Origin of the sequence: Comamonas resistens (genome assembly GCF_030064165.1) — a bacterium.
GTDB classification, from domain to species: Bacteria; Pseudomonadota; Gammaproteobacteria; order Burkholderiales; family Burkholderiaceae_C; genus Comamonas; species Comamonas resistens.
Genome location: NZ_CP125947.1, coordinates 1,252,812 through 1,309,398 on the forward strand (window position 1 = coordinate 1,252,812; position 56,587 = coordinate 1,309,398).

The following is a 56,587-nucleotide window of genomic DNA, read 5'->3' on the forward strand; positions in this document are numbered from 1 at the left end:
GATCAGCTCATAGGGATAGGGCACAAAGAGCTGGAATTCGAAAATCATCCGGTGCTCGTTGCGCGGCGACGGGTACAGCGTGTACTCGGGCAGATTGATGGTTTGTGTGGCCATGGCCCAATGCTAATGCGCAGCACATGCCCATGCAGGCCTGCGACAATGTGGGCATGACTGCTGCACGTGTTTCCATCCAGACCCAGGACTTTGATCTGTCAACCGAAATTGCCGCCCTGCGCGCCGGCGATGCGCGCGTGGGCGCGGTCTGCAGCTTTGTGGGCACGGTGCGCGACCGCAACGAGGGCGATGCCGTCTCCAGCATGGAGCTCGAGCACTACCCCGGCATGACCGAGAAATCCATTGAGGCCATCATCGACAAGGCCGTGGCGCGCTTTGGCATCTTTGGCGCAAGAGTGATTCACCGTATCGGCCTGATGCAGCCCATGGAGCAAATCGTGCTCGTGGCCGTGACCAGCGCCCATCGCGGCAAATCCTTCGAGGCCTGCGAATACATCATGGACTACCTCAAGTCCGAAGCCCCATTCTGGAAGAAAGAGCAGACCGGGCAGGGGGCGCGCTGGGTGGATGCGCGTGTTAGCGATGAGCAGGCATTGGCGAGATGGGCTACCCCCTGAGTCGCTGACGCGCCTTCCCCCAAGGGGGACGACACCTGCGCGGCGGGGCGGCCCTTGCTTGATGTCTCTGGCTTGGAACATGCTTGTCCCGGGTGCAAGGGCTTGGTCTTGCGCTTCAGAGTCAAAAAGCGCTATTGCGCTTATCTATCAAGCGCAAGCTGCTATGCCTTTTGTAGTTTCGCGCTTTGCAGCCAGCGTGGTGGCCTGAAGACCAGCACATTGCCGGCCATCACCAGGGCCAGGCCCAGCAGTCCCGCTGCAGTCCATTCATAGCCTTCCACCACGGCCGAGATATTGAGCGCCACAATGGGAAACAGTACCGTGGCATAAGCGGCTTTCTCGGGCCCAAGTCGGCCCACCAATGTAAGGTAGGCGGTAAAGGCAATCACCGAGCCGGGAATGGCCAGATACAGCAGTGCGCCTGTGTATTGCAGGCTGGTATCAAAGCGCCATGGCAGACCGGCGATCAGTGCATACGCCACCAGCAGCAGCGTGCCGGCCAGCATGCCCCAGGCATTGGTGTGGAGAGGCTTGTAGCCCAGGCCCTGCAGCGATGCAGAAAGCATGTTCCCGCAGGAAAAGCACAGCGTTCCGCCCAGCGCCCACAACAGACCTTGCCAGCTGGCGTGCTGACCCTGCTGTAGCTCCGGCCAGAACAGAATCATCAGACCCGTCAGGCCCAGAGCACTGCCTGCGAGCACATTGGGTGCAAGCCTGCGCCCATGGATGGCTCGCGCCAGCAATGCATTCCAGATGCTGGCACTGGAAAACACCACGGCAGCCAGACCGCTGGTCAGGGTCTCGCTGGCGTGCATGAAGCAGACAAAGTTCAGGCTGAACAGGCATAGCCCCTGGCCCAGCACGCGTGGAATGGCTGCGCCGCGGGGTGTGCGCCACTGGCGGGCCAGCAGCAGCCAGGCAAAAAGTACCAGGGCAGCAAAACCAAAGCGGTAGGCGATGGACAGCTCTACGGGTACGCTGCCCAGTTGCATCTTGAGAGCGATCCAGGTGGAGCCCCAGATCAGCACGACCAGGGCGTAAAGAGGCAAAAGCATGGCAAGTCTTGGTGCTTGGAAGAGCCAAGATCTTGCGCGCCTGGATCGGCTCTGCGTTGCACATTCCTGCGGTTTTGTGGCGCTGCAGCAAGCGCGGCCAGATGGCTGGAGCCACAATGCAGGCATGCCCGCCAGCGCTGTATCCGCCCCATCGCATCTCAGTCATGTTCTGGCTCGGTCACGTGCCCAGATCAGGCGCAGAGCGGGTTTGAGCCAGTCGCTGGAATTGGCAATCTGGGCCAATCGCGATGATGAGGTGCACTACCGCCAGCAAGGGCATCACACGCTGTCTGTCTATCTGGCCGGAGGTCAGGGCTCGCAACTCAAGGACGATGCACTGGCCCGGGGCGAGGCAGGGCGCTTTTGCGTTCTCCCGGCCGAACATGAATCGCGCTGGCTGGTGCGTGAGCCCGTGCAGTTTCTGCACCTGTATGTCTCGGATATTGCCTGGGCCGACCGAGTGGTGCGCCTGCTGGATGCCGAGCCGCGCAGCATTACGCTGACACCGCAGATTTATTCCCAGGATCCAATCTATGCGCAATGGGCGCAGGCGCTGTGGCGGCTGGACTGGAGTGGGGCCCACGACATATGGCAGGCGGATTGCCTGAGCCAGCAAGTGCTGGACAGGCTGGTGCTGCAATCGGCGGCGCCCTGGCAGCGGCACAAGCTGCTGAAACCGTTGGGTGGCCTGTCATCCACGGCCCGGCGCAAGGTGCTTGACTATGTGGAGGCCCATCTGGCTGACAGCAAAGCCCTGAGCTTGCCCGCGCTGGCGCAGGTCGTGGCCTTGTCCGAATATCACTTTGCCCGCATGTTCCATCAAAGCATGGGGTGCACCGTGCATGACTGGGTCATGCAGCGGCGTTTGCAGCAGGTCTGCGCCCGCCTGCAGGGCAGTGCAGGCGGTGAGAGGGGGCGCACGCCGCAGCTGGCATGGCTGGCTGCCGAAATGGGGTTTGCCAATGCCAGTCATTTGTTGCGCAGCTTTCGCAAGCACTATGGGCTTACTCCTACGCAACTGGCCCGGTGCTGGCGCGATGCTTTAACTTGATATACCGCAAGCAGGGCGGCTATAGATTCGTTTTTGCTGTTTTTTTGCGCATCAGGGTCTTGAAACCCCCTGTTTGACTATCAGATAAATGGCAATGAATCTGATTGGAGCGAAAGCGACAAACCATGCGAATTGACAAACTGACGACCAAATTCCAAGAAGCCTTGGCCGATGCGCAGTCTCTGGCGCTCGGTGCGGATCAATCCACTATCGACCCCCTGCACCTGCTGGTGGCCATGCTGCGCCAGGACGACGGCCCGCGCGCGCTGCTGCAGCGTGCCGGCGGCAATGTGCAGCAACTCAAGAACCTGGCCGAACAGGCCATGGCCGATCTGCCGCGCGTGCAGCAGCAAGGCGATGTGCAGGTCGGCTCCGAGCTGGCTCGCCTGCTGCAGGCCTCGGAGAAAGAAGCCCTCAAGCGCGGTGACCAGTTCATCGCCAGCGAGCTGTTTTTGCTGGCGCTGGCCGATGCCGCAGGCTCGGCCACGCGTGCCGGTGCCTTGCTCAAGCAGAGCGGCGTGAGCAAATCCAGCCTGGAAGCGGCCATCAATGCCGTGCGAGGAGGTCAGAACGTGGACAGTGCAGAAGCCGAAGGCCAGCGCGAAGCGCTCAAGAAATACACGCTGGACCTGACCGAGCGCGCCCGTATCGGCAAGCTTGACCCGGTGATCGGCCGCGACGACGAGATCCGCCGCGCCATCCAGGTGCTGCAGCGCCGCAGCAAGAACAACCCCGTGCTCATCGGCGAGCCCGGCGTGGGCAAGACCGCCATCGTCGAGGGCCTGGCCCAGCGCATCGTGGCCGGCGAGGTGCCCGAGAGCCTGCAGAACAAGCGCGTGCTGTCGTTGGACATGGCAGGCCTGCTGGCCGGTGCCAAATATCGCGGCGACTTCGAGGAGCGCCTCAAATCCGTGCTCAAGGAAATCGCTCAGGACGAAGGCCGCATCATTCTTTTCATCGACGAGATTCACACCATGGTGGGTGCCGGCAAGGCCGATGGCGCCATGGATGCCGGCAATATGCTTAAGCCCGCACTGGCGCGCGGTGAGTTGCATTGCGTGGGTGCGACCACGCTCGATGAATACCGCAAATACATCGAAAAGGATGCAGCGCTGGAGCGCCGCTTCCAGAAGGTCATCGTGGACGAGCCTTCGGTGGAGGACACCATCGCTATCCTGCGCGGCTTGCAGGTGAAGTACGAGGCGCACCACAACGTCGATATCACCGACCCGGCCATCGTTGCCGCTGCGGAGCTGAGCCACCGCTACATCACCGACCGTTTCCTGCCCGACAAGGCCATCGACCTGATCGACGAGGCTGCGGCCAAGATCAAGATCGAGATGGACTCCAAGCCCGAGGTGATGGACAAGCTCGAGCGCCGCATGATCCAGCTCAAGATCGAGCGCGAAGCCATGAAGCGCGAAAAGGATGACGCCTCGCAAAAGCGTCTGCAGCTGATCGAAGAGGAGCTCGGAAGCCTGGAGCGCGAGTACGCCGACCTCGAAGAGATCTGGAAGGCCGAGAAAGCCAGTGCGCTGGGCTCGGAGCAGATCCGCAAGGAAGTGGACCAGTTGCGCGTTCAGATTGACGAGTTCAAGCGCAAGGGCGATTTCAACAAGGTGGCCGAGCTGCAATACGGCAAGCTGCCGGCGCTGGAAAAGCAGTTGCACGAAGCCCAGGTCAAGGAAGAAGGCAAGGACGGCACGGCGGCCAACAAGCTGCTGCGCACGCAAGTCGGTGCCGAGGAGATTGCCGAGGTGGTGAGCCGTGCCACAGGCATTCCCGTGGCTAAGATGATGCAGGGCGAAAAAGACAAGCTGCTGCACATGGAGGACAAGCTGCATGAGCGTGTGGTGGGGCAGGAGGAGGCTATCTCCGCCGTGGCCAATGCCATCCGACGCTCGCGCTCGGGTCTGTCCGATCCCAACCGTCCTACAGGCTCCTTCCTGTTCCTGGGCCCTACGGGCGTGGGCAAGACCGAGCTGTGCAAGGCACTGGCCGGATTCCTGTTTGATAGCGAGGACCACCTGGTGCGAATTGACATGAGTGAGTTCATGGAAAAGCACTCTGTGGCACGCTTGATTGGTGCGCCTCCCGGCTATGTGGGCTATGAAGAAGGTGGCTATCTGACGGAAGCCGTGCGCCGCAAGCCCTATAGCGTGCTGTTGCTGGACGAGGTGGAGAAAGCCCACCCCGATGTCTTCAATGTGTTGCTGCAGGTGCTGGACGATGGCCGCCTGACTGATGGTCAAGGCCGTACGGTGGACTTCAAGAACACCGTGATCGTCATGACCAGCAACATTGGTTCACATTTGATTCAGGCCATGGTGGGCGAGGAGGCAAATGATGTGAAGGAAGCGGTCTGGGGGGAACTTAAAAACCATTTCCGACCCGAATTCTTGAACCGCATCGATGAAACCGTGGTCTTCCATGCCCTGGATGCCAAGAACATCGAGGCGATTGCCAAGATCCAGCTGAAACTGCTGGAAAGCCGTCTGCAGAAGATGGAGCTGAGCATGCAGGTGTCCGATCAGGCTCTGGCCGAGCTGGCCAAGGTTGGATTCGATCCCGTGTTCGGAGCCCGTCCGCTCAAGCGTGCGATCCAGCAGCGTATTGAAAACCCGCTGTCCAAGCTGTTGCTTGAAGGCAAGTTTCCGCCCAAGAGTACGATTGCAGTGACAGTTGACCCGGTGAATGATCCCGGGGTGTTCCGGTTCGAATCTGCGGCCACCGCCTAAGATCGGACTTTAGAGAGGTATTGCTTTGAACGATTTCGCCACCACCGCAACCCGTTGGGCCGTCCGCATCATGCTGATGCTGGTGGGCCTGGTGTTCTTCCTGTGCCTGATGGCCGTGGCGGCCCTGATCGCTTTGGCCTGGGGCGTGCGGGCCCTGTGGGCCAAGCTCACGGGTCAGCCCATCATGCCCATGAGCTTCGGCTCCATGAGCCCGTTTGCGGGCTGGCAGACGGTGTACCGCTCGGGTGCGGAGTGGATGGCGCAGTCGTCGGGCGATACCGACGCGAAAAAGGAAGCGCGCGAGACCCGTATGCGCCGTGGCGTTCTGCCCGGTACCGGTGAAGTGACCGATGTGCAGCCGCGCGAGGTCCATGAATCCTGATAGAGCTGCGAGCTGATCGCCAACAAAGAGCCTGCGCTTGTATGTGTCAGGCTCTTTTTTTTACGCGGTACTTACCTCGCTTGCGCTGAACTAAGGACGAATTCAAATTCTTCGAGGGCACAATGGCAAAAAAGACATCTGAGCAAAAAGCTGCAGAGGAGCGCCGCTACATTGCAGCCTGCGGTGCCGCCAATGCACAAGAGCTGGAGCCTTTCCTGACGGATCCCAATCAAGCCATCCGGGCGACTGCAGCGATGAATCCTGATGCAGATGCCGAGATTCTTGACCGCTTTGCAGATGACAGGTTCTGGGGCGTGCGCATGGAAGTCGTTCGCCATGCCAAAGTCGGCGAAGCCACGCTGCGCCGCTTGCTGGAGTCGAGGCCGGCGAAGCGTGGCTTGGTACACCATGCCGCGCGCGCCAAGCTGGAAGAGCGCGGCATCGCATTTGGCGCAGATGGCATGCCGCTGGAGATGCCTGGATGAGGGGATGCTGGTCCGATACAGGCACTGGCTTGGGTAAGAATGAAAACGCGTGAACAGAGGTTTTGAAGACAGGCATGAACTACATGGACTTGCACCGCATCTTTGACTTGCAATACCAAGCCAGCCGCGCGCAGGTTGATGTACCTGTGCTGGTGCGCCGTGAGCGTTTGCTGCGCCTGCAGAAGATGCTGGATGAGAATGGCGAGCAGCTTTGCACCGCAGTGCAGCAGGATTTTGGCGTGCGCTCCGAGCGCTGGACCGAGATGCTGGATCTGATGCTGGTGCGAAACATGCTCAAGCACACGCTCAAGCATCTGGGCAAGTGGGCCAAGCGCCAGCGCGTGCGCACGCCGCTGATGCTGCAGCCGGGCAAGGCCTGGGTGGAGCGCCAGCCTTTGGGCGTGGTCGGTGTGATCTCGCCCTGGAACTATCCGATTCAGCTGTCGCTGGCACCTGTCATCACGGCATTGGCCGCAGGCAATCGAGTCATGCTCAAGCCCAGCGAGCTGACACCACATACCTCTGCCAAGCTGGCGCAACTCGTGGCCCAGTTTTTTGCGCCAGAGGAGTTCTGCGTCATCGAGGGCGATGTGGGCGTGGCGACGCAGTTTTCAGGCCTGCAGTTCGACCATCTGCTGTTTACAGGTTCGACGGCTGTGGGACGCCGCGTGGCACAAGCCGCGGCCGTGCACCTGACGCCGACGACGCTGGAGCTGGGTGGCAAATCGCCTTGCATCATTGCCCAGGATTGCGATATCGAAGCCGTGGCGCTCAAGGTGGCCTACGGCAAGCTGGTCAATGCAGGCCAGACCTGCATTGCCCCTGACTATGTGTTGCTGCCACGCGGGCAGGAACTGGTCTTTGCCGAGGCTTTCAAGGCGGCGGTGCAGAGGCTGTACCCGCGCATCTCGGGCAATCCCGACTACACGGCCATCATCAGCAAGCGTCATCTGGCGCGGCTCAAACAGATGCTGCGGCAGGCGCAGAGCCTGGGTGCGCAAGTGCACTGGATGCATGAGGCGGCCGCTCCGGCAGCCGACGGCGACAGCACTGCCTGGGGTGATGCGGTGGAGCGTCAGCTGGCTCCAGCTCTGGTCTTTGGCACCACGGGCGAGATGCAGCTCATGCAGGAAGAGATCTTTGGCCCCATCCTGCCCGTCATCTCATACGAGCGCATTGAAGATGTGATCAATGCCATCAATGCCAGCCCCAGGCCGCTGGCGCTGTACTGGTTTGGCAACGATGAGGCCGAGCGCGATGCGGTGCTGACCCGCACCGTCAGCGGTGGTGTCTGCGTGAATGACACCCTGCTGCATGTGGCCCATGACAACCTGCCTTTTGGCGGTGTGGGAGACAGTGGCTGGGGTGCTTATCACTCGGAGCAGGGCTTTTTGCGCTTTGTCCATCAGAAGGCGGTCTTTGTGCAGTCGCGTTGGGCTGCGACGTCCTTGCTGTATCCACCGTTCGGCGAGAAATTCGACCGCATGATGGACTTCATGCGACGCTGGCTTTGAGCGACTGGCGAAGCCTATTGCAGGCTTTGCCTTCAATCAGGGCTTTGGGTAGCGAGCACGTTTAGTATCAAATAGTGCTCAAACCTAATATGAACGCGGGCTTGCTGCTCTGGTTAGGGTAGCGCATAGCACATAGATTGCTGCAGGGCAAGAAATTGCGAACAGCCGTAGTCGAACACATGGCTAACCAATGTGCTTTGCGCCAAAACTCTGAATATGTAGACAATTACGCCCTTTCTATTCTTACATGTTTCCGTTCCGGTTTTTCCATGTCTAGTATCCAGGTCCGTCCCGCTACTCTTCGCGATGCAAAAGCGATTGCCCAGATCCATACTGCTTCCGCACTGGAGGCTTACCGAGGTCTGGTTCCCGATGATCAACTGAAGGCCATGTCCTCTGTTGAAAAGCGTCAGGCTTACTGGCGCGAAGCCATTGAATACTGTGAGCCCCAGGTCCAGGTCGCCATCGACGGTGACAAGATCGTGGGCTTTGTCGGCTTTGACCGCTCCCGTGATGAAAAATCCCGCCAGACCACTGGTGAGATTTGGGCCATCTATGCGGCTCCTACCCATTGGAACCAAGGTGTTGGTGTTGCCCTGTGGGACGCTGCGCGCGATGGTCTGCTGGAAGAAGGCTGCACCAACGTGACAGCCTGGATTCCTCTGCGCAACGAGCGCGCTCTGCGCTTCCATGAAATGGCTGGCTTCAAGCGCGAAATGTCCACGGCCAAAACGGCTGTGATCGGCAGCATCAAGATTGAAGAAGTGCGCGTCAAGCGCCCTCTGAACGGCTGATTGCCGTTGCTTTGAAAGACAGGCCGTGAAGACCCCCAGCAACAATGTCGCGGCCTCAGTCTCCGCTCCAGCAACTGCTTTCGAACTGCTGCAATGGCAGGAACAGGACAAGGCCAGCACGGCCTTGTGGCGCACCGGAAGCAGCTTGCCCAAGCCTCGTCGCATAGAGATTGCTGACGACACCATGCCCGCTGATACGGCGTTTCGCCATATCAGCGAGGGGGCGTCGTTGCTGTGGCGTGGCGATTTTCAGAATGCCCGCCAGTTGCTGCTGGCGCTGGGGCGCAGGCTGGACAAGAAGTCGCGACGCAAGCCTTCGGCTGCGGCCGGCTTTCCCCATGCTTTTCATTTGTTTCGACAAACCCAGGCTCAGCGTGCGCGCATGCTGGCCAGTCTGCTGATCGAGCTGGACGAGCACTGGCACTGCAGCTTGCGCCGCGCGCCAGACTGGCGTGTTGCCTGCAGCGAAAGCTGGGGCACTGTGGCTGTGCAGGCTGAGGCCCGTACGGTGCTGGTGCCGCTGCGTGATTTGCTGGGTGTGGTGGGCGCACATGAGTGGCGCAAAAAGGGCGTGGAGATTGCTGCGCTGGATGGTGCCCGCATTCATGCCCACTATGGCGTTTTCTCGCCCGTACGCGGCGAGTACCTCGATCTGGTCATGCGTGCCCCGTTGCCTGCAGCTGGCGTAAGCCAGGCCTGGGATATCGGCACGGGCACCGGTGTGCTGGCTGCGGTGTTGCTCAAGCGCGGCGTGAAGTCCGTGGTGGCCACCGATATGAGCGAACGTGCGCTGGCCTGCGCGGGTGAGAACCTGCAGCGGCTCGGTCAGGCTGCCAAGGTCGAGCTGCAGCGCACAGATCTGTTTCCCCAGGGGCAGGCAGGGCTGATTGTCTGCAATCCACCATGGCTGCCCGGCAAGGCAGCATCGCTGCTGGATCAGGCCATTTATGACGAAGACAGCCGCATGCTGCGCGGGTTTCTGCAGGGGCTGGCGATGCATTTGCTGCCCGGTGGTGAAGGCTGGCTCGTCATTTCCGATCTGGCCGAGCATCTGAAGCTGCGTTCTCGTGAAGAGTTGCTGGCCTGGATAGCCTCTGCAGGCCTGAAGGTGTTGGGGCGTGAAGACATTCGCCCACACCATGGCAAGGTGCAGGATCAGACAGATCCTTTGCATGCCGCTCGTGCTGCCGAGGTGACCTCGCTCTGGCGCCTGGCAGCGGCTTGACGGCTTTCAGGCCAGGCTTTCTTCCCTCTCTGTTTCGCTGGCGTCATCGCTGTATGCGAGTAGGGCGGCCAGTCTCTCGCGCAGCGACTGGGCCCGTTCTTCGCCCGCATGCTCATGCACGGCATGCAGCAGCTTCAGGCCGGCTTCTTGCAGGGCAGGCAGGTCTCTGGCTTCGCGCAACTGTGCGCGCAGTTGCTGAGCCAGTTGCTCATGGCGGTTGGCAAACAGGCGCTCGCACATATCGAAAAGATACATGCGGGTGCCTGCCATATTGATGCTGCTGGTCGCGGGCTCAGCTGGCTTGGCAGCAACAGCCTGCGGAGTGGGGGCTGGGCTGCCACTCTCGCCGGACTGCCATTGCAGATAACCTTGCTCCATCAACTGTCGTGCCAGTTCGGCATGATCGCTACCCAGCATGCGCTGCAGGTCGTCAAGGCTTCTGCCGCCGGCCATTAGAAGAACGGAGCGCGCGCGCTGGGGCAGCTGACGGGATCCGGGCTGCAGTTCTTCGATGGCCTTGGCGGTTTTTTGCAAAATCATGAAACTGTGGCGCGGTGCGTGTAAAAAAGTGTTATTGCGCTTATTGCACCCAAAGTCTGTGACAGACATGTGAATACCAGCCTTCTGCAGACTGGATGAGTTCATTGCTTGCTTCTGGATTAATAGCTTTCAGCGCTTGATATATAAGCGCTACAAGCCGTTTTGATATGTATTTGAGATGAGACTGCTGCTTGCGCCCATGGAGGGGCTGCTGGATTTTGTGCTGCGTGATGTGCTGACCCGTGTGGGTGGGGCGGATCGCTGCGTCTCCGAGTTCATCCGCATCAGCGGCACTTTGCTGCCGGACAAGGTGTATCTGCGCACCATGCCGGAGCTGCGCAATGGCAGCAAGACCCTGGCAGGTGTGCCTGTGCGCGCGCAGTTGCTGGGGTCCGACCCTGTCAGCATGGCTGAGAACGCCGCGAATCTGGCCCGCCTGGGACCTGAGGGCATTGACCTGAACTTTGGTTGCCCGGCCAAGGTGGTCAACCGCCACGGAGGTGGGGCTTCACTGCTGCAGGATCCCGAGCAGATTGGGCGCGTGGTGGAAGCCGTGCGCCGTGCCGTGCCCGCGCAGATGCCGGTGTCGGCTAAGATGCGGCTGGGCTTTAACGACCGTGCCTTGATGATCGAGTGCGCCCAGGCCATGGAGCAGGGCGGTGCCTGTGAGATCGTTGTCCATGCGCGCACCAAGCTTGATGGTTATCGCCCTCCTGCGTATTGGGAAGAGATTCCACGCATCCGCGATGCGGTGCAGGTGCCTGTGGTTGCCAACGGCGAGATATGGACCGTGGAGGAGGCGCTGCGCTGTCGCGAGGTATCGGGCTGTGACGACCTGATGCTGGGCCGTGGCATTGTGGCCGACCCCGGGCTGGCCCTGGCGATCCGCAATGCCGTGGAGCAGGGCGGCAGCACCACGGCTGCAGGCATAGCCTGGCTGCAACTGGTGCCCCAGGTGCAGCGCTTTTGGGAAATGGTCTGTGCCGATCTGGAGCCGCGCCAGAGGGCGGGACGGCTCAAGCAGTGGCTGAATCTGATGCGCAGGCGCTTCCCTGAAGCGGAAGTGGCCTATCAGGAGGTGCGTACGCAGACCGATCAGCGCGCCATCAGCGACTGGGTGGCGGCCTTGTCCCAGCGCGATCTGCAGCTGGAATGGCGCTGGCCAGAGCGAGCGGAAGTCACAGCAGGCTGTCAGGAGCCAGAGGCCCAATCAGCTGCAGCATGATGCGCAGGCTGAGGCTGGCATCTGGCTCGGTGTAGGCGTCTGACAGGCCGCTGTCCTGCGGCGCGCGCCAGACCAGCTTGCCATCCTGGTCCAGCTGCACCATCCAGCTGTTTTCAGCCAGGCTTTCCTCGATGCTCTGAGTGGCCAGCTTGCTGAAAGTGTGGCTGGCAATCAATACCGCAATTTCGGTGTTCTGCAGCTGCGAGCGCATGTCCAGGTTCATGGAGCCTATGACAACCAGACGTCCGTCAATGACCAGCAGCTTGGAGTGCAGCATGGCGCGCGAGGTGCCGGAATTGCCGCCGCTGGAGCCGGTGCTGCCTGCGCGCAGGGCCGAACGGACATTGGCGGCCTCGCTGCGCATTTCATGCAGCTCTATGCCCATCTCCAGCAGCTTCTTGCGATGGCGGGCATAACCTGCATGGGCCAGCGGTGCATCGTTGGATGCAAGGGAGTTGGTCAGGATGCGTATGCGCACGCCGCGCTTTCGGGCGGCGCGAAACGCATCCATGATTTCATTGCCGGGCACAAAGTAGGGCGAGACGACCAGCAGATCGCGGCTGGAGGTTTTGATCAGGGCCAGCAAACCGTCCACCACCGAATCGGCATGCAGCACCGGAGCGGCACCAGCCAATGCCGTGGCGGGGACTTTCAAGGAGGCCACGCCGCCGTTGTTGGTGGACGAGTTGGCGGATGCTGCTGTTTCGTTGCTGGTCTCGTCGTTTTCGCTGGGGATTTTGGTGGGGCTATCGGCCAGAACCATGGCCTGTGCCCAGATCCAGGGCAGTTTTTGCAGGTCCAGTGGCTTGTCTTCAAGCTCTGGCTCAGAGTCACCATCGGCATGCAGGCCGGGGCTGGCATCTTCCTGATCGAACCGGGCCTTGAGCTGCAGCAGCTCTTTTTCGCTGATCAGCGATTGCACCGGATAGGCGCGCACATTGTTCCAATAGCTGTCAAAGCTGCGCGACAGATCCTTGACGACAGGGCCGGCTGCGAGCACATCCACATCCACGAAGTTGCCGTCATTGGCGGCGTCGAAATAGGCGTCGCCCAGATTGCGGCCACCCATCACGCCCATGGCGTTATCTGCGACGAACAGCTTGTTGTGCATACGCTGCTGGGCACGCTGGAAGTCCGTCAGAATGGTCCAGGCTCGGCCCAGCGTGGAAGCGCGTGAGCCTGCCAGCGGGTTGAACATGCGCATTTCCACATTGGGCACAAAAGCCAGGCGCATGACCTGCGCATCGGGGCCGGTACTGTGAAAGTCATCGAGCAGCACGCGCACGCGCACGCCGCGCCGAGCCGCGTGGACAATGGCGTGCAGCAGCTTGCCGGTGCTGCGGTCCGCATGAATGGCGTAGTACTGCAAGTCCAGCGTTTTCTGCGCGCTCTGCACCAGCGCGAGACGACTGCTGTAGGCATGCTGCGGGCCGTTCATCAAGACAAAAGCCGATGCCCCCGCCTTTGAACGAGCTGGCTTCACTTGGGCGATCATGGCGCCCAGATTGGTCTCTTGTGGCTTGGACAGAGCCTCCGAGACCGGCCTTTCCACATTCTTGGGCAGTGGCGCAGCGCAGCCGGCCAAAAGCATTGCACCAACTGCAAGCCCAAGCGCTGTGATGCGCTGTAGCCTGCGGGTGGCGTTGCTTGTGAAGGTGAAAAAAGGCCGGATCTGCATGTCTGGTTTGTAACCCATGAACGCAAAGGTAATTTGTCGGACGGAGACCGGCTGTGCGCGGCTAGAACGCAGAGCGGCCCTCAACTCTGGCCACGATGCGCAAGTCCGGGCCGACGCGTGCAACCTCATGCAGCTCCAGTGCAAGCCCTTTGTTCAAGTCGTCCAGAGGACCGAAATTGGCGATGCCCATGGCTCCTGTGCCCAGCAGCTTGGGAGCCTGGTAGAGCAGAAACTCATCGACCAAGCCTTCACGGATCAGCGAGCCATTGAGCTTGAAGCCCGCCTCTACATGCAGCTCGTTGGTGCCACGTGCGGCCAAGTCGCGCAGCATGGCTGCAAGATCCACCTTGCCTGCTGCATTGGGCATGTGAATAACCGTAGCGCCTAGCGCTTGTAGCTGCTTGATCTTGAACTGGTCTGTACTGCAAGTGTAGATAAGGCAACCGCTAGGTGCTTGCAAAACATGAGCACCCAGCGGAATGTCCAGTCTGCTGTCCACTACTGCCACCCGTGGTTGGCGGGGCGTTTCCACTTCACGCACATTCATCCGTGGGTTGTCCTCCAGCACGGTACCTATGCCTGTCAGGATGGTGCAGGCGCGGGCGCGCCAGGCATGGCCGTCAGCACGGGCCTCAGGCGAGGTGATCCACTGGCTTTTGCCGTTATGCAGTGCCGTCACCCCGTCGAGCGAGCTGGCGGCCTTCATGCGCACCCATGGCATGCCTCGGATCATGCGGCTGAAAAAGCCGATATTGAGTTCGCGCGATTCGGCAGCGCCCGGGCCGACTTCGACCTCAACGCCAGCCGCACGCAGGCGCTCGAAGCCGCGGCCTGCGACTTGGGGGTTAGGGTCGGTCAAGGCGCCTACCACCTTGCCTATGCCTGCGGCCACCAGCGCATCGCAGCACGGGCCGGTGCGTCCGTGGTGGGAGCAGGGCTCCAGCGTCACATAAGCCGTAGCCCCGTGCACCTCATTTCCCTTGGCGGCCGCATCACGCAGCGCCATGATCTCGGCGTGGGGGCCGCCTGCCTGCTGGGTAAAGCCCTGGCCGATGATCTGGCCAGCGTCATTGACGATCACGCAACCGACACGCGGGTTGGGCGAAGAAAGAAAAAGCGCTTGAGCAGCCTGCTCAAACGCCTTGTTCATGAAGTGGGCAGAGGGTGTCATGCCCAGGATGGTAATGCAGTGGGTAGGCTTTATTTACTCCAGCACTCCGCGGCGGTCGCTCCGCTTGCAAGATTGTCTGCCCCTCTTGCTCCAGTGTGAGTCAAAGTGAAGTCGCCGCATTTGTCGGAGGCCTGGGGACCTGGGTTTTTCCGCGTGGCAATTAATGTGTATGCCGCGTTGGTACTGGTATTGGCTTTAAACCCAATGGTGTAGCGTTTGTTCGCATCACCGGTCCAGCTCAGTGCAGCAGGCAGGATTTTGGTAGCGTCCGCATTCGTCGGATAAACCCCCGTCGCAGTCGCCGCCCTCTCCATCCACATCTGGGCCTGCAGCAAGCCCGCGCGCGCATCGGCCCTATGACCGCGCTGCACGTATTCCGTATAGCTGGGGTAGGCAATGGCGCTGAGAATGCCTATGACCGCCACCACGATCATCAATTCGATCAATGTAAAGCCACGGTTCTTGCGCTTCATGGTTTGTACTTTCATTCGTAACCTTTACTTCACCTGGCGCCAGCTGGGGCGTAGCGATTGCTCGGGCATGCGGGCCAGCAGTTCCTTGTTGTTCTTATTGTCGAGGTCAGTGACCCGGTTCTTCTTGGTAATCAGAGTGTGTGATCCCTTGGTCACCTTGCGCCGGGAGACATTGACATCAAGCGCACCGTAGAGTCCGTCGCCATTCTTGTCCACCAACTGCACGCTGGGGCGCTTGCCGTCCATGATGTTGATCAGGGTGCGGTATTGGCGCTCTTCATCCACCGAGCTGGAGTCACAGCTTTCCACGTTCGGGTCCACGTCCGTGCCTTTGGCCGGCACTTGTGAATACACGGCCAAGATGTTGCTGCCATCGTAGAATTCCATATTCTTGAGTAGGCGTTCACCCACTGCGGGAAGGTCCATGTACCAGCCATTGAAGCCGACCCAGGTGCTTGCATTGAGCGTGCTATCGGCGTTTTTTGAACTCACAGTGCCAAAGTCGCCATTGTCCAGGTCAGTGATGACTTGCTCGGCCAGCTTGGCGTTGCTGACACCTGCTCCCAAGGCCTTGGGGGCGACGATGCAGTCACCAGCGGTGGCGGAGCAGCCGCTTTCGCCAGCATGTATTTGCAGACGCCCATCGACGAGCTTGTAACGCGTGTTGTCCAGCACCGAGTACAGTGTCTGCACATTCCGGTCGGATTCATCTAGTTTGGTCACGTTGCGGCCAGTGCCGAACGAAACCATCATGCCGCCCACAGGCAGGGTTTTCTGATCGTTGCCGCTGCGTACAGTCATCTTGCGGTCGTTGGCACGCACGGTGGGTGCGACGGTGATGGGCTGAACTATGGTACGGGCACTGCCCAGCGACGCTGGGCCCTGGGCGGTGAACAGCGGCTGGCCGTTGAATGCGGTATTCCAGTTGCTGTCGTTTGTGCTGGTTAGGTCAAACTTCCACATATTGCCGCGGTTGTCACCTGCATAGGCCACGTCGGGCATGCCGTCGCCATTGATATCAACCAAGCGTGGGACAGATAGACCATTGTCTGAGATGTTGTCGCATTCAGCTTGCGTTTTGGTGCGGGGAGTGGCTGCACAGTCCGCAGCACTGGTGCTGCCTGTAGCCACTAGACGCCGGAGCTCGCGATCATTATCCAAATACTGAATCAGTAGCACAGGGCGCTGGTTGGCGCTGTTATAGCCATTGCCCATGACCACGGCCCAGCGCCCGTTGTTTAGGCGTGTGATCTGCGTGGTGCGCATGGGGTTGTTTTCATCCAGTACGGGCAAAGCGGTAATGTTGCCAATGTCGCGGTCTTCATCCACTGCCTTGACGCAGGCGGCTTTTTCCTCTGCTCCCATAGTGTCCAGCGCGCAGTTGGAGACGGTGGCTCCCATGTCGGCATCGGTGCTGCGTGTACGGTCGAGCTTGACCAGGCTTGAGGCGTTGGCTGCTGTGAAGCTGGCTGGGTTGGTTACATCCAAGACGAAATAGCCTTTGCCGCCCGCGCCCAGAGATCCAACCAGCATGGTGCGCCAGTTGGGGGTGGCGCTGGAGCCCAGGTTCACGTCGCCGGTCATGGGCGAGCCATCGACAAAGAAACGGTGTTTCTGGTTATACGTAGGGTCAGTTAACCGCGCCAGACTTGGCAGCACACCTTGGGGCACATAGGCGATTTTTTCATTGCCGTCCGCGGTGGAGAAACCGTGCAGCATTCCGTCGTTACCGCCTACATAGATCATGGGTTGGCGGTTTTTCTGGTCGCTGGTGAACTTCGAGTAGCCGTTGAGCGCATAGTTGCTGGCGGGTACGCCTGTGTACCAGATAGTCGAGTTGATGATGTCGCCCTGAATGCTCTTGCGCTGGCGGAAAGGCTTATCCGTGGTGTAACCATTGGCGGTGTCCGAACCTTCCAAACTACGGTCGCCGCGAATGTAATTGAGCCGCTGATTGCCTTTGGTTGCACCTTCGTCGGTGCTTGTGCCATCAGGCTTTCTTTGTAGCCAGAATTTTTGAGCCGTGCTCAGATTGCTTTCATCGCTGGCCCACAGAAAGGGCACGCCGCCCTTGTAGGCGCTCCCCATCCATTTGTCGCTCCAGCTCCAGATCACGCGGTTGCTGACGGTCATGGCGTCCAGTCTGTCTGCCGTGGTCTTGCCACTCCAGCCGGCAGGTGCCCCGATGGTGTCATTGGTGTCCGCGTTCACCGTCGCGGCGGTCACAAAGCCCTTCCAGGCATTCTTGGGCTCGAAATTACCAGTGAACTTGTCCACGCTGGTCAGTGTGTTGTTGGAGCCGCTGGCAGCCGTGGAGGTCAGCTCGGGCTCGGTCTGCGTATTGATCTGTTGGAAGATCTCGCGGAAAGCCTTGGCCAGATCCTTGCCCTGCTCCACGGCATAGAAGCGGCCCCGGCCGTTGAGGGCGGCGTGCCACAGGTCGAGGGAGCGAACGGGCTCGCCGCCAGAGTCTAGGTCGGGCCATTTCTTCGTGCCGGTGACCAAGTCGAGAAAACTCTTGTCGTAGCCGAATGGGACCTTGGTGGAGGGGGCTTCGATCGTCGGAGCATCGGGCCAAGTGTAGGCCATGGCGCTGAAACCGATGGTATAGGTCACCATGTGCGGCCAGGTGGCGGGGTTGTAGCGCGGGTTCCAGAAACGCTCCAGGATGGCGTTTTTGTTGGCGGTATCCTTGCCGAAATCTTCGGTTTGTGACGCCTTGTCGTAATCAGGCAATGGCTGAACACTGCCTTTCAGGCCACTCGTGCCGGTGGCATCAGTGGCGGTTTGAAGCTTTGTAGACCAGCTTTTGAAAGCCCAGTCGGCCAGAGTGTTGCTGTAGGTATCGGCGTAAAGCTGGTTGTTGGGGCGCAGGCTTGCATTGGTGCTGCCATAGACCGTGCCATCGGGCAAGGTGAGGTTCTTTGTGTTGTCATCCTGCGAGCCGCCTGATACTGAGCCGTTCCAGCGACCGTCAGTCATGAAGATATGGTAGTTACGTCGGCAGCCAAGATAGGGCGCAGCGGTAGTGCCGGGAACGGAAGCCCATGGGCCGTACTGGTTCAAGCTGGCCCGCATGTATTCATCAGCCTGCTTGAACATTTTGTGTGAAGGTGTCGAACTGCCGGGTGTCAGTTTGTCGACAAAGGCGAGAAAGTCCGTTCGATGCGCACTTGCCAGCACTTGCATGGAGTTGGTGGTAGATGTGGGAGCTGTGCTGGTTGTGCCAGGGAGTGAGCCAGGATTACCATTGTTGGCATTCATAGCTTGCCATGCCAGCCGGATTTTCTTGTCTGGCAGCAAGGTGCTGTCATATTGAGAATGAGTCGGATCGAAAATCGACTTCAACGCATACTTCAACACGTTCATGCGTCGGCTGTTGACAGGCCAGGAACCATCCGCTGCTGGCTCTGTATCGTCATTGGCATTCAGCCAACCAGTACCCCAGGCCGTGCAATTGCCCTTTTTGTCGGTTTTTGTACAGACGGTCCCTTGTACGCAACTGGAGGTGCCTTCTTTATTCAGGCAGTAGTTCATGCTGCCCGAGTCGTCGATCGAGATGATGACGTTGGGTGTCACATAGGGTTGGACCGTGCCTGGTGGTGCTTGTACCAGGTCAATGGCCCAGGCGCCATATGGCAGCAGCGCGGCGCTTGAAGCCAGCGCCAGCAGGGTCTTGTGAAAGCGTGGTGCGGTATTGTTGAGGTGCATAGCGTCCTCCTCGGGTATTGAATGTATACGGTTAAATATGGGTCTGGAGCTTGAAGGATCTGCTGAGAATGCTCTATTTTTAGAAGCGAATTGATCCTTGATCGTCAGTCCTTGAGCCGCTGCCGGGCATAGGTCTGCTGAAGTACCACCATGGTGTTAGCCTTGCGTCCATAGGCGAGGGCAGTGATGCGGTAGACCACGCTGGGCGTCAGATTCAGTGGCAGCCGGCCAGGGGTGTTGACACCAGGGTCGGAGACAATGAGCCCGGAGTTCTTGCTGCTTTCGTCATAGGGCAGTACTTCGATCCAGTACCAGCCGCCCCTGTTAGCAGCGCTGGTGTCGAACAGGATGGGGTTGGAGGGTTTGTCGGTGCTGCCTTTATCTGCGCCGGTGTACTGACCGTAGCGTGCACCTATACCGTCCTGAGCCAGGGCTGCTAGTGCGTCCTTGTCATTCCAGAAGTCTTTCCTGTCGCTGGTCTTAGCGCATAGCGCATTGCTGCAACTGTTGGTCTTTCCTGTCAGTGCGGTCAGCAGGGGGCCGATGTCCTTGGCTTCGAGTGGAATTTTTTCGACAGAACTCATGCTGTTGCGGCAATTGCTGCTTGTGCAGCTGGTGCCGTCGGCGTTTTCCCCGCGAATGTCCAGCTCGGCATCCAGTATCAGGGCTTGGGCGGCCTCAAAAGCCCGCTGGTAGTCAGCGTCGTTGCCCACTACCAATTCATTAAACAGCGAGGTGCGCGAGGCCCATAGTGCCAGCAGCATCGAGAGCATAACGAAGACGATGACGACGAACAGCGCTACGCCGCGCTGGCTCGAAACGGAGGCTGTGGGCATGCGTTGTGGCATGGTGGTTTTTTTCATGAAGGGTTAAAGCACGGTGCCAAGCAGCCCCTGGCTGCGCAACTGAAAGACGTTGCGAAAGGTGATGTGCATGCGCCGTGCTTCCGCTCCGGTGGTCGGTATGTTTACGGAGGAACCATCGCAGCCCGTATAGGCACTGTCTGCGGGCAGGTCAATAGCCTCGTCTCCATAGAGGACCAGGCAGACCTCTGCGGCCTGAACCTTGCCCCAGTCGGACGCTGTACCAACTTTACTGGCCGCCACGTATTGGATCTTGGTGGCACCTGGCACGCTGTTGTCTTGCAGCAGGTAGCGCACCTGGAAGTTGGCGACGTTGCGTGCGAGAGGCTGGACGGTGCCATTGCCGGTGCACTGCAATTCGTTTTTGTCATTGCGCTCGAAGACGCTGAGGATTTTTACCTGCGCATCGTTCTTGGCGTCATCTGAAGGGCTGCCCAGGCAGTTGCGCAGCAGGGTTTGTTCAGTGCTGCTGCCATAGACTGCTTCCTTATAGCGACGGTAGCCCACGGCCAGCTTGTCCGGACTGCTGGAGCCTAGGAGCGTACTAGTAGCTGGGTTGATGTAGTCGAGGGGGGGGGATGTGCTGAGCAGGTCGTCAGCCGCGCTTTTCGAGGTATCTCCTGCGGTGGCTTCGAAGACCACGACGGATGCAGCAAGGGTGGCCGCATCGGCGCCAGCCTCCGCTGGGTTGGGCTGGGGGTTGAGATAGAGGGAGCCAGCCTGGCGCAGTTGCTGGCCAATGACGCGCATGGCGTAGGTTGCTTGCTGCTGAATGCTGCTGGCATCGCTGACGGTGCCAGAAACCGAGCGCGAAACCATGAGGGCTCCCGAGGCGACGGCGACGACCAGTAGGCCAATGGCAATGCCGACCATCAGCTCTAGCAGCGTGACGCCGCGCTGGAGCCGCTGGCTCAGGTATTTTTGATTGGCAGAGGTAGTGGGAGTTGCTCGGGAAGCTATGTTTTTTATGAGCATTGTCAGGCTCCAGGGCAGAAGTACTGGGCTTTGACCGCAGCGGCATCGCCGCCGAAATAGGGGGCGCAGCGGGCTGCCACAGTGATGTATTGGAGGTGGCAGGTGTAATTCGCCGGGCAGGTTTGTGCTGCATCGCTGGTATCACTGCCGGCATTGAGAGTGCCAGAGCCATCGGTGGCAAGGACCTTCGTGGCGTCGATGTTGTCTCGATAAATTTTCTTGTCCTGGGTGTTGGCAATATCACGCTCGTTCTCGCGCCAGGCGATCATGATGCCAAGCTGGCGCCGGTTGGAGTCAGTTGTCTCGCCGGAGGCCAGAAAAATGCTGGCCTGCCCTAAAGGAAGTCGATTCTTGACGGACTGCTTCCAGCTGCCGAGGTCGAAGGCCGCCAGTTGTGCATGGGTGCAGCTGGCGCTCTGGCAGTCGCCGGGCGAGGGTTCTGCCGAAAAGGCCGAGACATAGGCGCTGATGTCGCTTGCTGCATTTGGATTGACTTTCATGCGCTCGCTCAGGTCTTCAATAAGCCGAATGGCTTGCGCTCTGCGTACAGTGGTCTGGGTATCAGTCAGGGTCCGCATCTGTGCGCCCAGAATGCCCAGAATGCCGAGAGCCGCGATGATGATGGCAATCAGGGACTCGATAAGCGTGATGCCGCTTTGGCGGAGGGGCGGTTGGGTGTTCATGAAGTGCATGGAATTTCTTCCGAGGGAATGATGCGTATGCGGCCACCCGAACTCATGCAAAGGCCTTGTGCCGCGGGGTTGGAGGTGGACTTGTCCAGGGGAACGATGCTGAAGCTTAGGAAGGCTCCATCGACCAGGCCCCAACGATTGAGTTTGATGGTGTCGGCTCCGCCGGTGCGTGTTATCTGAACATTGCGTGGTGCACTTACGGTTTGCAGAATGGGATCGGTTTTAGTGCAGGTGCCGCTGTTGTTGCTGTCATTGCAGACGATCCAACCGCAGTCCCAGTCGGTCTTGTTGGTGGCGCTCGTGCAGCCGTCGGTGTTGTTGGCTATTTTCTGAATCACGATCTGACCACTTTGCTTGATGGCTTCTGAGCGGGCAAGCATCAGGCTGGATTTCAGACTCTCGGTGGTTTGTCGAACACTCCAGCGCTCAAGCAGAGTACGGAAGCTAGGCATGGCAATGGCTGACAGAATGGCCAGTATCGCGAGGGTCACCATTAGTTCGACGGCTGTGAAACCATGGTGTGCAACTCTGCTGGCATAGTGCAGATGCAGTGTGCTGTTGGCGGCGGTATACATAGAGACTCCTCATCAAAGATTGCGACCTCTGTAGCGACGCAGATAAGAGCGGGTGTCTGGTTCATGAGCACGATGTACTGCCTGTGTCCGGCGTGTAGATGCGGCCAGTGCTGCTAATGCACATGGAGCTGGTGCTGGCTTGCGCTTCGCTGCTTCCCTTAAGTTCTATGGCTGCATTGGCAGCTGAGAGCTGGCCCCAGCGATCCACCTTGATGAGGGTGGGCTCGCTGATGCCAGTTAATTTGACACTGACTTTTGAGGGCAGGGCGATGGTCTGCAAGGTGTCTTCGCCGCTGTCCTGCTTGCCATCATTGTTGGTGTCGACAAAGACGGTCCAGCCGCAGCTCCAGAGGCTGGTGTCGCTGCCGACAGTGGTGCAATCTGTCGTGTTACCGCTGCGCAGTATGGTGATGCCGCCGCCGCGCTTGATTGCTTCCGAGCGAGCCACATAGAAAGTGGATTGCAGCTCTTCTGTAACTTGGCGAACTTTCCAGCGCTCGATCAATGGCTTGAAGCTGGGGGCTGCAATGGCCGCAAGCACGCCAAGAATGGCGATGGTCACCAGTAGTTCGATGGCGGTGAAGCCTTTGGTAGAACGGGGTGAGGGCATTTTGAACATGCCCTGATGTTACGTTTTGAGAGCCTGTGTAAATAATGAGCTTGGACAGGTGGCAGAAAGGTCGCGACAAACGGTATTTCACCAGGGCTTGTGCAAATCGGGTTTAGGCAGGACCTTCACCTCAAAAACAGTCCTGGTGCATTCTGGCTTGCGTAAGTCCCACCCTATTCACTAACGTTTGCTATCTTGAGGTTTTTGCGTATACCCCGAACAGGCTCCTGAATTGGGTCTACCTTGACATTCCCGGTAGAGGCGCCGATCGCGTTCTGCAGCGGTTTCTTCCGAGCCGCTGCGAATGTTCTGGATTCTGACTTTGCCGCTCTGGTCCTTGCTGTTTTTGCGCCCAGCAGCAAGGGTGTCGGTGGCAAGTGTTGTTGCTATCAATGCTGCGACAGTCACGGCAGCGTACTGGAGCCTGTAAGCGTGTTTGAGCCAACGTGTCATGGTCAGTCCTCGGTGAAGCTGTGACGGCTCATTGCAGCGTGTGTGCCATTGGCTGGCAATATGGGTTTGTGCGTGGGGAGTAGTGGATGCCAGGGAAATGGGCTCTTGATATAATCGCCAAGTTTTGCATGGTGCAAGACGCACGCTGAGGCCTTTCCAGCCTTGGCGCAAGTAACCAAGGTGCTCCTCGTCGAGTGCCAAATCCTAAGGAAAACAAAATGATCGCTGCCGATAAGAAGGCTGAAGTTGTCAAGGCCAATGCTCGTTCCGAAAACGACACTGGTAGCCCCGAAGTGCAAGTGGCTCTGCTGACAGCTCGCATCAACGAACTGACTCCCCACTTCAAGGCTAACGCCAAGGACCACCACGGTCGTCGCGGTCTGCTGCGCATGGTGAGCCGTCGCCGCAAGCTGCTGGACTACCTGAAGTCCAAGGACGCTGACCGCTACACTGCACTGATCGCCAAGCTGGGCCTGCGCAAGTAAGCACGGTGAAAGATCGAAACGCCTGAGTTAGATTGCCTAGCTCAGGCGTTTTTTACTTCGGAGTTCGCAAAACAGAGCGAAGCTGTGTCATTCCAATGCTTCACTATTCATAGCGTTTAGCGCAGCACTGGAATGGCATCGTGTTCTGTTTGCACTCCAAATCAAGACTGGATGAACGCATCCAGCTATTCATAAAGGAGTCAATATGACCATGTTCAACAAAGTTACCAAGACTTTCCAGTGGGGCCAGCATACGGTCACCATGGAAACCGGCGAAATCGCGCGCCAGGCCTCCGGCGCCGTGCTGGTCAACATCGACGACACCGTGGTGCTGGCCACCGTCGTGGGTTCCAAGATCGCCAAGGCCGGCCAGGACTTCTTTCCCCTGACCGTTGACTACATCGAGAAGACCTACGCCGCCGGCAAGATCCCCGGCAGCTTCTTCAAGCGCGAAGCCAAGCCTTCCGAGCTGGAGACGCTGACTTCGCGTCTGATCGACCGTCCCATCCGTCCTCTGTTCCCCGAAGGCTTCTACAACGACGTGCATGTGGTCATCCACACCATTTCGCTGAATCCCGAAGTCGACGCCGACATCGCTGCCATGATCGCCACTTCGGCGGCGCTGGCTGTGTCCGGTCTGCCTTTCAATGGCCCCATTGGCGCTGCCCGCGTGGGTTACATCAACGGCGAATACGTGCTGAACCCCGGTCAGACCCAGCGCAAGGATTCGCAGATGGATCTGGTCGTCGCCGGCACCGAATCCGCCGTGCTGATGGTGGAGTCCGAAGCCCTGCAGCTGCCTGAAGAAGTGATGCTGGGTGCCGTGGTGTTCGGCCACGAGCAAGGCAAGATCGCCATCGACGCCATCCATGATCTGGTGCGTGAAGGCGGCAAGCCCGCATGGGACTGGACTGCTCCCGCCAAGGATGAAGCGCTGATCGCCAAGGTGGTCGAGCTGGGCGAAGCCAAGCTGCGTGCCGCTTACCAGGAGCGCAACAAGCAGGTGCGTACCCTGGCTTGCCGCACGGCCTACGCCGACGTCAAGGCCGCCCTGACCGAGCAAGGCGTGGCGTTCGACGGCGTCAAGGTTGAAGGCATGCTGTTCGACATCGAGGCCCGCATCGTGCGCTCGCAGATCCTGGCGGGCGAGCCCCGTATCGACGGCCGCGACACCCGTACCGTGCGCCCCATCGAGATCCGCAACTCCGTGCTGCCCCGCACCCACGGCTCCGCGCTGTTCACGCGTGGTGAAACCCAGGCCCTGGTGATCTCCACGCTGGGTACCGAGCGCGACGCTCAGAAGATCGACGCGCTGGCTGGCGAGTTCGAAGACCGCTTCCTGTTCCACTACAACATGCCTCCCTTTGCCACCGGCGAAGTGGGCCGCATGGGCTCGACCAAGCGCCGTGAAATCGGCCACGGCCGTCTGGCCAAGCGCGCTCTGGCCGCTTGCCTGCCGACCAAGGAAGAATTCCCCTACACCATCCGCGTGGTGTCGGAAATCACTGAGTCCAACGGCTCCTCGTCCATGGCTTCGGTCTGCGGCGGCTGCCTGTCCATGATGGACGCCGGCGTGCCCATGAAGGCGCATGTGGCCGGTATCGCCATGGGTCTGATCAAGGAAGACAACAAGTTCGCCGTGCTGACCGACATCCTGGGTGACGAAGATCACCTGGGTGACATGGACTTCAAGGTGGCCGGTACCACCAACGGCATCACCGCCCTGCAGATGGACATCAAGATCCAGGGCATCACCAAGGAAATCATGCAGGTCGCCCTGGCTCAGGCCAAGGAAGCGCGCATGCACATCCTGGGCAAGATGCAGGAAGCCATGGGTGAAGCCAAGACCGAAGTCTCCAGCTTCGCGCCTAAGCTCTACACCATGAAGATCAACCCCGAGAAGATCCGTGACGTGATCGGCAAGGGCGGCGCCACCATCCGTGCGCTGACCGAAGAGACCGGCACCCAGATCAATATCGAGGAAGACGGCACCATCACCATTGCCGCCACCGACGGCGCCAAGGCTGAAGCTGCCAAGCTGCGCATCGAGCAGATCACGGCCGAAGTCGAGATCGGCAAGATCTACGAAGGCCCCATCGTCAAGATTCTGGAATTCGGTGCCCTGGTCAATCTGCTGCCCGGCAAGGACGGTCTGCTGCACATCAGCCAGATTGCTCACGAGCGCGTGGAAAAGGTCACCGACTACCTGCAAGAAGGTCAAGTGGTCAAGGTCAAGGTTCTGGAAACCGACGACAAGGGTCGTGTCAAGCTGTCCATGAAGGCGCTGACCGAGCGTCCCGCCGGCATGCCCGAGCGCGAGCCGCGTGAACCCCGTGGCGATCGCGAGTACCGCGAACGTGCTCCTCGCCAGAATCGCGAACCCCGCGAGAACCGCGAGCCACGTGAAAACCGCGCAGCCGCTGACGAGCAGCAGCAACAGCAGCAGTAATGGCTGAGCAGGAGTCCGCCGCGAGGCGGTCTCCTGTTTTGTCGTTTGCTGGCTGATCCTGATTTTGTAGCTGCTGGCGCTTTCTGCATAAGCGCTTGAGCCTGATTTCTTTGATAAAGCAAAGCCTGACTATGGAAGCCAACACAATGCGAGCGGTGGAAATCACCAGCTATGGTGCGCCAGACGTGCTGCGCATGGGTGTACGTCCCATGCCGGTGGCGGCTGAGGGCGAGGTGCTGATTCGCGTTGCCGCGAGTGGCATCAATCGCCCCGATGTGCTGCAGCGCAAAGGTCATTACGCACCACCTCCCGGTGCCTCCGATCTTCCGGGGCTTGAGGTGGCGGGTGTGATCGTGGCGGGCGACGAGGCGGCCATGGGCAAGGCGGGCTTCAAGCTCGGCGACCGCGTCTGCGCGCTGGTGGCCGGTGGCGGCTATGCGAGCTTCTGCGCTGCACCCGTGGAGCAGTGCCTGCCGGTGCCGGCGGGCTTTAGTGACGTGCAGGCGGCGGCCTTGCCCGAGACCTTTTTCACGGTCTGGAGCAATGTGTTTGACCGGGGGGCTCTGCAGCCCGGCGAAACCTTGCTGGTGCAGGGTGGCAGCAGCGGCATTGGCGTGACGGCGATTCAGCTGGCCAAGGCCTGGGGCGCGACGGTCATTGTCACGGCGGGCAGTGATGCCAAGTGCGATGACTGTCTCAAGCTCGGAGCCGATCACGCCATCAACTACAAGACACAGGATTTTGCGGCAGAAGTGCAGCGCATCACGGCAGGCGAGGGCGTCAACGTCATCCTCGACATGGTCGCCGGCAGCTATGTGGCGCGCGAAGTCCAATGCCTGGCTCCTGATGGCCGTCTGGTCATCATTGCGGTGCAGGGCGGTGTCAAGGCCGAGTTCGATGCCGGCCTGGTGCTGCGCAAGCGACTGACCGTGACCGGATCCACGCTGCGCCCTCGCTCCGTGGCCTTCAAGGCGGCGATCGCCGAGGCGCTCAAGCGCAATGTCTGGCCTCTTCTGGAGTCCGGCAAGGTGCGCCCAGCCATTTATCGTGAATTCGATGCTGCTGATGCGGCGCAGGCTCATGCGCTGATGGAATCCAGCCAGCACACCGGAAAAATCGTTTTGACTTGGGAAACATGAAGCAAAAACTCATTGTTGGCAACTGGAAGATGAACGGCAGCCTGGCTGCCAATGCCGCGTTGCTGCAGGCCATCAAGCAGGGCTTGCCTGCGGGTAACAAGGCGGGTGTGGCCGTGGCTGCTCCTGCTCCCTATCTGGCTCAGGTCCAGGCGGAACTTGCGGGAACTTCCATCGGTGTGGGTGCGCAGGATGTGTCCCAGCACGAGCAGGGTGCATTCACGGGCGAGGTTTCGGCCAGCATGCTCAAGGAGTTCGGCGTGCGCTATGCGCTGGTCGGTCACTCCGAGCGTCGTCAGTATCATGGCGAGACTGATGCCGTGGTTGCCGCCAAGGCTCAAGCTGCCTTGGCCAAGGGCATCACGCCCATCGTCTGCGTGGGCGAGACCCTGGCGGAGCGTGAAGCCGGTCAGACCGAAGCCGTGGTCAAGCGCCAGTTGGCGGCTGTGATTCACCAGGTCGGCCACTGCGTGAGCGAGCTGGTCGTGGCATATGAGCCTGTCTGGGCCATAGGCACCGGCAAGACGGCCACGCCCGAGCAGGCCCAGCAGGTGCATGCCGTGCTGCGTGCGCAGCTGGCTGCAGCCAGCGACAAGGCTGATCGTATGCCTCTGCTCTACGGCGGCAGCATGAATGCAGGCAATGCGGCGCAGCTGCTGGCTCAGGCCGATATTGACGGTGGCCTGATTGGCGGTGCGGCTCTCAAGGCCCCCGATTTCCTCACCATTATTGCGGCAGCGCAATAATTCGTTTGCGCCGCACTTGATGTGCGGTGCACCCTGATTACGATTACTAGGTTTTGATATGAACGTCTTTTCCAGCGTCATTCTTGCGGTCCAGATGCTGGCCGCACTGGGCATGATTGGCCTGATCCTGATTCAGCACGGCAAGGGTGCTGACATGGGGGCTTCCTTTGGTGGAGGCTCTTCGGGCAGCCTGTTTGGTGCATCGGGTAGTGCCAACTTCCTGTCGCGCTCGACGGCGGCACTGGCCACCGTATTTTTTGTAGCGACTTTGGCCCTGGCCTATATGAGCAATTCCCGTCCTGCCAGCGCAGGCAGTGTGCTGGAAAATGCTCCGGTGTCTGCACCTGCTCCTGCGCAAACCATTCCTGCCACGGGTGCTCCTGAGGCGACAACTGGTGCGCCTGCAGCCCCCGCTGCTGAAGTGCCTGCAGCAGGTGCTGAGGGCGCTGCCCAAATCCCGACGAAATAATTTAGTGAAAATACTCGATGAACCCCGGTAGTCGGGGTTTTTCGAGCTAGAATCTAGGGATTGTCTGGGGATCAAAATCTTTGCAACGAAGATTTCAGGGGTTGCCGGATAATTGAGACGAAGCCGTCGTGGTGGAATTGGTAGACACGCTATCTTGAGGGGGTAGTGGCGAAAGCTGTGCGAGTTCGAGTCTCGCCGACGGCACCAACACATAACTAGAAACCTGCCCTGCTGATCAGGCAGTGATCGGTGAGGCATGTTTTACAAAACAAGGCCCACTCGATGAACATCGATCAGTACCTTCCCGTTCTCTTGTTCATTCTCATTGGCATGGCTGTGGGCATTGTTCCCCTGGCGCTCGGCTACGTGCTGGGTCCCAACCGCCCGGACGCCGCCAAGAACTCTCCCTACGAATGCGGTTTCGAAGCGTTTGAAGACGCTCGAATGAAGTTTGATGTGCGCTACTACCTCGTCGCCATTCTCTTCATCCTGTTTGATTTGGAAATCGCATTCCTGCTGCCCTGGGCTGTCGCACTCAAAGATGTCGGCGGTGCGGGTTTTGTTGCTGTCCTGATCTTCCTGGCCATTCTGGTCGTGGGCTTTGCCTACGAGTGGAAAAAAGGCGCCCTGGACTGGGAATAAGCAGCTTCTTTGAGGAAACACGATGATCGAAGGCGTGATGAAGGAAGGCTTCGTCACCACCAGTTATGACACGGTGGTGAACTGGGCCAAGACAGGGTCGATTTGGCCCATGACATTTGGCCTGGCATGTTGTGCGGTGGAAATGATGCATGCTGCAGCGGCTCGTTATGACATTGGTCGCTTCGGCTCCGAAGTGTTCCGTGCCAGCCCCCGCCACTCGGACCTGATGATTGTTGCCGGTACGCTGTGCAACAAGATGGCTCCGGCGATGCGCAAGGTCTACGACCAGATGTCCGAGCCCCGTTGGGTTATTTCCATGGGCTCCTGCGCCAATGGCGGTGGTTACTACCACTACAGCTATTCGGTGGTGCGTGGCTGCGACCGTATTGTTCCAGTGGATGTCTATGTGCCTGGTTGCCCTCCAACAGCGGAAGCGCTGATCTACGGCATCATCCAGTTGCAGCAGAAGATCCGTCGCACCCACACCATCGCTCGCGTTTAAAGGGTCGAGATGACTGCAATTGCTATTCACCCCGAAAAGCTTCGGGATGTGGTGTCTGCTGCCCTGGGCGAAAAAGCCCGCAGCGTCACACTGGCTTACAACGAAGTGACGGTGGAAGTGTCTGCCGAACAGTATCTGGACGTGATGCAGATCCTGCGCAACGCGCCGGACTGCAAGTTCGAGATGTTGATGGACCTGTGCGGCGTGGACTACTCCACCTATGCGGAAGTCGGCAAGGACGGTCCGCGTTTTGCCGTGGTGTCCCATCTGATGTCTCTGACACTGAACCAGCGTCTGCGTGTGCGTGTGTTCTGTACCGACGACGACTTCCCCGTGGTGCCCTCGATCAACCCCATCTGGAACTCGGCCAACTGGTTCGAGCGCGAAGCGTTTGACCTGTTCGGCATCGTGTTTGATGGTCACGAAGACCTGCGTCGCATCCTGACCGACTACGGCTTTATTGGTCACCCCTTCCGCAAGGACTTTCCTCTGTCCGGCTATGTGGAAATGCGCTATGACGCCGAGCAGCAACGTGTGGTGTACCAGCCTGTCACGATCGAGCCGCGCGAAATCACGCCGCGCATCATTCGTGAAGAAAACTATGGCGGAGGCCTGCACTGAAGGGCGCGTCAGCGCCTTCTGACGGAAGACCATGGCTGAAATCAAGAACTATTCCCTAAACTTTGGTCCGCAGCACCCGGCAGCGCACGGTGTGCTGCGTCTGGTGTTGGAGCTCGACGGTGAAGTGGTGCAGCGCGCTGACCCACACATCGGTCTGCTGCACCGTGCGACCGAGAAGCTGGCCGAAAGCAAGACCTATATCCAGTCGCTGCCCTATATGGACCGCCTGGACTATTGCTCGATGATGAGCAACGAGCATGCTTACTGCCTGGCCATTGAAAAGCTGATGGGCATCGAAGTGCCCATCCGCGCCCAGTACATCCGTGTGATGTTCTCGGAAATCACCCGCATCATGAATCACCTGATGTGGCTGGGTTCCTCGGGCAACGATGCCGGTAGCTCGACCATCCTGATCTACAGCTTCCGTGAACGTGAAGCGCTGATGGACATGTATGAGGCGGTGTCGGGTGCACGCATGCACGCGGCCTACTTCCGCCCCGGTGGCGTGTATCGCGATCTGCCGGACAGCATGCCTCAGTACAAGGCCAGCAAGGTGCGCAATGTGCGCTCCATGGAAGCCATGAACGAAGACCGCAAGGGCTCGTTGCTGGATTTCATCGATGCTTTCACGCAGCGCTTCCCCAAGTGCGCGGATGAGTATGAGACCCTGCTGACCGACAACCGTATCTGGAAGCAGCGTAACGTCGGCATCGGCGTGGTGTCTGCGGAACGTGCTATCAATCTGGGCCTGACCGGTCCCATGCTGCGTGCCTCGGGCCTGCCCTGGGACATGCGCAAGACCCAGCCCTACGAGGTTTACGACAAGCTGGACTTCGACATTCCCGTGGGTGCCACGGGCGACTGCTACGACCGCTATCTGGTCCGCATGGCCGAAATGCGCGAGTCCAACAAGATCATCAAGCAATGCGTGGACTGGCTGCGTGTCAATCCCGGCCCGGTGATCACGGACAACCACAAGGTTGCCCCCGCAAGCCGTGAAGCCATGAAGTCCAACATGGAAGAGCTGATTCACCACTTCAAGCTCTTCACCGAAGGTTTCAAGGTTCCCGAAGGTGAGGCATACGCCTCTGTCGAACATCCCAAGGGTGAATTCGGCATTTATTTGATCAGCGATGGTGCCAACAAGCCTTATCGCCTGAAGATTCGTCCACCAGGATTTGTGCACATGGCAGCTCTCGATGAACTGAGCCGTGGCCACATGCTGGCTGACGCCGTGATGGTGCTCAGTACCCTGGACATCGTGTTTGGAGACGTTGACCGATGATTACCGAAGCGACCAAAGAACGCTTTGCGCGTGAGGTGGCCAAGTATCCGGCTGAACAGAAGCAGTCTGCCGTCATGGCTTGTCTGTCCATCGTGCAGCAGGAGCAGGGCTGGGTCAGCCAGGAAAGCGAGGCAGTGATTGCCGAAGTTCTGGGCATGCCCGAGATTGCGGTGCACGAAGTCACCACTTTCTACAACATGTACAACCAGCAACCCGTTGGCAAGTACAAGCTCAATGTCTGCACCAACCTGCCTTGCCAGCTGCGCGACGGCTACAAGGCGCTGCACCACCTGGAGCACAAGCTGGGCATCAAGATGGGCGAAACCACGCCCGACGGCCTGTTCACGCTGCAGCAGTCCGAGTGCCTGGGCGCCTGCGCCGATTCGCCCGTGATGCTGGTCAACGACCGTTGCATGTGCAGCTTCATGAGCAATGAAAAGCTCGACGAGTTGGTTGACGGCCTGCGCGCAGCGGAGGGCAAGGCATGAGCACGATCCTGAACAATCCTGCCGCCAATGCCGTGCTGGCCAAGTTCGCCTCGACCGGCAATGAAACCTGCTTCCACGACCGTCACATCAATCCCCAGATCTATGCGGATCTGAATGGCAGCAACTGGTCCATCAAGGACTATGAAGCGCGCGGCGGCTATCAGGCCCTGCGCAAGCTGCTGGGCAAGGACGGCGGCGAAGGCCTGACGCAGGATCAGGTCATCGCGACGCTCAAGGAATCCGGTCTGCGCGGCCGTGGCGGTGCGGGCTTTCCCACGGGTCTGAAGTGGAGCTTCATGCCCCGCCAGTTCCCCGGTCAGAAGCACCTGGTCTGCAACTCCGACGAGGGCGAACCCGGTACCTGCAAGGACCGCGACATTCTGATGTTCAACCCGCACATCGTGATCGAAGGCATGATCATTGCCGCTTTCGCGATGGGTATCAGCATCGGCTACAACTACATCCACGGCGAAATCTTCGAGGTCTACGAGCGCTTCGAGGCCGCCCTGGAAGAAGCCCGCGCGGCCGGCTACCTGGGTGACAACATCCTGGGCAGCAGCTTCAGCTTCCAGCTGCATGCCCACCATGGCTTTGGCGCCTACATCTGCGGCGAAGAAACCGCGCTGCTGGAATCGCTGGAAGGCAAGAAGGGCCAACCCCGCTTCAAGCCGCCATTCCCCGCCAGCTTCGGCCTGTACGGCAAGCCCACGACCATCAACAACACCGAGACTTTTGCGGCTGTTCCCTGGATCATCCGCAACGGCGGCCAGGCCTATCTGGAATGCGGCAAGCCCAACAACGGCGGCACCAAGATCTTCTCTGTCAGCGGCGACGTGAACCTGCCCGGCAACTATGAAGTGCCCATGGGCACGCCTTTCAGCAAGCTGCTGGAGCTCGCCGGCGGCGTGCGCACCGGTCGCAAGCTCAAGGCGGTGATTCCTGGCGGCTCCTCGTCGCCCGTGCTGCCTGCCGACATCATCATGGACTGTACGATGGACTATGACTCCATCTCCAAGGCCGGCTCCATGCTGGGTTCGGGCGCCGTGATCGTGATGGACGATTCGCGTGACATGGTCGAGTGCCTGCTGCGTCTGTCGTACTTCTATTCCCACGAGTCCTGCGGCCAGTGCACGCCCTGCCGTGAAGGCACGGGCTGGCTGTGGCGCGTAGTGAACCGTATTCAGCACGGCGAAGGCCGTCCGGAAGATATCGAGCTGTTGGACTCGGTATCCGTGAACATCATGGGCCGCACCATCTGCGCGCTCGGCGATGCGGCAGCGATGCCGGTTCGCGCCATGATCAAGCACTTCCGCCACGAGTTTGAAGCGAAGATCCAGAGCGCTTCCAAGCAGGCCGCATAAGCGCCTGATCGCGAGACAAGCATATGGTTGAAATTGAACTGGACGGAAAAAAGGTAGAGGTGACGGAAGGCAGCATGGTCATGCATGCTGCCGAGAAGGCCGGCTCCTATATTCCTCACTTCTGCTACCACAAGAAACTGTCCATTGCGGCCAACTGCCGCATGTGCCTTGTGGATGTTGAGAAGGCTCCCAAGCCCATGCCCGCCTGCGCCACGCCCGTGACGCAAGGCATGATCGTGCGCACCAAGAGCGAAAAGGCCATCAAGGCACAACAGTCGGTGATGGAGTTCCTGCTCATCAATCACCCGCTGGACTGCCCCATCTGCGACCAGGGCGGCGAATGCCAGCTCCAGGACTTGGCAGTGGGTTATGGCAGCAGCTCTTCGCGCTACGAAGAAGAAAAGCGCGTGGTGTTCCACAAGAACGTGGGACCGCTGATTTCCATGGAGGAGATGAGCCGCTGCATCCACTGCACACGCTGCGTGCGTTTCGGCCAGGAAGTGGCCGGCGTCATGGAGCTGGGCATGATTCACCGCGGTGAACACTCCGAGATCACCACCGTGCTGGGTGACACCGTGGACTCCGAGCTGTCGGGCAATATGATCGACATCTGCCCCGTGGGCGCGTTGACCAGCAAGCCCTTCCGCTACAGCGCCCGTACCTGGGAACTGTCGCGCCGCAAGTCGGTGGCTCCGCACGACTCCACGGGTTCCAACCTGATTGTTCAGGTCAAGAACCACAAGGTCATGCGCGTTGTGCCCTTCGAGAACGAAGAGGTCAACGAATGCTGGATTGCCGACCGTGACCGTTTCTCCTACGAAGCGCTGAACAGCGACGAGCGCCTCACCAAGCCCATGCTCAAGCAGGGCGGCGAGTGGAAGGAAGTCGACTGGCAGACCGCGTTGGAATACGTGGCCAACGGCCTGCAGCAGATCAAGAACGACCATGGCGCCAGCGCCATTGGTGCTCTGGTCAGCCCTCACAGCACGGTGGAAGAGCTGTTCCTGGCGGGCAAGCTGGTGCGCGGCATCGGCAGCGAGAACATCGACTACCGTCTGCGCAATGCCGAGTTCGCCGCCACGCAAGGCGTGCAGTGGCTGGGTCTGCCCATCGCTGCATTGAGCAATCTGCAGTCGGCTCTGATCGTGGGCTCCAACCTGCGCAAGGATCATCCGCTGTTTGCCCAGCGCATCCGTCAGGCAGCCAAGAAGGGCTGCAAGGTCTTCTCCATCAATGAGCGTGTCTATGACTGGGCCTTGCCCGTCAACGCTTCGGTGGTTGCGGCCGGCGACTGGGCTCAGGCTTTGGCCGATGTGGCCGCTGCTGTGGCAGAAGCCAAGGGGGTGAATGCTCCCGTGGTGGGTCAGGCACACGACGAAGCCAAGGCGATTGCCGCAGCCTTGCTGGCTGGCGAGCAAAAGGCCGTGCTGCTGGGCAATGCCGCAGCTCACCATGCTCAGGCTTCCACACTGCTGGCTCTGGCCAACTGGATTGCCGAACAAACCGGCGCATCTGCAGGCTATCTGACTGAAGCCGCCAACACTGTGGGCGCGCAATGGGTCAAGGCCGTGCCTGCTGGCAACGGTCTGAACGCTGCTCAGATGATCGACGGCGGCCTGAAGGCTGCCATCCTGCTGAACAACGAACCTGAGTTCGACAGTGCTGCAGGCAAGGCTGCCGTGGCAGGCCTGAACAAGGCGCAGATGGTGGTGACGCTGAGCCCGTTCAAGGCCAATATGGAATTCAGCGATGTGCTGCTTCCCATCGCTCCATTCACCGAGACCTCGGGCAGCTTTGTCAACGCCGAAGGCCGTCTGCAGAGCTTCCATGCCGTGGTCAAGCCTCTGGCCGATGCCCGTCCTGCATGGAAGGTCCTGCGCGTGCTGGCCAACCTGATGGGTGTTCAGGGCGTGGACTACGAAACATCGCAAGATGTTCTGGCTGCCGCCACCGCCGGTGCAGAGCAAGTGCCTGCCAATGTGCTGAGCAATGCAGCCAAGGCTGTGAGCGAAGTGCCTGCTGGCAATGTGGCAGCTCCCGTGGTTGCAAGCATTTACCAGCTCGACAGCATTGTGCGCCGCGCTACGTCGCTGCAATTGACGGCTGACGCTCGTCAGGTTCGTGAGGGAGGCGCCGCATGATCGACGCATTGAAAGCTTGGGGTCTCGGACTGTCCGCAGCCCCCTTCTGGACCGATGTGGCCTGGCCCGTCATCTGGATTTTGCTGGGCATCGTGGCCATCGTGGCTCCGCTGATGGGGGCCGTGGCTTACCTGACGCTGTGGGAGCGTAAGCTGCTGGGCTTCATGCAGATTCGTCTGGGCCCCAACCGCGTGGGGCCTTCGGGTCTGCTGCAGCCTCTGGCTGACGGTCTGAAGCTGTTGACCAAGGAGCTGATCCAGCCCACGGCAGCTGCCAAGGGCCTGTTCTACGTCGGCCCCGTCATGGCCATCATGCCGGCCCTGGCTGCCTGGGTGGTGATTCCCTTCGCTCCCGATGTGGCCCTGGCCAATGTGAACGCTGGCTTGCTGCTGTTGATGGCCATCACTTCGATTGAAGTCTATGGCGTGATCATTGCCGGCTGGGCCTCGAACTCCAAGTACGCCTTCCTGGGCGCGCTGCGTGCTTCGGCACAGATGGTCAGCTATGAAATCGCACTGGGTTTCTGTTTCCTGGTAGTGATCATGGTGACGGGCAGTATGAATCTGTCGGCCATCGTGATGAGCCAGGGTCAAGGCCAGTTCGCATCCATGGGTGTGAGCATCCTGTCCTGGAACTGGCTGCCTCTGCTGCCTATCTTCATCGTTTACCTGATTTCGGTCGTGGCCGAAACCAACCGTCACCCGTTTGACGTGGTGGAAGGCGAAGCGGAAATCGTGGCAGGTCACATGGTCGAGTACTCGGGCATGGGCTTTGCGGTCTTCTTCCTGGCCGAATACGCGAGCATGTGGCTGGTTTCCATCCTGGCCGTGATCATGTTCCTGGGCGGTTGGTTGCCTCCGTTCGACTTCCTGGGTTTCATCCCCGGTTGGATCTGGCTGGCCATCAAGACCTTCCTCGTGGTGTCGTGCTTCATCTGGATTCGCGCTACCTTCCCGCGCTTCCGTTATGACCAGATCATGCGTCTGGGTTGGAAGATCTTCATTCCCGTCACCCTGGTGTGGCTGGTGGTAGTGGGTGCTTGGCTGTACTCGCCCTGGAACATCTGGAAATAAGCGGAGTACGTATGTCTGCAGTCGCTGCAACTCCTTTCTCCTTCAAGGATTTCCTCAAGAGCTTCATGCTCTGGGAACTGGCCAAGGGCATGGCCCTGACCGGCCGTTACACCTTCCGTCGCAAGATCACGGTGCAGTTCCCCGAGGAAAAAACACCTCAGTCGCCACGCTTCCGTGGTCTGCACGCCCTGCGCCGTTACGACAACGGCGAAGAGCGCTGCATTGCCTGCAAGCTGTGCGAAGCCGTGTGCCCTGCCATGGCCATCACCATCGAGTCCGATGTGCGTGACGACGGCTCGCGCCGTACCACGCGCTACGACATCGATCTGACCAAGTGCATCTTCTGTGGCTTCTGCGAAGAAAGCTGCCCGGTGGACTCCATCGTGGAGACGCACATCTTCGAATACCACGGCGAAAAGCGCGGTGACCTCTACTTCACCAAGGACATGCTCCTGGCAGTGGGTGACCGCTATGAAGCCGAGATTGCCGCCAACAAGGCGGCCGACGCCAAGTACCGCTGAAGCGGCTCCTTGATCACTTGAAAAGATTCGATCCATGGACGCCAAAACTGGTTTTTTCTATCTGTTCTCGGCAGTGCTGCTGTTTGCAGCCTTCCGAGTTGTCACGGCTCGCAACCCTGTGCATGCCGTGCTCAATCTGATTCTGGCCTTCTCGCAAGCTGCCGCCATCTGGCTGCTTCTGAAGGCTGAATTCCTGGGCATTGCCCTGGTGCTGGTCTATCTGGGCGCTGTGATGGTGCTGTTCCTGTTCGTGGTGATGATGCTCGATATCCGTATCGACTCCGTACGCCGCGGCTTCTGGAAGCATTTCCCGTTTGCAGCCCTGATCGGTGTGCTGATTGCCTTTGAAATGGGCATGGTGCTGATGGGGGGCTTCGGTGAGGTCGAAGACGCAAAGGCGGTGGGTGCAACCATGGTCAATGCGGCCGGCCAGACCGTTCCTTACTCGAACACCCAGGCGCTGGGCAAGCTGCTGTACACGGAGTACCTGTACCCCGTGGAAATCGCGGCCGTGATCCTGCTGGTGGCCATGATTGCCGCGATTGCCCTGACGCTGCGCAAGCGCAAGGACAGCAAGGCCATGAGCCCCGCAGATCAAATTCGTGTGCGCGCTTCCGACCGTATCAAGCTGGTCAAGGTCGAGACAACAAAGCCTGCACAAAAACCTGAAACCGTGGCAGCCGATGCTGCGGCGACTGCGGTGGAGACAAAAGCATGACGCTGACTTTGGGCCACTTCCTGACGCTGGGTGCAATCCTGTTTGCACTCGCCGTGGTTGGCATCTTTCTGAACCGCAAGAACCTGATCGTCTTGCTCATGGCCATCGAGCTGATGCTGCTGGCCGTGAACATGAACTTTGTGGCGTTCTCCAGCTATCTGGGCGACATGCACGGCCAGGTGTTCGTGTTTTTCATCCTGACAGTGGCGGCCGCTGAGTCGGCCATCGGTCTGGCGATCCTGGTGCTGTTGTTCCGTAACAAGACAAGCATCAATGCGGAAGATCTCAACACCCTCAAGGGTTGAGTCGCCGTTACTTGCAAGGTTCTCAAGAGATGAGTCAAACCCTTTCTGCATCCATGCTGCTTGCGGTGCCGTTGGCACCGCTGGTCGGCTCCGCGCTCGCGGGTATCTGGGGCACAGCCTTTGGCGGCAACAAGATCGGCCGCCCCGGCAGCAGCTCCCTGACCATTCTGGGCGTGCTCGTTGCCTTCGTCCTGTCGGCACTGACGTTCAAGAGCGTTGTCTTTGACGGCGCCAAGTTCAACGAAACCATCTACACCTGGATGGTGGTCGGCGGCCTGAAGATGGAAATCGGTTTCCTGATCGATTCCATCACGGCCATGATGATGTGTGTGGTGACCTTTGTGTCGCTGATGGTGCACATCTACACCATGGGCTACATGGAAGAAGACGACGGCTACAACCGCTTCTTCTCCTATATCTCCCTGTTCACCTTCTCCATGTTGATGCTCGTGATGAGCAACAACCTGCTGCAGCTGTTCTTCGGCTGGGAAGCCGTGGGTCTGGTGTCGTATCTGCTGATCGGTTTCTATTTCAAGAAGTCCACGGCCATTTTTGCCAACATGAAGGCCTTTCTGGTCAACCGTGTCGGTGACTTCGGCTTCATTCTGGGTATTGGCCTGATCGCTGCCTACACCGGCACGCTGAATTACTCGGAAATTTTCGCCAAGCTGCCCGAGATCCAGAACACCCAGCTGCCCGGCACGGGCTGGATGCTGGTGACGGTGACTGCGATCTGCCTGTTCATCGGTGCGATGGGCAAGTCGGCCCAGTTCCCGCTGCATGCGTGGCTGCCAGACTCCATGGAAGGCCCCACACCAATCTCCGCGCTGATTCACGCGGCGACCATGGTGACGGCCGGTATCTTCATGGTCTCGCGCATGTCGCCTCTGTATGAGCTGTCGGATACGGCCCTGAACTTCATTCTGGTGATCGGCTCGATTACGGCGCTGTTCATGGGTATTCTGGGCATCATCCAGAACGACATCAAGCGCGTGATCGCGTATTCCACGCTGTCGCAGCTGGGGTATATGACCATCGCTCTGGGCGTATCGGCCTACTCGGTGTCCGTGTTCCACCTGATGACCCACGCCTTCTTCAAGGCTCTGCTGTTCCTCGGTGCCGGCTCGGTCATCATGGGCATGCACCACAATCAGGACATCCGCTGGATGGGTGGCGTGCGCAAGTACATGCCCATCACCTGGATCACCTTCCTGCTGGGCAATCTGGCGCTGATCGGTACACCGTTCTTCTCGGGCTTCTACTCCAAGGATGCCATCATCGAAGCGGTCCATGCCTCCAACCTGCCTGCGTCTGGTTTTGCCAACTTTGCAGTGCTGGCCGGCGTGTTCATCACGGCTTTCTACTCGTTCCGTCTGTACTTTATCGTGTTCCACGGCAAGGAACGTTACGACCAGAATCCCGATGCGCATCACGATGACCACCATGGTCATGACGACCACCACGGCCATGGCCACGATGCCAAGCCCCATGAGTCGCCTCTGGTGGTCACCGGTCCTCTGATGCTGCTGGCCATTCCTTCGGTGGTGATTGGTGCGATCGCTCTGGCCCCCATGGTGCTTGGCGATTTCTTCAAGGACGCGATCTACGTTGACGGCTCCAAGCATGGTGCCATGGCTGAACTGGCCGAGCAGATCCACGGCTGGGTGCCCATGGCCCTGCATGGCTTCACGGCTGCACCGTTCTGGCTGGCCCTGGCCGGCGTGGTGGTGTCCTATGTGTTCTACATGGTCAAGCCCGGGATTCCTGCCGCCATCATGGCCTTCTCCAAGAAGATCGGCCTGTACCAGGTGCTGGAAGGCAAGTACGGCGTGGACTGGGTCTACGAGAACATCTTTGCCCGCGGTGCTCGTGCCTTCGGTACGGTCTTCTGGAAGGTCGGCGACCAGGCCATCATTGATGGCGCAGTCGTGAACGGCTCCTGGAAGCTCATGGCCAAGTTCGGTCAATGGGTGCGCGGCCTGCAAACAGGCTATCTCTATCACTACGCGTTGGTCATGCTGCTGGGTATCGTTGCCCTCATGACGTACTTCGTGTGGCTCAACAAGTAGTAGGGGAAGAACAAAAATGGGTTTGTTGAGTCTTTCTATCTGGGTGCCGATTGCTTTCGGTGCCCTCCTGCTGGCTTTCAGCAAAGAAGGGCAGGCCAATGCGGTGCGCTGGCTGGCCCTGATTGGTGCGCTGATCGGCTTCGCGGTGACCATTCCGCTGATCACCGGCTTTGACACCACGACTGCCAATATGCAGTTTGTGGAGAACGTGCTCTGGATCGAGCGCTTCAACATCCACTACCACTTGGGCGTGGATGGCATCTCCATGTGGTTTGTGCCACTGACGGCCTTCATCACCGTTATCGTGGTGATCGCCTCCTGGCAGAACATCACCGAGCGCGTGAACCAGTACATGGGCGCCTTCCTGATCCTGTCGGGGCTGATGGTTGGCGTGTTCTGCGCACTGGACGGCATGCTGTTCTACGTGTTCTTCGAAGCCACGCTGATCCCGATGTATCTGATCATCGGTATCTGGGGCGGCCCGAACCGTATCTATGCGGCCTTCAAGTTCTTCCTGTACACCCTGCTGGGCTCGCTGCTCACACTGGTGGCCATGATCTACCTGTACACCCAGTCGGGTGGCAGCTTCGAGATCCTGGACTGGCACAAGCTGCCGCTGTCCGGCACTGCCCAGACGCTGATCTTCTTTGCCTTCTTTGCCGCGTTCGCGGTGAAGGTGCCCATGTTCCCCGTGCACACCTGGCTGCCTGATGTGCACGTGGAAGCGCCTACCGGCGGTTCCGCCGTGCTGGCTGCCATCATGCTGAAGCTCGGTGCCTATGGCTTCCTGCGCTTCTCGCTGCCCATCGCTCCCGATGCGGCGCATGAATGGTCGGGCCTGATCATCACGCTGTCGCTGATCGCCGTGATCTACGTGGGTGTGGTGGCTCTGGTGCAGAAGGACATGAAGAAGCTGGTGGCTTATTCGTCCGTGGCCCACATGGGCTTCGTGACCCTGGGCTTCTTCATGTTTAACAACCTGGGCATCTCCGGTGGCTTGGTGCAGATGATTGCCCACGGCTTTGTATCGGGTGCCATGTTCCTGTGCATCGGCGTGCTGTACGACCGCGTTCACTCGCGTGAAATCGCCGCCTACGGTGGTGTGGTCAACACCATGCCCAAGTTCGCTGCCTTTGCCCTGTTGTTCGCCATGGCCAACTGCGGTCTGCCAGCCACAGCCGGCTTCGTCGGCGAGTGGATGGTGATCCTGGGTGCCGTGCAATACAACTTCTGGATCGGTCTGGGTGCTGCCACGGCTCTGATCTTTGGCGCTGCCTACACCCTGTGGATGTACAAGCGCGTGTACCTGGGCCCAGTCGGTAACGACCATGTGGCGGAGCTCAAGGACATCAACTGCCGCGAATTCCTGGTGCTGGGTCTGCTGGCTGCGTCTGTGCTGGTCATGGGTGTTTATCCCAAGCCCTTCACGGATGTGATGGATGTGTCTGTGGCAGAGCTCATCAAGCATGTGGCTGTGAGCAAGCTCAACTGACCAGACTGAAACGAGAGACACGAGATGATTGACAACATCAGCTGGCTGGCGATCTACCCGGAGATCACTCTCCTGGTCATGGCCTGCGTCATTGCCTTGGTGGACTTGGGCGTGAAAAGCGCCCGCCGCACAGGCACCTATGTTCTGACCATGCTTACCCTGCTTGTCGTGGCGGTGATGCAAGGCATGTATGCCGCAAGCGGCAATACCTTCTACGGCTGGGGCAACATGGTTGTCTCGGACGCCATGGGCAACTGGCTCAAGTGCTTTGCCACGATCGCCGTGATGATCACCATGGTCTATGGCCGTCCCTATGCGGCCGAGCGCGACATGCTGCGCGGCGGTGAGTTCTTCACCCTGTCCATGCTGTCTCTGCTGGGCATGTTCATCATGATCAGCGGCAACAACTTCCTGGTGCTGTATCTGGGTCTGGAACTGCTGACGCTTTCCAGCTATGCGCTGGTGGCCCTGCGCCGCGACCATGAAGGCTCCGTCGAAGCGGCCATGAAGTACTTCGTGCTGGGCGCCATGGCTTCGGGCTTCCTGCTCTACGGTATCTCCATGCTGTACGGTGCCACCGGTTCGCTGGACATCGGCCAGGTCTTCAAGGCGATCTACTCCGGTGAAATCAAGCACCAGGTCCTGGTCTTCGGTCTGGTCTTTGTGGTGGCAGGTCTGGCGTTCAAGTTGGGCGCAGTTCCTTTCCACATGTGGGTACCTGACGTTTACCAGGGAGCACCTACTGCCATCACCGCCTTGATCGGCGGCGCGCCCAAGCTGGCTGCCTTTGCCATGACCATTCGCCTGCTGGTGGACGGCTTGCTGCCCCTGGCCATCGACTGGCAGCAGATGCTGATGGTGCTGGCCGTGTGCTCGCTGCTCGTGGGTAACCTCGCGGGTCTGCAACAGACCAACCTCAAGCGCATGCTGGCTTACTCGACGATTTCCCAGATGGGCTTTGTGCTGCTGGGCCTGATGTCGGGTGTGGTGGGCGGCAAGGTGGATCCTGCCCTGGCCGAAAACGCCTACAGCTCGGCCATGTTCTACATGATCACCTATGTGCTCACGGCTCTGGCTTCCTTCGGCGTGATCCTGCTGCTGGCCCGTGAAGGCTTTGAAAGCGAAGAGATCGCCGATCTGGCCGGTTTGAACCAGCGCAGCCCGCTGTACGCAGGCGTGATGGCCATCTGCCTGTTCTCCATGGCCGGTATTCCTCCGCTGGTGGGCTTCTACGCCAAGCTGTCCGTGCTGCAGGCACTGGTGGCTTCGGGCAGCAGCCTGTACATCGGTCTGGCCGTGTTTGCCGTGATCATGTCGCTGATCGGCGCCTTCTATTACCTGCGCGTGGTCAAGGTCATGTACTTTGATGCTCCAATCACAGCCACCAGCGTGTCCGCTCCTCTGGATGTTCGCGTTGTGCTGACCATCAATGGTGCGCTGGTTCTGCTGCTGGGTGTGCTGCCCGGCGGGTTGATGGCCTTGTGCGCAGACGCCATAGTGCGTGCCCTGGCTTCCTGATGACGAATGTAGTGAGGGCTCAGGCCCTCACTGCTTTTTCTAGGAATGGCTTAGTGTCTATTACCGCCTCTATCTGGCTCATCATCTTGGCTGCCCTTGTGGCAGCCAATTTGCCTTTTATCAACCAGCGTCTGGGCATCGTTGGCCCGCTCATGCAGGGGCGCAAGCCGCTGTGGGTGAGACTGCTGGAAATGATCGTCCTCTATCTGCTGGTTGGCGGACTGGGATTGGTGCTTGAGCGCCGTGCCGGCCAGGTCTCTCCTCAGGGCTGGGAGTTCTATGCGGTTACGGCCGCACTGTTTCTGACCTTGGCCTTCCCGGGCTTTGTCTACCGTTATCTGGTCCACCGCAAGGGTTGATGGCTGCCATGAAAGTGCTGGATCTTCATTGCCCGGCTGGCCATGTCTTCGAAGGCTGGTTTGCATCGGAGGATGATTTTCAAAGCCAGCGTCAGCGGCAACTGGTGCAATGCCCTATGTGCGGTGCCAGTGAGATCACCAAACGGCTCAGTGCTCCCAGGCTCAATCTGGGTGCGCAGCCACCCAAAGCAGAGGTGCTGTCGGCCAAACCTGCAGCGGCTGTTCCTGCAGTACCTCCGGAAATCAGCGCCCAAGCGCGCGAGCATCTTCAGTCCATGCAGGCGGCCTGGATGCAGTGGTCACGCAAGGTGGCCGAAAACACCGAAGACGTAGGCAGGACCTTTGCCGAGGAAGCACGACGCATTCACTACGGTGAAGCCGAGGAGCGCGCGATCCGGGGCCAGACCAGCCCCAGGGAAGCAATGGAGTTGCTGGAAGAGGGTATAGCCGTCTTGCCCCTGGCCTTGCCCGAGTCGGCCAGCGGCGAGGGCGGCGGCAGCCTGCAGTAAGCAGGGCCTAGCATTCAGGCTGTCCCGGACTCATTGAAGCTGCTGATAGATTGCATTGGCCAGAACTTGCAGGCGTTCACGCGGCAGTGTTGAACTCAGGGCGTAGCCCTGTTGTGCTTCGATCCAGTAAAAGCCTTGCGTCAATCCGTCGCTAGACCACTGAAACGAGGCGGGTGCCGATGGAGCGTTCGTTCGCTGGTCTAGCACCGATACATATAGCGTCACGCGCTGCGCATTCCCGTCCTCATACATGAACTGGGCTCTGGCCTGCCCGGACTCGCCGGGCAGCAGTCGCCCTCCCATAAGGTGAAAGCCCTGGGCTTCCAGCACCGGAGGCTTGAGCGCAACACCCAGGCGCTTGGACAGCCACTGAACCAGATGTGCCTGCTGCTGTGCCGCTACCTCGACGGGGTGACGTTGCTCGGGCACATACACCGCATGGGCAGCGGCAGCTTCACGGACAAAACTCGGCAGCTCGCCTGCCTTGCCGACAGCGGGCGTCTGCTGCGAGCCAGCCTGATGCTGACCTGCTCCATATCCAAGCCCCAAACCCAGGCTCAGCATAACGCCCGCCGCCAGCGCATGTTGCCAGCGCCACTGAGTAGGCGGGCGATGCAGTGCCAGGATGAGCTGGGGCGGAACCGGTTCATCCAGTACTTGGGCATGCAAAGCCTGCAGCCCGGCTGTCTGGGCCTGAACGGCGGCCATGCGGGCGGCTTCGTCGGGGTGCTCGGCCAGCCATTGCGCCACGGCCGCAGCGGCATCGGGTGGCAACTCACCGTCGGCCCAGGCATGCAGCGTGGCTTCATCAGGGCGCTGCAGGGTCATCTGGCTTTCCTTCATTTGACAGCCCTCAACATGGTCGTCGCGGGTCTTTCTCCTTCCATGAGGCGTCTGAGCTGCTCGCGGGCGCGCGAGAGGCGCGACATCACCGTTCCCACAGGAACACCCAGCATCTGTGCGGCTTCGGCGTAGCTGAACTGTTCCATGCCGATCAGCAGCAACACTTCGCGAGCTTGTGGCGCGAGACAACACAAGGCGCGTTCCAGATCCAGTTGCAGTGCCAATCCGGGAATGGGGTCATGGACCGAAGCCAGGGCCTCGTCGAGCTCTACCGTGCGATGGCGCGACAACTGCTGCCACTGATTGGCGTAGAGGTTGTGCATCAAGGTCAACAGCCAGCTGAGCAGGGCTTTTTGCTCCTGCTCGGCCGATGCTGCGGCTGGCGGTTGCCACAAGGCCCATTTCTGGCAGGCGCGCTCCAGGGTGTCCTGCACCAGATCATCTGCCTGCGCGGCGTCGCCCGCCAGCGCACGCGCATAGCGGCGCAGGCGGGGAATATGGGCCAGGGCGGCTTCGACCTTCACTCAAGGCTTGGCGACATGCCAGCTGTTGTTGAGAAAGCCATCACCCGTCATATCGCCGGGCTTGCTGTCCTTGGCCCAGTGGTAGAGCGGACGACCTTTGTAAGCCCACTGCTTGCTGCCGTCATCGCGTGTCGTCACGCTCCAGTCGCCAATCGGCGCTGCATTCGCCGGTGCCATCAGGGGCGGCCAGTTGGCGGCACAGCCGCCGTTGCATACGCTTTTGCCGGAGCCTGCGGCATCCTTGTCAAAGACGTAAAGCGTCATCTGGTTCGGTCCGACCAGCACGCCGTTGAGGGTCGTGGCAGGGGACTTTGCCGGGGTGAGCGGGCCGGTCGAGCAGGCCGCCAGCAGGGCAGCAGAAACGAGCGTCAGAGAAGCGATGCGAAACATGAGGTCTCTCCTTGTGGTTGACCTGCAGTAAACAGTTCTGCGAGGGCTTTTATTCCATGCGTTTTCAAGAACGAACTCAAGATGTTCGTCGCTAGCGTTACAAGTTGACGCTCCGATTATTTTTGATAGCTGCTAGCGCCTGTTCAATATTGAATTGGCGGTTGAAAGAATGGGAATCCTTTATCTGTAAGGCGTAATAAGCTTTGAAATTCATAGCGCTATACGCTTTCTTTGTCGTTAACGGTTTTTCAGGGCGACAAACTTCAAGCATATTTGTCAGCCTCGGGCTAGTAACCAAGTTACTCCAGTGGGAATTCCGGAACTCAGGGTTTACAGCATCAGGGCCAATCAGGGGCTGCTTGTTTCAAAGCCTCTCAATCGACCAGGAACCATCAAGATTGATAGCGTCATATGCAGCCTGGAAGGGTACGCTGGCTGTATAGCGCTGAATATTGATTGTTTTTACGATGTTTCATGCCGTGGATCGTCAGAACCTCCTTGAATAGGTATATGTTTGTGCTTACTTTTGTTGTGGGGTCTTGTTTATTTGTTGATTAGGGAAATCACAAGGGGCGAACAGCTATCTTCCTAGGAGTTTCCCGCTGCGGCGCAGCAGCAGGGCAGACCAAGATTCCTGCAAGCAGAGGGCGCATTGCGAAATGCGCTCATCATTGTTTTGCAGCAATCAGGACTGATGGCCAGCGCATGAGCGACCTTATTCTCGAAACCAAGCAACTCACCAAAGAGTTCAAAGGCTTTACCGCCGTCAGCAAGGTGGATCTGGCCGTTCAGCGTGGCTCCATTCATGCCTTGATCGGGCCGAATGGCGCAGGCAAAACCACCTGCTTCAATTTGCTGACCAAGTTTCTCGAACCCACTTCAGGCTCCATCCGTTTCAATGGCGCGGATATCACGCGTGAGCCGCCTGCGCAGATTGCCCGCCGCGGCGTGATTCGTTCGTTTCAGATATCGGCCGTATTTCCCCACAGCACCTTGCTGGAGAACGTGCGCATAGGCCTGCAGCGCAAGCTGGGCACGGCGTATCAGTTCTGGACCAGTGAGAAAACACTGGATCAGCTCAACGACCGGGCCATGGAGTTGCTGACCGAAGTCGGCCTGCAGGATCTGGCCGACGAGCTGACAGTGAACCTGCCTTATGGCCGCAAGCGTGCACTGGAGATCGCCACCACGCTGGCCATGGAGCCCGAACTGATGCTGCTGGACGAGCCCACGCAGGGCATGGGGCATGAAGACGTGGATCGTGTCACCCAGCTCATCAAGAAAGTCTCGGCCGGTCGCACCATCCTGATGGTGGAGCACAACATGAAGGTGATTGCTTCCATCGCCGATCGCATCACCGTGCTGCAGCGTGGAGCCGTGCTGGCTGAAGGCCGTTACGAAGAGGTGTCCAGAAATCCGCAGGTCATGGAGGCCTATATGGGGACTACGGATGGACAGCTGCAGGGAGGGCATTGATGGCTCCCCCTGTGCCGCTTCGCGGCTTCCCCCTGAGGGGGGCGGCAGCCTCGATGCGGGGCGGCCCTTCCTCGCTGCCTCTTTGATGGTTTCGTGCGTGATTTAAGTGATGTGATGAATAAAACAAGTACTCCGGCGCTGGAAATTTCGGGTCTGAATGCCTGGTATGGCGAATCGCATGTTTTGCACGGCATGGATCTGGTGGTTCATCCGGGCGAGGTGGTGACGCTGCTGGGCCGCAATGGCGCAGGGCGCACTTCCACCTTGCGCGCCATCATGGGGTTGACGGGCTCGCGCAAGGGCTCGATCAAGATCAATGGTGTGGAAACGATCCACATGCCCACGCACAAGATTGCACATCTGGGCGTCGGCTATTGCCCCGAAGAGCGCGGTATTTTCTCCAGCCTGTCCTGCGAAGAGAATCTGATGCTGCCGCCGCCGCTCAAGACCGGTGAACCGGGTATGAGCATCGACGAGATCTATCAGATGTTCCCCAATCTCTATGAGCGCAGGAACAGCCAGGGCACGCGCCTGTCGGGCGGCGAGCAGCAGATGCTGGCTGTGGCACGCATTCTGCGTACAGGGGCGCGCCTGCTGCTGCTCGACGAGATTTCCGAAGGTCTGGCGCCCGTGATCGTGCAGGCGCTGGCCCGCATGATCACCACGCTGCGCGAGAAGGGCTACACCGTGGTCATGGTGGAACAGAACTTCCGCTTTGCCGCGCCGCTGGCCGATCGCTTCTATGTGGTGGAGCACGGCCATGTTGCGCTGCGCTTCGGCGCTTCCGAGCTGGACGAAAAAATGTCCGTCCTCAACGCCTTGCTGGGTGTCTAGCACTCTGGCCACTACTTCCTTCCTTGTTCCCGAACGTTCCCAAAAGACTTAACCAGGAGACCGTGATGAAAGCAAAACTGAGTGTTCTCTCGTGCATGTTGGCAGTGGCAGGGCTGACCAGCCCGCTGGCCCAGGCTCAGGAAAAAGTGAAGATCGGTTTTGTGACCGATATGTCCAGTCTCTATGCCGATGTGGACGGCAAGAACGGTGCCATCGCCATGCAGATGGCCATCGAGGATTTCGGCGGCAAGGCGCTGGGCCAGCCCATCGAGTTCATGAGTGCCGACCACCAGAACAAGGCGGACATTGCCGCTTCCAAGATGCGTGAGTGGATCGATACGCAGAACATCTCGCTGGTCTTCAGCGGCACCAACTCGGGCACGGCGCTGGCAGTTTCCCAGGTGGCCAATGAGAAAAAACGCGTGCACTTCAACAATGGCGCGGGCTCTTCGGCCCTGACCAACGAGCAGTGCAACCCCTACACCGTGCACTATGTGTATGACACCGTGGCGCTGGCCAAGGGAACGGGCGGCGCCGTGGTGGATCGCGGCGGCAAGGACTGGTTCTTCCTGACCGCTGACTACGCTTTCGGCCAGGCGCTGGAGAGCGATACCACCAAGGTCATCCAGGCCAAGGGCGGCAAGGTGCTGGGCTCGGTCAAGCATCCGCTCAACGCGTCCGACTTCTCGTCGTTCCTGCTGCAGGCGCAGAACTCCAAGGCCCAGATCCTGGGCCTGGCCAACGCGGGTGGCGACACCATCAACGCCATCAAGGCCGCCAAGGAATTCGGTATCAACAAGACCATGAAGACCGCCGGTCTGCTGGTCTTTTTGACCGACATCCACAGCCTGGGCCTGAAGAACACCGAAGGCCTGCTGCACACCACCAGCTGGTACTGGGATATGAACGAAGAGTCGCGCAAGTTCGCCAACAAGTTCTTTGCCAAGACCAAGCGCATGCCTACCGATGTGCAGGCCGGCAACTACTCGGCGGTGATGACCTATCTGAAGGCGGTCGAGGCGGTCAAGACCACCAATGCCGACAAGGTCATGGCCTATCTCAAGAGCACGCCCATCAGCGACTTCTACGCCAAGGGAAGCATCCGCCCGGATGGCACTTATGCGCACGATATGTACCTGGTCGAGGCCAAGAAGCCCAGCGAATCCAAGAAACCCTGGGACTATCTGAAGGTGCTGCAGACCCTGCCGGCAGACACGGTCTGGACCACCAAGGCCGAGTCCAAGTGCGCGCTCTGGAAGTAAGCGCCCCGCGCATGCTCTGAAGCACACCCCACACCTACCAGCGTATCTCTCATGGAAATCTTCGGTGTCTCAATGCCCGCCTTGCTGAGCCAGCTCCTTCTGGGGCTGGTCAACGGCTCGTTCTATGCCATTTTGAGTCTGGGACTGGCCGTGATTTTCGGCTTGCTCAACGTCATCAACTTTGCGCATGGCGCACTGTTCATGCTGGGAGCCATGGTCACCTGGATGGCCATGAGCTATTTCGAGATCAACTATTGGGTGATGTTGATACTGTCGCCGCTGCTGGTGGGTGTGCTGGGCGTGCTGATAGAGCGCTTTTTGCTGCGCTGGATCTACAAGCTCGATCATCTCTATGGCTTGCTGCTGACGCTGGGGCTGTCGTTGCTGATCGAGGGCGTGTTCCGTTCCATCTACGGCGTCTCTGGCCTGGGCTACGACACGCCCGAGCTGCTGGAGGGCGCGACCAATCTGGGCTTCATGATCCTGCCCAATTACCGCGCCTGGGTGGTGCTGGCTTCCATCGTCGTCTGTGTGGCGACCTGGTTCGTGATCGAGAAGACCCGCATCGGTGCCTATCTGCGTGCGGGTACCGAAAACCCGCGCCTGGTGGAGGCCTTCGGGGTCAACGTGCCTGTGATGATCACGCTTACCTATGCCTTTGGCGCGGCGCTGGCCGCCTTCGCCGGCGTGCTGGCCGCGCCCGTCTATCAGGTCACACCGCTGATGGGGCAAAACCTCATCATCGTGGTGTTTGCCGTGGTGGTGATCGGTGGCATGGGCTCCATCATGGGCTCCATCATCACGGGCCTGGCCCTGGGCGTGATCGAAGGGCTGACCAAGGTTTTCTGGCCCGAAGCATCGTCTACCGTCGTGTTTTTCATCATGGTCATTGTTTTGCTGATTCGCCCCGCTGGCCTGTTCGGTAAAGAAAAATAAGAGGGCGCACAACATGAAATCCAAGACGCTTGTTCAACGCATCACCCCGGTGGGCTACGGCCTGCTATTGCTGGGGTTGGTCGCCGCGCCATTTCTGGGTGCCTACCCTGTGTTCGTGATGAAGCTTATGTGCTTTGCACTGTTTGCTTCGGCTTTCAATCTGCTGCTGGGCTATACCGGGCTGCTGTCCTTCGGTCATGCGGCTTTTCTCGGCGGGGCCGCTTATGTGGCGGGCTACAGCATCAAGGCCTGGGGCCTCACGCCCGAGGTCAGCATGCTGCTGGGCACGCTGATCGGCGCTCTGCTGGGCCTGATCTTCGGCTGGCTGGCCATTCGCCGTCAGGGTATTTATTTCTCCATGATCACGCTGGCCCTGGCGCAGATGCTGTTCTTCGTGGCGCTGCAGGCCAAGTTCACCGGTGGCGAGGACGGGCTGCAAGGCGTGGCGCGCGGCAAGCTGTTTGGCGTGCTGGATCTGAGCAGCGACCTGACCATGTACTACGTGGCGCTGATCATTGTGGTGCTGGCCTTTTTGCTCATCGTGCGCACCATTCATTCGCCTTTCGGGCAGGTGCTCAAGGCCATCAAGGAGAACGAGCCGCGCGCCATTTCTTTGGGCTATGACGTCAACCGCTTCAAGCTGCTGGCCTTCGTGATCTCGGCCGCGCTGACGGGGCTGGCGGGTTCGCTCAAGACCGTGGTGCTGGGTTTTGCCACGCTGTCCGATGTGCACTGGACCACCTCGGGCCATGTGATTCTGATGACGCTGATGGGCGGTCTGGGTACCTTGTCCGGTCCGATAGTCGGCTCTGCCGTGGTGGTGGCGCTGGAAAACAAGATCGGCGACGTGGGCAGCTTTCTTGCACACACCACGGGCGTGGAATGGTTCAACACCCTGGGCGAGTCGGTGACCATCGTCACGGGCCTGATCTTTGTGCTGTGTGTGCTGCTGTTCCGCAGAGGCATCATGGGCGAGCTGATCGCCTGGCTGCAGCGCAAGAAGTAGGGTGCCTGATTGCTTTACCAAAGGCCGCAGCTTGCGGCCTTTTGATTTTTTAAAGCTTCATCGCAGCGGCATAGCCAGTCATTTCCAGATAGCCGTTGCCCACGCGCCGGCTGCTGCCGTCGGCGGCAATGCGGCGCAGCTCGCTCAAGCCTTCCCAGTAAATGGCGCCGGTGCTGGCGCGGCTGTCCAGCTCCTGATCGTCGAACAAGGCGTGAACTTCATAGAGGCCTGCGGGCGTTTGCACACGCCAGGCGACGGGGTAGCGGGTCTGGGTATGAGGGCTGAGCCAGTGGCGCAGCGGCTCGAAGCGTACAAGGTCCGGGCCAAAGATTTGCGCCTTCTGTCCGGGGGCACGAAACGAGCCCCCAGCCCATAGCGCACCGCCTGTCTTGCGGCGCAGATGAAAAGCGGTGAGGGCGCTGCCGTCGTCGAGATTCATGCCTATCCAGTCCCAGCCCTGTGCGCTGGCGTCCATGACGGACTGGCTGCATTCGTGGTCCAGCCAGGCCCGGTTGTGCGCGCCGGCTTCCACAGGCAGGCGCTTGCCGTCCACCACGATGGAGCCGCCGACCTTGAGCTGCGGCTGGCTGTAGTAATAGCTGCTTTGCTCGTCTTCCGGGCCTTTGTGCGAAAGACCATTCAAGCCCTGTAGCAACAAGGGCTGGGTGCTATCAAAATCAAGATCCAGCGTGAAATCGCTGGCGGCCAGACGGGCGCGGTAATGGCTGGCCTGGTCGGCGGGCTGGCCGGGCACTGCTGCGCGCTGCAGAAACCAGTCGTTGATATGCACATGGGTATCTGCCTCGCTGGCTCCCGCCAGACCCATGCCCGCGCGCGCCATGCGCTGGTCGTGGCGCAGCTTCTGGCCCTGTACATCGCTGAGTGCAGCATGGGCAAAGATCAGCTGACGGGCGGCCAGAGGCGATTGCAGAGCCTGGGCGACGTCGACGCGCGAGCGGAAAAAAGTCAGCTGAAACCCCCAGGGCTTGCCTCCCGCCTGCAACTGGCCGGTGATGTACCACCACTCCGTCTGCAAATCCGGGTGGCTGCCGAAGTCACGCGGGAATTGCAGTGTCCTGGCGGGCAAGGCCAGGGCGGTTCGCGGCAGCCCCAGGCTGGCAATGCCCAGCCCCGTCGCCGCCAATGCCAACAGACCTTGCCTGCGCGATGGCATGGTGCTTGTTGGCCATAGGGAGGAGTGGGGCAGAAACGGGTTGCTCATGCCCCATTGTCACCGTAGCGCGCGGTGCATCGCGACCAGGCAGCTTGAGCCGCATCAGCCAATATCGACCAGAGGCACAATCACCATCCAGCTGACGCCGAAGCGGTCGGTCACCATGCCGAAGCAGCGCGCGAAAAACGTGGCGCCCAACGGCATCTGCACCTTGCCGCCCTGGCCTATGGCGTTGAACATGCGTTCGGCCTCGACCTCGTTGGGCGCTTCGACGGAGAGGGCAAAGCCCTTGAATTCGGGCTTGCCGCTGTTCATTCCATCGGAGACCATGATCTGCGTCTCGCCAATCGTCACATTGGCATGCATGATTTTTTCCGGGTCCACCTGGGCCGGTCCGCAGCCATCCTGGGAGGACTGCTGGGGCTGGGGCGGCGCATCCTTGAAGCGCATCAGCATGGTGACTTCGGCACCGAGAGCGGCCTGGTAAAAGTTCAGGGCCTCTTCGCAGCGGCCGTCGAAGAAAAGATAGGACTGGACTTGCATACGAACTCCCAAGAGCTGAAGCTGAGTTCCTATTTTGCGCTTTGTGGATGGGCAGGGCATTGGGAAGCCCCAATCGCCGATGCAGGATTGGCTACCAGTCTTCCTTGACGGCCAGCACGGCGTCGGCGCTGGCGGCCTTGCGTCCGGCCAGCCAGGCCGTGACGACTCCGGCCAGCACAACGGCGGCAGCCAGGCCCAGCAGGCGCAGCAGCGGCAGGCGCAGCTCCATGGTCCAGTGAAAGCTTTGCGGGTTGACCACATGCACCAGGATCACGGCCACGCCCAGGCCCAGCAGTGTTCCGGCCAGCGTGCCCAGTGCCGTCCAGGCCAGGCCCTCGGCGGCCACCACCGTGAGCACATTGCGGCGCGTCAGGCCCAGATGGGCCAGCAGGCCGAACTCCTTGCGCCGCGCCAGCACCTGGGCGCTGAAGCTGGCGGCGATGCCGAACAGACCGATGCCTATGGCCACGGCCTGCAGCCAGTAGGTGACGGCAAAGCTGCGGTCAAAAATGCGCAGCGACCGCTCGCGCAGCGCCTGGCTGCTGACCAGCTCCAGCGTCGGCGGGGCCTGGCCTGCGCCGGTCAGCGCGTATTCCATGTCCTGCTGCGTGGGCGGTGCTTGTGGGCTCAAGGGCCAGATGGCAATCTCGCTGACCCGGGCATCGCCGCCCAGGCTCAGATAGTCCTGCCAGTCCAGCGCAATCGCGCCAAACTGGCGTACATAGTCGCGCCAGATACCGGCTATATAAAAGGAAGCTGCCTGCGCTTTATGGGTCTGCGTTTGAAGGCTGAAAGCCTTGGAAAGCAAAGGCCAGTCATCGCCGGGCTGCAGCTCGTAGAGCTGGGCCACGGCCTCGCTGATGTGAACGGGGATGCCGCTGCGGCTGGCATTGATCGGGCCTTGCACCCAGGGCAGTTGCTGGGCGTCTTCACCCTTGAGGGGGCGCACCAGAATGCTGATGGCTGGCCTTTCCGGGCTCAGCAGCAGTGTGCTGCTGCGCATGGCCTGGGCGCGGGCAATACCGGGCAGGCTGCTCAGCCGCTGCGCGGCATCGGCTGGCAGCAGTGCCGCATCGGCGCGGCTGCTGCCGCCGGCAGCACGCACATACATGGGAGCGGGCAGCACGGCGTCCAGCCACTCCATCATGCTGCCGCGAAAGCTGGTGACCATGACCGTCAGTGCCACGGCCAGGCTCAGGCTGGCGACCACACCGCCCACGGCGACGGTGGTGGAGCGGCGCATGCGTCTGGCGCGCTCCAGCGCCAGCATGGACAGTGGCTGCCGCAACAGGCTGCTGGGCATCAGGCCCAGCACCGCGCCCAGCAGCCAGGGCAGGGCCGCCATGCCGCCCAGCAGCAACAGCCCCACGGCGATATAGGCCGCCAGCGGTATGCCGGCGACGGGCGGCATAAAGGCCAGTGCCACGCTGGAGGCCAGCAGCATCAGCGCAGGCCAGATGCGGGGGGCTAGCTCGTGGCTGCTGCCCAGACCCTTGAGGGTGGCGGCAGGCGGCAGATCCATGGCCGAGCGCGCGGGCCACCAGGCTCCTGCCAGCGTGGCTGCAACACCCAGCAGGCCGAACACCAGCGCGGCCAGAGGGCTCCATTGCAGCGCGGGCTGCACACCGGCAAAAAAGCCACCGCCCAGGTCGCCGCCCAGCATCTGCAGCGCCAGCCAGGCCAGCAGGCTGCCCAGGGCAATGCCGGCTGCGCTGCCGATCAGACCCAGCACCGAGGCCTCCAGCAGCACCAGTGCCATGCGCTGGCGCGGTGTGGCGCCCAGCACGGCCAGCAGCGCAAACTGGGGTGCGCGCTGGGCCACGCTGAGTGCGAGTACCGAAAACACCAGAAAGGCTCCGGTGAACAAGGCCACCAGCGCCAGCACTGTTAGGTTGACTCTATAGGCGCGCGACATTTCGCCCACGCGCTGCTGATCGTCGCTGGGCTGCTGAATCAGGATCTGTCCCTGCCAAGCGGGCAGAGCATGCAGGGCGGTTCCGACCTGGCTGCGGCTGGCACTATCGGTCAGCAGAATGTCGATGCGATCGAGCTGCTCAAAGCGCTGCAGTTTTTGTTGCAGTGCGGCGATGTCCATGACGGCCACGGGTGCGCCGCTGGCAGCCACGGTGCCGGCAATGCGCAGGGTCTGCAACTGGCCGTTGAGCAGCCATTGAACGGGGATGCCCATGGGAGTGCCGCGCGCTTGCTCGGGGCTGAGTTGCAGAGCCTGCAGGGCGGCGGCATTGAGAAACACCGCGTCGGGGGCAAACAGGTCGAGGCGGCTGCCGCCCTCGAACAAGCGCGGCATCAGCGCGGGTGCCACGGGGGCCAGTTTGAGGGCATCGCTGCCCAGCACGCGCAGCATCGTGCCCTGGGCGGCACCTTGGGCGGCCCTTTTGGGGGCGCGCGCGCCGGCATCGCCAGAGGCCTGGCTGGCACCAGTCAGAGGCAGCAGCACCGCAGTCTCCATCCAGGGCACGGCAGAGGCCACTCCGCGTGTTTGCGCAACCTGAGGATAGAGCGCCAGCGGCAGGCCGCCCTGCATGGCATGCAGCTGCATATCGGGCTGGCCGTTGACGCTGCGCACCGCGCGCGAGAACTCGTCCAGCGCCGACTGGTTGATCACATGCACGGCAAAGCCCAGGGCCACGCCCAGCATGATGGCCAGCAGGGCTGTCGCGGTGCGCCAGGGGTGCTGGCGCAGCTCCTGCCAGGAAAAGCTGGTCAGCAGCAGGAAAAGAGGGGGAGGTGAAGACAGGGCGCGGGCCATACCGTTCATGGCGCCGCGGTTTCGGCCTGCATGCCGCCAGCCGTCAGCCGCAGCACGCGGTCGGCACGCCTGGCGGCTTCGGCGGAATGGGTGACCAGCACCAGGGCCGTGCCTCTGTCACGGGTTTGTTGCAGCAGCAAGTTCATGATCTGCTGGGCCGTCGATGGGTCCAGATTGCCTGTGGGCTCATCGGCCAGCAGCAGCGGTGGTGAATGCACAAGTGCGCGCGCAATGGCCACGCGCTGCAGCTGGCCACCACTTAACTGCTGCGGCAGGCGCTGGTCCAACCCTTGCAGGCCGACGGCGTCGATCACCTGCTGCACGCGCTGTTGGCCATCGGCGTTCAGGCGGCCCAGCAGCATCAGCGGCAGGGCGACGTTTTGTGCGACATCGAGGTGCGGCAGCACATGAAAGGCCTGAAAGACAAAGCCCAGATGTGCTCGCCGCCAGATGGCGCGCTGCGCTTCATCGAGCGTGGAAAGGTCCACGCCCTGGTGCAGCACCTGACCTTGCTGCCAGCTGTCCAGTCCCGCCAGACAGTTGAGAAAAGTGGATTTGCCCACGCCGGAATCGCCGACGATGGCGACGAATTCGCCAGCTTCGATCTCGCAGCTGACCTGCTCGAAGACGGTGGACCGGGCCTCTCCTTCGCCATAGCGTTTGGCCAGATCGCTGACCTGCAGCAGTGGATGGGCGTGGGAGGAGTCGGTGGCAGCCATGCAGCGATCTTAACGATGGGCGGCTGCTGGCGCGGTTCTTAGCTGCTGGCTTGCTGCGCTGCGTCAATCGCGGCCATGGCCGCATCCAGCAGTTGCTGCTGGGCATTGGGCGTATCGCAGGCAATCGCCTGGCGCTGGGGCATGGAGCGCAGCCAGGTGATCTGGCGCTTGGCCAGCTGGCGTGTGGCGGCAATGCCGCGCTCGCGCAGGCCTGCCATGTCCAGCGGCTTGCTGGGGTCGGCTTCCAGGATGTCCAGCACTTCCCAGGCCTGGCGATAACCCACGCAGCGCATCGAAGGCAGATCCAGGTGCAGGTCACCGCGTGCGCGCAGCCGGCGCACCTCATGGAGAAAGCCTTGCTCCAGCATCAGCTCAAAGC

Annotated in this window: 55 protein-coding genes and 1 tRNA gene (2 of these 56 only partly in view); 36 read left to right on the forward strand and 20 right to left on the reverse strand. The window is 60.1% G+C overall.

All coding sequences use genetic code 11. The features are described from left to right. Positions 1-114, reverse strand: the 5' portion of a protein-coding gene (locus QMY55_RS05670; RefSeq protein WP_283487702.1) for a hypothetical protein. 141 nt of this gene lie to the left of the window's left edge; 114 of the gene's 255 nt are visible here — the first part of the coding sequence; its start codon is at positions 112-114; its stop codon lies off the left edge, out of view. A gap of 53 nt (positions 115-167) precedes the next feature. Here QMY55_RS05670 and QMY55_RS05675 point away from each other — a divergent pair, with 53 nt between their 5' ends. Then, positions 168-632 (forward strand): molybdenum cofactor biosynthesis protein MoaE, encoded by a 465-nt coding sequence (locus QMY55_RS05675; RefSeq protein WP_283488891.1) that lies wholly within the window; start codon positions 168-170, stop codon positions 630-632. Between the two features lie 161 nt (positions 633-793). On the opposite strand, the gene QMY55_RS05680 is transcribed toward QMY55_RS05675, so the two are convergent. Continuing rightward, positions 794-1,687, reverse strand: coding sequence for a DMT family transporter (locus tag QMY55_RS05680; RefSeq protein ID WP_283487703.1), 894 nt, complete (start codon positions 1,685-1,687; stop codon positions 794-796). Positions 1,688-1,895: 208 nt separating this feature from the next. Between QMY55_RS05680 and QMY55_RS05685 the strand changes: the two genes are divergently transcribed. The 7 genes from QMY55_RS05685 (at position 1,896) to QMY55_RS05715 (ending at position 9,876) form a co-directional block, all read left to right on the forward strand. Further along, on the forward strand, positions 1,896-2,738 hold the full coding sequence (locus tag QMY55_RS05685; protein WP_283487704.1) for a helix-turn-helix domain-containing protein: 843 nt from the start codon (positions 1,896-1,898) through the stop codon (positions 2,736-2,738). A gap of 125 nt (positions 2,739-2,863) precedes the next feature. Then, positions 2,864-5,476, forward strand: a complete 2,613-nt coding sequence (clpB, locus tag QMY55_RS05690) for an ATP-dependent chaperone ClpB (protein WP_283487705.1) — start codon at positions 2,864-2,866, stop codon at positions 5,474-5,476. Between the two features lie 25 nt (positions 5,477-5,501). Continuing rightward, the gene (locus QMY55_RS05695) at positions 5,502-5,858 is read left to right on the forward strand and encodes a hypothetical protein (protein ID WP_283487706.1); all 357 of its coding nucleotides are present in this window, start codon (positions 5,502-5,504) and stop codon (positions 5,856-5,858) included. 122 nt (positions 5,859-5,980) lie between these two features. Then, a complete protein-coding gene (locus QMY55_RS05700; RefSeq protein WP_283487707.1) occupies positions 5,981-6,343 on the forward strand; it encodes a hypothetical protein in 363 nt (120 codons plus the stop codon). Positions 6,344-6,417: 74 nt separating this feature from the next. Continuing rightward, complete coding sequence (locus QMY55_RS05705) at positions 6,418-7,857, forward strand: coniferyl aldehyde dehydrogenase (protein ID WP_283487708.1); 1,440 nt, start codon at positions 6,418-6,420, stop codon at positions 7,855-7,857. A gap of 269 nt (positions 7,858-8,126) precedes the next feature. Further along, positions 8,127-8,651 (forward strand): GNAT family N-acetyltransferase, encoded by a 525-nt coding sequence (locus tag QMY55_RS05710; protein ID WP_283488892.1) that lies wholly within the window; start codon positions 8,127-8,129, stop codon positions 8,649-8,651. A gap of 25 nt (positions 8,652-8,676) precedes the next feature. Continuing rightward, a complete protein-coding gene (locus QMY55_RS05715; RefSeq protein WP_283487709.1) occupies positions 8,677-9,876 on the forward strand; it encodes a class I SAM-dependent methyltransferase in 1,200 nt (399 codons plus the stop codon). 6 nt (positions 9,877-9,882) lie between these two features. Here the strand turns inward: QMY55_RS05715 and QMY55_RS05720 are convergent, their stop codons facing one another. Next, positions 9,883-10,416, reverse strand: coding sequence for a hypothetical protein (locus tag QMY55_RS05720; protein WP_283487710.1), 534 nt, complete (start codon positions 10,414-10,416; stop codon positions 9,883-9,885). Positions 10,417-10,594: 178 nt separating this feature from the next. On the opposite strand from QMY55_RS05720, the gene QMY55_RS05725 reads away from it, so the two are divergent. Then, entirely contained in the window at positions 10,595-11,641 is a 1,047-nt protein-coding gene (locus QMY55_RS05725) for a tRNA dihydrouridine synthase (protein WP_283487711.1), read from the forward strand. On the opposite strand, the gene QMY55_RS05730 is transcribed toward QMY55_RS05725, so the two are convergent. The 9 genes from QMY55_RS05730 to QMY55_RS05770 form a co-directional block, all read right to left on the reverse strand. Further along, positions 11,595-13,232: a phospholipase D-like domain-containing protein gene (locus QMY55_RS05730; RefSeq protein WP_283487712.1), complete on the reverse strand. Its 1,638-nt coding sequence runs from the start codon at positions 13,230-13,232 to the stop codon at positions 11,595-11,597. The genes QMY55_RS05725 and QMY55_RS05730 overlap by 47 nt on opposite strands. 148 nt (positions 13,233-13,380) lie before the next feature. Continuing rightward, positions 13,381-14,490, reverse strand: coding sequence for a bifunctional diaminohydroxyphosphoribosylaminopyrimidine deaminase/5-amino-6-(5-phosphoribosylamino)uracil reductase RibD (gene ribD / locus QMY55_RS05735; RefSeq protein ID WP_283487713.1), 1,110 nt, complete (start codon positions 14,488-14,490; stop codon positions 13,381-13,383). A gap of 29 nt (positions 14,491-14,519) precedes the next feature. Next, positions 14,520-14,963, reverse strand: coding sequence for a type IV pilin protein (locus QMY55_RS05740; protein WP_283488893.1), 444 nt, complete (start codon positions 14,961-14,963; stop codon positions 14,520-14,522). 24 nt (positions 14,964-14,987) lie between these two features. Beyond that, positions 14,988-18,674 (reverse strand): pilus assembly protein, encoded by a 3,687-nt coding sequence (locus QMY55_RS05745; RefSeq protein WP_283487714.1) that lies wholly within the window; start codon positions 18,672-18,674, stop codon positions 14,988-14,990. Between the two features lie 104 nt (positions 18,675-18,778). Next, positions 18,779-19,537 (reverse strand): pilus assembly PilX family protein, encoded by a 759-nt coding sequence (locus QMY55_RS05750; RefSeq protein ID WP_283487715.1) that lies wholly within the window; start codon positions 19,535-19,537, stop codon positions 18,779-18,781. A 6-nt stretch (positions 19,538-19,543) separates the two neighbouring features. After that, on the reverse strand, positions 19,544-20,512 hold the full coding sequence (locus QMY55_RS05755) for a PilW family protein (protein ID WP_285978623.1): 969 nt from the start codon (positions 20,510-20,512) through the stop codon (positions 19,544-19,546). Between the two features lie 2 nt (positions 20,513-20,514). Then, the gene (gene pilV / locus QMY55_RS05760; RefSeq protein ID WP_283487716.1) at positions 20,515-21,204 is read right to left on the reverse strand and encodes a type IV pilus modification protein PilV; all 690 of its coding nucleotides are present in this window, start codon (positions 21,202-21,204) and stop codon (positions 20,515-20,517) included. Beyond that, positions 21,192-21,779 (reverse strand): GspH/FimT family pseudopilin, encoded by a 588-nt coding sequence (locus QMY55_RS05765; RefSeq protein WP_283487717.1) that lies wholly within the window; start codon positions 21,777-21,779, stop codon positions 21,192-21,194. Before QMY55_RS05765 ends, pilV begins: the two co-directional genes overlap by 13 nt. Before the next feature lie 61 nt (positions 21,780-21,840). Then, positions 21,841-22,398 carry a GspH/FimT family pseudopilin gene (locus tag QMY55_RS05770; RefSeq protein ID WP_283487718.1) on the reverse strand — a complete coding sequence of 186 codons (558 nt, stop codon included), beginning with the start codon at positions 22,396-22,398 and terminating at the stop codon, positions 21,841-21,843. A gap of 662 nt (positions 22,399-23,060) precedes the next feature. On the opposite strand from QMY55_RS05770, the gene rpsO reads away from it, so the two are divergent. The 22 genes from rpsO to QMY55_RS05880 all read left to right on the forward strand — a co-directional run bounded on the left by rpsO (position 23,061) and on the right by QMY55_RS05880 (position 43,731). After that, the gene (rpsO, locus tag QMY55_RS05775; RefSeq protein ID WP_003057844.1) at positions 23,061-23,327 is read left to right on the forward strand and encodes a 30S ribosomal protein S15; all 267 of its coding nucleotides are present in this window, start codon (positions 23,061-23,063) and stop codon (positions 23,325-23,327) included. A 205-nt stretch (positions 23,328-23,532) separates the two neighbouring features. After that, a complete protein-coding gene (gene pnp, locus QMY55_RS05780) occupies positions 23,533-25,776 on the forward strand; it encodes a polyribonucleotide nucleotidyltransferase (RefSeq protein WP_283487719.1) in 2,244 nt (747 codons plus the stop codon). A 131-nt stretch (positions 25,777-25,907) separates the two neighbouring features. Continuing rightward, positions 25,908-26,915, forward strand: a complete 1,008-nt coding sequence (locus QMY55_RS05785) for an NAD(P)H-quinone oxidoreductase (protein WP_034365045.1) — start codon at positions 25,908-25,910, stop codon at positions 26,913-26,915. Then, positions 26,912-27,658, forward strand: coding sequence for a triose-phosphate isomerase (gene tpiA / locus QMY55_RS05790; protein WP_283487720.1), 747 nt, complete (start codon positions 26,912-26,914; stop codon positions 27,656-27,658). Before QMY55_RS05785 ends, tpiA begins: the two co-directional genes overlap by 4 nt. 58 nt (positions 27,659-27,716) lie before the next feature. Further along, a complete protein-coding gene (secG, locus tag QMY55_RS05795; RefSeq protein WP_283487721.1) occupies positions 27,717-28,127 on the forward strand; it encodes a preprotein translocase subunit SecG in 411 nt (136 codons plus the stop codon). A 122-nt stretch (positions 28,128-28,249) separates the two neighbouring features. Then, a tRNA-Leu gene (locus tag QMY55_RS05800) sits at positions 28,250-28,334 on the forward strand. A gap of 75 nt (positions 28,335-28,409) precedes the next feature. Then, positions 28,410-28,769 (forward strand): NADH-quinone oxidoreductase subunit A, encoded by a 360-nt coding sequence (locus QMY55_RS05805; RefSeq protein ID WP_283487723.1) that lies wholly within the window; start codon positions 28,410-28,412, stop codon positions 28,767-28,769. A 22-nt stretch (positions 28,770-28,791) separates the two neighbouring features. Continuing rightward, a complete protein-coding gene (locus tag QMY55_RS05810) occupies positions 28,792-29,271 on the forward strand; it encodes a NuoB/complex I 20 kDa subunit family protein (protein ID WP_003057832.1) in 480 nt (159 codons plus the stop codon). 9 nt (positions 29,272-29,280) lie between these two features. Then, entirely contained in the window at positions 29,281-29,892 is a 612-nt protein-coding gene (locus QMY55_RS05815) for an NADH-quinone oxidoreductase subunit C (RefSeq protein WP_283487724.1), read from the forward strand. Between the two features lie 31 nt (positions 29,893-29,923). Continuing rightward, the gene (locus QMY55_RS05820; protein ID WP_283487725.1) at positions 29,924-31,177 is read left to right on the forward strand and encodes an NADH-quinone oxidoreductase subunit D; all 1,254 of its coding nucleotides are present in this window, start codon (positions 29,924-29,926) and stop codon (positions 31,175-31,177) included. Then, complete coding sequence (gene nuoE, locus QMY55_RS05825; RefSeq protein WP_283487726.1) at positions 31,174-31,665, forward strand: NADH-quinone oxidoreductase subunit NuoE; 492 nt, start codon at positions 31,174-31,176, stop codon at positions 31,663-31,665. The genes QMY55_RS05820 and nuoE overlap by 4 nt, the downstream gene beginning before the upstream one ends. Then, the gene (nuoF, locus tag QMY55_RS05830) at positions 31,662-33,026 is read left to right on the forward strand and encodes an NADH-quinone oxidoreductase subunit NuoF (RefSeq protein WP_283487727.1); all 1,365 of its coding nucleotides are present in this window, start codon (positions 31,662-31,664) and stop codon (positions 33,024-33,026) included. Before nuoE ends, nuoF begins: the two co-directional genes overlap by 4 nt. Before the next feature lie 23 nt (positions 33,027-33,049). After that, positions 33,050-35,167 (forward strand): NADH-quinone oxidoreductase subunit NuoG, encoded by a 2,118-nt coding sequence (gene nuoG / locus QMY55_RS05835; RefSeq protein WP_283487728.1) that lies wholly within the window; start codon positions 33,050-33,052, stop codon positions 35,165-35,167. Beyond that, complete coding sequence (nuoH, locus tag QMY55_RS05840; protein ID WP_283487729.1) at positions 35,164-36,240, forward strand: NADH-quinone oxidoreductase subunit NuoH; 1,077 nt, start codon at positions 35,164-35,166, stop codon at positions 36,238-36,240. Before nuoG ends, nuoH begins: the two co-directional genes overlap by 4 nt. Before the next feature lie 11 nt (positions 36,241-36,251). Further along, positions 36,252-36,761 carry an NADH-quinone oxidoreductase subunit NuoI gene (gene nuoI / locus QMY55_RS05845; protein ID WP_219344979.1) on the forward strand — a complete coding sequence of 170 codons (510 nt, stop codon included), beginning with the start codon at positions 36,252-36,254 and terminating at the stop codon, positions 36,759-36,761. Positions 36,762-36,795: 34 nt separating this feature from the next. Beyond that, entirely contained in the window at positions 36,796-37,479 is a 684-nt protein-coding gene (locus QMY55_RS05850; RefSeq protein ID WP_283487730.1) for an NADH-quinone oxidoreductase subunit J, read from the forward strand. Further along, on the forward strand, positions 37,476-37,784 hold the full coding sequence (nuoK, locus tag QMY55_RS05855; protein ID WP_283487731.1) for an NADH-quinone oxidoreductase subunit NuoK: 309 nt from the start codon (positions 37,476-37,478) through the stop codon (positions 37,782-37,784). The genes QMY55_RS05850 and nuoK overlap by 4 nt, the downstream gene beginning before the upstream one ends. A 29-nt stretch (positions 37,785-37,813) precedes the next feature. Next, positions 37,814-39,853: an NADH-quinone oxidoreductase subunit L gene (nuoL, locus tag QMY55_RS05860; RefSeq protein ID WP_283487732.1), complete on the forward strand. Its 2,040-nt coding sequence runs from the start codon at positions 37,814-37,816 to the stop codon at positions 39,851-39,853. 16 nt (positions 39,854-39,869) lie between these two features. Beyond that, positions 39,870-41,345, forward strand: coding sequence for an NADH-quinone oxidoreductase subunit M (locus QMY55_RS05865; RefSeq protein WP_283487733.1), 1,476 nt, complete (start codon positions 39,870-39,872; stop codon positions 41,343-41,345). Positions 41,346-41,369: 24 nt separating this feature from the next. Next, positions 41,370-42,863, forward strand: a complete 1,494-nt coding sequence (nuoN, locus tag QMY55_RS05870) for an NADH-quinone oxidoreductase subunit NuoN (protein WP_283487734.1) — start codon at positions 41,370-41,372, stop codon at positions 42,861-42,863. Between the two features lie 53 nt (positions 42,864-42,916). After that, entirely contained in the window at positions 42,917-43,222 is a 306-nt protein-coding gene (locus QMY55_RS05875) for a DUF2818 family protein (RefSeq protein WP_283487735.1), read from the forward strand. Between the two features lie 8 nt (positions 43,223-43,230). Next, positions 43,231-43,731: a DUF1178 family protein gene (locus tag QMY55_RS05880; protein ID WP_283488895.1), complete on the forward strand. Its 501-nt coding sequence runs from the start codon at positions 43,231-43,233 to the stop codon at positions 43,729-43,731. Positions 43,732-43,761: 30 nt separating this feature from the next. On the opposite strand, the gene QMY55_RS05885 is transcribed toward QMY55_RS05880, so the two are convergent. The 3 genes from QMY55_RS05885 to QMY55_RS05895 are packed head-to-tail and all read right to left on the reverse strand — an operon-like array spanning position 43,762 to position 45,488. Beyond that, the gene (locus tag QMY55_RS05885) at positions 43,762-44,559 is read right to left on the reverse strand and encodes an anti-sigma factor family protein (protein ID WP_283487736.1); all 798 of its coding nucleotides are present in this window, start codon (positions 44,557-44,559) and stop codon (positions 43,762-43,764) included. 11 nt (positions 44,560-44,570) lie between these two features. Continuing rightward, positions 44,571-45,098, reverse strand: coding sequence for an RNA polymerase sigma factor (locus QMY55_RS05890; protein ID WP_283487737.1), 528 nt, complete (start codon positions 45,096-45,098; stop codon positions 44,571-44,573). After that, entirely contained in the window at positions 45,099-45,488 is a 390-nt protein-coding gene (locus QMY55_RS05895) for a COG4315 family predicted lipoprotein (protein WP_283487738.1), read from the reverse strand. A gap of 705 nt (positions 45,489-46,193) precedes the next feature. Between QMY55_RS05895 and QMY55_RS05900 the strand changes: the two genes are divergently transcribed. The 5 genes from QMY55_RS05900 to QMY55_RS05920 all read left to right on the forward strand — a co-directional run bounded on the left by QMY55_RS05900 (position 46,194) and on the right by QMY55_RS05920 (position 51,002). Next, a complete protein-coding gene (locus QMY55_RS05900; RefSeq protein WP_283487739.1) occupies positions 46,194-46,964 on the forward strand; it encodes an ABC transporter ATP-binding protein in 771 nt (256 codons plus the stop codon). 114 nt (positions 46,965-47,078) lie between these two features. After that, positions 47,079-47,798 carry an ABC transporter ATP-binding protein gene (locus tag QMY55_RS05905; protein ID WP_283487740.1) on the forward strand — a complete coding sequence of 240 codons (720 nt, stop codon included), beginning with the start codon at positions 47,079-47,081 and terminating at the stop codon, positions 47,796-47,798. 65 nt (positions 47,799-47,863) lie between these two features. Next, positions 47,864-49,060 (forward strand): ABC transporter substrate-binding protein, encoded by a 1,197-nt coding sequence (locus tag QMY55_RS05910; protein WP_283487741.1) that lies wholly within the window; start codon positions 47,864-47,866, stop codon positions 49,058-49,060. Positions 49,061-49,111: 51 nt separating this feature from the next. Further along, positions 49,112-49,996 (forward strand): branched-chain amino acid ABC transporter permease, encoded by an 885-nt coding sequence (locus tag QMY55_RS05915; protein ID WP_283487742.1) that lies wholly within the window; start codon positions 49,112-49,114, stop codon positions 49,994-49,996. Between the two features lie 13 nt (positions 49,997-50,009). Then, positions 50,010-51,002: a branched-chain amino acid ABC transporter permease gene (locus tag QMY55_RS05920; RefSeq protein ID WP_283487743.1), complete on the forward strand. Its 993-nt coding sequence runs from the start codon at positions 50,010-50,012 to the stop codon at positions 51,000-51,002. A 49-nt stretch (positions 51,003-51,051) separates the two neighbouring features. Here QMY55_RS05920 and QMY55_RS05925 read toward each other — a convergent pair whose 3' ends face one another. From QMY55_RS05925 to miaA, 5 genes are all read right to left on the reverse strand, one after another. Beyond that, positions 51,052-52,224: a lipocalin-like domain-containing protein gene (locus QMY55_RS05925; protein WP_283487744.1), complete on the reverse strand. Its 1,173-nt coding sequence runs from the start codon at positions 52,222-52,224 to the stop codon at positions 51,052-51,054. 54 nt (positions 52,225-52,278) lie between these two features. After that, on the reverse strand, positions 52,279-52,719 hold the full coding sequence (locus tag QMY55_RS05930; RefSeq protein WP_283487745.1) for a VOC family protein: 441 nt from the start codon (positions 52,717-52,719) through the stop codon (positions 52,279-52,281). Positions 52,720-52,810: 91 nt separating this feature from the next. Continuing rightward, positions 52,811-55,498: an ABC transporter permease gene (locus tag QMY55_RS05935; RefSeq protein WP_283487746.1), complete on the reverse strand. Its 2,688-nt coding sequence runs from the start codon at positions 55,496-55,498 to the stop codon at positions 52,811-52,813. Continuing rightward, positions 55,495-56,208, reverse strand: coding sequence for an ABC transporter ATP-binding protein (locus QMY55_RS05940; RefSeq protein WP_283487747.1), 714 nt, complete (start codon positions 56,206-56,208; stop codon positions 55,495-55,497). Before QMY55_RS05940 ends, QMY55_RS05935 begins: the two co-directional genes overlap by 4 nt. Before the next feature lie 38 nt (positions 56,209-56,246). Then, positions 56,247-56,587, reverse strand: the 3' portion of a protein-coding gene (gene miaA / locus QMY55_RS05945; protein WP_283487748.1) for a tRNA (adenosine(37)-N6)-dimethylallyltransferase MiaA. The gene runs 667 nt beyond the window's last position; 341 of the gene's 1,008 nt are visible here — the last part of the coding sequence; the start codon falls outside the window, past its right edge; its stop codon occupies positions 56,247-56,249.

Coding starts and splice junctions, on each gene's coding strand:
- QMY55_RS05675 (WP_283488891.1), top strand. CDS start 168: ATGACTGCTGCACGTGTTTCCATCCAGACCCAGGACTTTGATCTGTCA.
- QMY55_RS05680 (WP_283487703.1), bottom strand. CDS start 1,687: ATGCTTTTGCCTCTTTACGCCCTGGTCGTGCTGATCTGGGGCTCCACC.
- clpB (WP_283487705.1), top strand. CDS start 2,864: ATGCGAATTGACAAACTGACGACCAAATTCCAAGAAGCCTTGGCCGAT.
- QMY55_RS05700 (WP_283487707.1), top strand. CDS start 5,981: ATGGCAAAAAAGACATCTGAGCAAAAAGCTGCAGAGGAGCGCCGCTAC.
- QMY55_RS05705 (WP_283487708.1), top strand. CDS start 6,418: ATGAACTACATGGACTTGCACCGCATCTTTGACTTGCAATACCAAGCC.
- QMY55_RS05710 (WP_283488892.1), top strand. CDS start 8,127: ATGTCTAGTATCCAGGTCCGTCCCGCTACTCTTCGCGATGCAAAAGCG.
- QMY55_RS05720 (WP_283487710.1), bottom strand. CDS start 10,416: ATGATTTTGCAAAAAACCGCCAAGGCCATCGAAGAACTGCAGCCCGGA.
- QMY55_RS05725 (WP_283487711.1), top strand. CDS start 10,595: ATGAGACTGCTGCTTGCGCCCATGGAGGGGCTGCTGGATTTTGTGCTG.
- QMY55_RS05730 (WP_283487712.1), bottom strand. CDS start 13,232: ATGCTTTTGGCCGGCTGCGCTGCGCCACTGCCCAAGAATGTGGAAAGG.
- ribD (WP_283487713.1), bottom strand. CDS start 14,490: ATGACACCCTCTGCCCACTTCATGAACAAGGCGTTTGAGCAGGCTGCT.
- QMY55_RS05740 (WP_283488893.1), bottom strand. CDS start 14,963: ATGAAGCGCAAGAACCGTGGCTTTACATTGATCGAATTGATGATCGTG.
- QMY55_RS05745 (WP_283487714.1), bottom strand. CDS start 18,674: ATGCACCTCAACAATACCGCACCACGCTTTCACAAGACCCTGCTGGCG.
- QMY55_RS05750 (WP_283487715.1), bottom strand. CDS start 19,537: ATGAAAAAAACCACCATGCCACAACGCATGCCCACAGCCTCCGTTTCG.
- QMY55_RS05755 (WP_285978623.1), bottom strand. CDS start 20,512: ATGCTCATAAAAAACATAGCTTCCCGAGCAACTCCCACTACCTCTGCC.
- pilV (WP_283487716.1), bottom strand. CDS start 21,204: ATGCACTTCATGAACACCCAACCGCCCCTCCGCCAAAGCGGCATCACG.
- QMY55_RS05765 (WP_283487717.1), bottom strand. CDS start 21,779: ATGTATACCGCCGCCAACAGCACACTGCATCTGCACTATGCCAGCAGA.
- QMY55_RS05770 (WP_283487718.1), bottom strand. CDS start 22,398: ATGTTCAAAATGCCCTCACCCCGTTCTACCAAAGGCTTCACCGCCATC.
- rpsO (WP_003057844.1), top strand. CDS start 23,061: ATGATCGCTGCCGATAAGAAGGCTGAAGTTGTCAAGGCCAATGCTCGT.
- pnp (WP_283487719.1), top strand. CDS start 23,533: ATGACCATGTTCAACAAAGTTACCAAGACTTTCCAGTGGGGCCAGCAT.
- QMY55_RS05785 (WP_034365045.1), top strand. CDS start 25,908: ATGGAAGCCAACACAATGCGAGCGGTGGAAATCACCAGCTATGGTGCG.
- tpiA (WP_283487720.1), top strand. CDS start 26,912: ATGAAGCAAAAACTCATTGTTGGCAACTGGAAGATGAACGGCAGCCTG.
- secG (WP_283487721.1), top strand. CDS start 27,717: ATGAACGTCTTTTCCAGCGTCATTCTTGCGGTCCAGATGCTGGCCGCA.
- QMY55_RS05805 (WP_283487723.1), top strand. CDS start 28,410: ATGAACATCGATCAGTACCTTCCCGTTCTCTTGTTCATTCTCATTGGC.
- QMY55_RS05810 (WP_003057832.1), top strand. CDS start 28,792: ATGATCGAAGGCGTGATGAAGGAAGGCTTCGTCACCACCAGTTATGAC.
- QMY55_RS05815 (WP_283487724.1), top strand. CDS start 29,281: ATGACTGCAATTGCTATTCACCCCGAAAAGCTTCGGGATGTGGTGTCT.
- QMY55_RS05820 (WP_283487725.1), top strand. CDS start 29,924: ATGGCTGAAATCAAGAACTATTCCCTAAACTTTGGTCCGCAGCACCCG.
- nuoE (WP_283487726.1), top strand. CDS start 31,174: ATGATTACCGAAGCGACCAAAGAACGCTTTGCGCGTGAGGTGGCCAAG.
- nuoF (WP_283487727.1), top strand. CDS start 31,662: ATGAGCACGATCCTGAACAATCCTGCCGCCAATGCCGTGCTGGCCAAG.
- nuoG (WP_283487728.1), top strand. CDS start 33,050: ATGGTTGAAATTGAACTGGACGGAAAAAAGGTAGAGGTGACGGAAGGC.
- nuoH (WP_283487729.1), top strand. CDS start 35,164: ATGATCGACGCATTGAAAGCTTGGGGTCTCGGACTGTCCGCAGCCCCC.
- nuoI (WP_219344979.1), top strand. CDS start 36,252: ATGTCTGCAGTCGCTGCAACTCCTTTCTCCTTCAAGGATTTCCTCAAG.
- QMY55_RS05850 (WP_283487730.1), top strand. CDS start 36,796: ATGGACGCCAAAACTGGTTTTTTCTATCTGTTCTCGGCAGTGCTGCTG.
- nuoK (WP_283487731.1), top strand. CDS start 37,476: ATGACGCTGACTTTGGGCCACTTCCTGACGCTGGGTGCAATCCTGTTT.
- nuoL (WP_283487732.1), top strand. CDS start 37,814: ATGAGTCAAACCCTTTCTGCATCCATGCTGCTTGCGGTGCCGTTGGCA.
- QMY55_RS05865 (WP_283487733.1), top strand. CDS start 39,870: ATGGGTTTGTTGAGTCTTTCTATCTGGGTGCCGATTGCTTTCGGTGCC.
- nuoN (WP_283487734.1), top strand. CDS start 41,370: ATGATTGACAACATCAGCTGGCTGGCGATCTACCCGGAGATCACTCTC.
- QMY55_RS05880 (WP_283488895.1), top strand. CDS start 43,231: ATGAAAGTGCTGGATCTTCATTGCCCGGCTGGCCATGTCTTCGAAGGC.
- QMY55_RS05885 (WP_283487736.1), bottom strand. CDS start 44,559: ATGACCCTGCAGCGCCCTGATGAAGCCACGCTGCATGCCTGGGCCGAC.
- QMY55_RS05895 (WP_283487738.1), bottom strand. CDS start 45,488: ATGTTTCGCATCGCTTCTCTGACGCTCGTTTCTGCTGCCCTGCTGGCG.
- QMY55_RS05900 (WP_283487739.1), top strand. CDS start 46,194: ATGAGCGACCTTATTCTCGAAACCAAGCAACTCACCAAAGAGTTCAAA.
- QMY55_RS05905 (WP_283487740.1), top strand. CDS start 47,079: ATGAATAAAACAAGTACTCCGGCGCTGGAAATTTCGGGTCTGAATGCC.
- QMY55_RS05910 (WP_283487741.1), top strand. CDS start 47,864: ATGAAAGCAAAACTGAGTGTTCTCTCGTGCATGTTGGCAGTGGCAGGG.
- QMY55_RS05915 (WP_283487742.1), top strand. CDS start 49,112: ATGGAAATCTTCGGTGTCTCAATGCCCGCCTTGCTGAGCCAGCTCCTT.
- QMY55_RS05920 (WP_283487743.1), top strand. CDS start 50,010: ATGAAATCCAAGACGCTTGTTCAACGCATCACCCCGGTGGGCTACGGC.
- QMY55_RS05925 (WP_283487744.1), bottom strand. CDS start 52,224: ATGAGCAACCCGTTTCTGCCCCACTCCTCCCTATGGCCAACAAGCACC.
- QMY55_RS05930 (WP_283487745.1), bottom strand. CDS start 52,719: ATGCAAGTCCAGTCCTATCTTTTCTTCGACGGCCGCTGCGAAGAGGCC.
- QMY55_RS05935 (WP_283487746.1), bottom strand. CDS start 55,498: ATGAACGGTATGGCCCGCGCCCTGTCTTCACCTCCCCCTCTTTTCCTG.
- QMY55_RS05940 (WP_283487747.1), bottom strand. CDS start 56,208: ATGGCTGCCACCGACTCCTCCCACGCCCATCCACTGCTGCAGGTCAGC.